The organism is Micromonospora sp. NPDC126480, from assembly GCF_040302465.1.
GTDB lineage: Bacteria > Actinomycetota > Actinomycetes > Mycobacteriales > Micromonosporaceae > Micromonospora.
The window spans coordinates 113,587-168,863 of sequence record NZ_JBEORU010000005.1 but is presented as its reverse complement, the minus strand read 5'-3'; the positions used below and the strand labels follow the sequence as shown (position 1 = coordinate 168,863).

At 72.8% G+C, this 55,277-nt stretch carries 56 protein-coding genes and 2 pseudogenes (1 of these 58 running past the window's edge); 33 read left to right on the top strand and 25 right to left on the bottom strand.

Annotated elements, in window-relative coordinates; translation table 11 throughout:
- Window positions 1-46: 46 nt before the first annotated feature.
- On the bottom strand, window positions 47-1,030 hold the full coding sequence (locus tag ABTW87_RS06875; RefSeq protein ID WP_350649278.1) for a 1-aminocyclopropane-1-carboxylate deaminase/D-cysteine desulfhydrase: 984 nt from the start codon (window positions 1,028-1,030) through the stop codon (window positions 47-49).
- A gap of 108 nt (window positions 1,031-1,138) precedes the next feature.
- On the opposite strand from ABTW87_RS06875, the gene ABTW87_RS06870 reads away from it, so the two are divergent.
- The gene (locus tag ABTW87_RS06870; protein WP_350649276.1) at window positions 1,139-2,470 is read left to right on the top strand and encodes a phosphoinositide-specific phospholipase C-related protein; all 1,332 of its coding nucleotides are present in this window, start codon (window positions 1,139-1,141) and stop codon (window positions 2,468-2,470) included.
- Here ABTW87_RS06870 and ABTW87_RS06865 read toward each other — a convergent pair.
- Together ABTW87_RS06865 and rpmJ are read right to left on the bottom strand one after the other, a co-directional pair.
- Window positions 2,467-2,862 (bottom strand): hypothetical protein, encoded by a 396-nt coding sequence (locus tag ABTW87_RS06865; RefSeq protein WP_350649274.1) that lies wholly within the window; start codon window positions 2,860-2,862, stop codon window positions 2,467-2,469. The genes ABTW87_RS06870 and ABTW87_RS06865 overlap by 4 nt on opposite strands.
- A gap of 204 nt (window positions 2,863-3,066) precedes the next feature.
- Entirely contained in the window at window positions 3,067-3,189 is a 123-nt protein-coding gene (rpmJ, locus tag ABTW87_RS06860; protein WP_130325900.1) for a 50S ribosomal protein L36, read from the bottom strand.
- A gap of 128 nt (window positions 3,190-3,317) precedes the next feature.
- Between rpmJ and ABTW87_RS06855 the strand changes: the two genes are divergently transcribed.
- From ABTW87_RS06855 to ABTW87_RS06830, 6 genes are all read left to right on the top strand, one after another.
- A complete protein-coding gene (locus ABTW87_RS06855) occupies window positions 3,318-4,913 on the top strand; it encodes a glycoside hydrolase family 64 protein (protein ID WP_350649271.1) in 1,596 nt (531 codons plus the stop codon).
- A gap of 212 nt (window positions 4,914-5,125) precedes the next feature.
- Window positions 5,126-5,512, top strand: a complete 387-nt coding sequence (locus ABTW87_RS06850) for a hypothetical protein (protein ID WP_350649269.1) — start codon at window positions 5,126-5,128, stop codon at window positions 5,510-5,512.
- Window positions 5,513-5,649: 137 nt separating this feature from the next.
- Entirely contained in the window at window positions 5,650-6,051 is a 402-nt protein-coding gene (locus ABTW87_RS06845) for a DUF2267 domain-containing protein (RefSeq protein ID WP_350649267.1), read from the top strand.
- A gap of 14 nt (window positions 6,052-6,065) precedes the next feature.
- Complete coding sequence (locus tag ABTW87_RS06840) at window positions 6,066-6,335, top strand: hypothetical protein (RefSeq protein WP_350649265.1); 270 nt, start codon at window positions 6,066-6,068, stop codon at window positions 6,333-6,335.
- A gap of 23 nt (window positions 6,336-6,358) precedes the next feature.
- Window positions 6,359-6,745: a DUF2267 domain-containing protein gene (locus ABTW87_RS06835; protein ID WP_350649263.1), complete on the top strand. Its 387-nt coding sequence runs from the start codon at window positions 6,359-6,361 to the stop codon at window positions 6,743-6,745.
- Between the two features lie 98 nt (window positions 6,746-6,843).
- Window positions 6,844-7,692: an endonuclease/exonuclease/phosphatase family protein gene (locus ABTW87_RS06830; protein WP_350649261.1), complete on the top strand. Its 849-nt coding sequence runs from the start codon at window positions 6,844-6,846 to the stop codon at window positions 7,690-7,692.
- Between the two features lie 71 nt (window positions 7,693-7,763).
- Here the strand turns inward: ABTW87_RS06830 and ABTW87_RS06825 are convergent, their stop codons facing one another.
- Entirely contained in the window at window positions 7,764-8,735 is a 972-nt protein-coding gene (locus ABTW87_RS06825; protein WP_350649259.1) for a golvesin C-terminal-like domain-containing protein, read from the bottom strand.
- Between the two features lie 159 nt (window positions 8,736-8,894).
- The gene (locus tag ABTW87_RS06820; protein ID WP_350649257.1) at window positions 8,895-10,424 is read right to left on the bottom strand and encodes a glycerol-3-phosphate dehydrogenase/oxidase; all 1,530 of its coding nucleotides are present in this window, start codon (window positions 10,422-10,424) and stop codon (window positions 8,895-8,897) included.
- A 47-nt stretch (window positions 10,425-10,471) separates the two neighbouring features.
- On the opposite strand from ABTW87_RS06820, the gene ABTW87_RS06815 reads away from it, so the two are divergent.
- Entirely contained in the window at window positions 10,472-12,034 is a 1,563-nt protein-coding gene (locus ABTW87_RS06815; RefSeq protein ID WP_350649255.1) for an FAD-binding oxidoreductase, read from the top strand.
- Window position 12,035: 1 nt separating this feature from the next.
- On the top strand, window positions 12,036-12,902 hold the full coding sequence (locus tag ABTW87_RS06810; RefSeq protein WP_350649253.1) for a diacylglycerol/lipid kinase family protein: 867 nt from the start codon (window positions 12,036-12,038) through the stop codon (window positions 12,900-12,902).
- 25 nt (window positions 12,903-12,927) lie between these two features.
- On the opposite strand, the gene ABTW87_RS06805 is transcribed toward ABTW87_RS06810, so the two are convergent.
- Together ABTW87_RS06805 and ABTW87_RS06800 are read right to left on the bottom strand one after the other, a co-directional pair.
- Window positions 12,928-13,872 carry an acyltransferase domain-containing protein gene (locus ABTW87_RS06805; RefSeq protein WP_350649251.1) on the bottom strand — a complete coding sequence of 315 codons (945 nt, stop codon included), beginning with the start codon at window positions 13,870-13,872 and terminating at the stop codon, window positions 12,928-12,930.
- A 10-nt stretch (window positions 13,873-13,882) separates the two neighbouring features.
- Window positions 13,883-14,470, bottom strand: a complete 588-nt coding sequence (locus ABTW87_RS06800; protein ID WP_350649249.1) for a TetR/AcrR family transcriptional regulator — start codon at window positions 14,468-14,470, stop codon at window positions 13,883-13,885.
- A 109-nt stretch (window positions 14,471-14,579) separates the two neighbouring features.
- Between ABTW87_RS06800 and ABTW87_RS06795 the strand changes: the two genes are divergently transcribed.
- Window positions 14,580-15,893, top strand: a complete 1,314-nt coding sequence (locus ABTW87_RS06795) for an aminotransferase class V-fold PLP-dependent enzyme (RefSeq protein WP_350649247.1) — start codon at window positions 14,580-14,582, stop codon at window positions 15,891-15,893.
- Window positions 15,894-15,936: 43 nt separating this feature from the next.
- Here ABTW87_RS06795 and ABTW87_RS06790 read toward each other — a convergent pair whose 3' ends face one another.
- Both ABTW87_RS06790 and ABTW87_RS06785 read right to left on the bottom strand, forming a co-directional pair.
- Complete coding sequence (locus ABTW87_RS06790; RefSeq protein WP_350649245.1) at window positions 15,937-16,710, bottom strand: peptidylprolyl isomerase; 774 nt, start codon at window positions 16,708-16,710, stop codon at window positions 15,937-15,939.
- An 82-nt stretch (window positions 16,711-16,792) separates the two neighbouring features.
- On the bottom strand, window positions 16,793-17,467 hold the full coding sequence (locus tag ABTW87_RS06785) for a TetR/AcrR family transcriptional regulator (RefSeq protein ID WP_350649243.1): 675 nt from the start codon (window positions 17,465-17,467) through the stop codon (window positions 16,793-16,795).
- A 71-nt stretch (window positions 17,468-17,538) separates the two neighbouring features.
- Here ABTW87_RS06785 and ABTW87_RS06780 point away from each other — a divergent pair, with 71 nt between their 5' ends.
- On the top strand, window positions 17,539-18,342 hold the full coding sequence (locus tag ABTW87_RS06780; protein WP_350649241.1) for an alpha/beta fold hydrolase: 804 nt from the start codon (window positions 17,539-17,541) through the stop codon (window positions 18,340-18,342).
- On the opposite strand, the gene ABTW87_RS06775 is transcribed toward ABTW87_RS06780, so the two are convergent.
- Window positions 18,281-19,192: a helix-turn-helix domain-containing protein gene (locus ABTW87_RS06775; RefSeq protein WP_350649239.1), complete on the bottom strand. Its 912-nt coding sequence runs from the start codon at window positions 19,190-19,192 to the stop codon at window positions 18,281-18,283. The genes ABTW87_RS06780 and ABTW87_RS06775 overlap by 62 nt on opposite strands.
- 132 nt (window positions 19,193-19,324) lie before the next feature.
- Between ABTW87_RS06775 and ABTW87_RS06770 the strand changes: the two genes are divergently transcribed.
- On the top strand, window positions 19,325-19,717 hold the full coding sequence (locus ABTW87_RS06770) for a nuclear transport factor 2 family protein (protein WP_350649237.1): 393 nt from the start codon (window positions 19,325-19,327) through the stop codon (window positions 19,715-19,717).
- Between the two features lie 77 nt (window positions 19,718-19,794).
- On the opposite strand, the gene ABTW87_RS06765 is transcribed toward ABTW87_RS06770, so the two are convergent.
- Window positions 19,795-20,304 (bottom strand): DinB family protein, encoded by a 510-nt coding sequence (locus ABTW87_RS06765; RefSeq protein ID WP_350649235.1) that lies wholly within the window; start codon window positions 20,302-20,304, stop codon window positions 19,795-19,797.
- Between the two features lie 116 nt (window positions 20,305-20,420).
- Here ABTW87_RS06765 and ABTW87_RS06760 point away from each other — a divergent pair, with 116 nt between their 5' ends.
- The 3 genes from ABTW87_RS06760 to ABTW87_RS06750 are packed head-to-tail and all read left to right on the top strand — an operon-like array spanning window position 20,421 to window position 24,628.
- Window positions 20,421-22,205: a putative glycosyltransferase family protein gene (locus ABTW87_RS06760; protein ID WP_350649234.1), complete on the top strand. Its 1,785-nt coding sequence runs from the start codon at window positions 20,421-20,423 to the stop codon at window positions 22,203-22,205.
- 19 nt (window positions 22,206-22,224) lie between these two features.
- Window positions 22,225-23,223: a glycosyltransferase family 2 protein gene (locus ABTW87_RS06755; protein ID WP_350649232.1), complete on the top strand. Its 999-nt coding sequence runs from the start codon at window positions 22,225-22,227 to the stop codon at window positions 23,221-23,223.
- Window positions 23,224-23,281: 58 nt separating this feature from the next.
- Window positions 23,282-24,628 (top strand): carbohydrate-binding protein, encoded by a 1,347-nt coding sequence (locus tag ABTW87_RS06750; RefSeq protein ID WP_350649230.1) that lies wholly within the window; start codon window positions 23,282-23,284, stop codon window positions 24,626-24,628.
- A gap of 49 nt (window positions 24,629-24,677) precedes the next feature.
- On the opposite strand, the gene ABTW87_RS06745 is transcribed toward ABTW87_RS06750, so the two are convergent.
- From ABTW87_RS06745 to ABTW87_RS06735, 3 genes are all read right to left on the bottom strand, one after another.
- Window positions 24,678-25,877 (bottom strand): RNA polymerase sigma factor, encoded by a 1,200-nt coding sequence (locus ABTW87_RS06745; RefSeq protein WP_350649229.1) that lies wholly within the window; start codon window positions 25,875-25,877, stop codon window positions 24,678-24,680.
- A gap of 10 nt (window positions 25,878-25,887) precedes the next feature.
- Complete coding sequence (locus ABTW87_RS06740) at window positions 25,888-26,229, bottom strand: YciI family protein (RefSeq protein ID WP_350649227.1); 342 nt, start codon at window positions 26,227-26,229, stop codon at window positions 25,888-25,890.
- Between the two features lie 158 nt (window positions 26,230-26,387).
- Window positions 26,388-27,764, bottom strand: coding sequence for an FAD-dependent oxidoreductase (locus ABTW87_RS06735; RefSeq protein WP_350649225.1), 1,377 nt, complete (start codon window positions 27,762-27,764; stop codon window positions 26,388-26,390).
- A 293-nt stretch (window positions 27,765-28,057) separates the two neighbouring features.
- Here ABTW87_RS06735 and ABTW87_RS06730 point away from each other — a divergent pair, with 293 nt between their 5' ends.
- From ABTW87_RS06730 to ABTW87_RS06715, 4 genes are all read left to right on the top strand, one after another.
- Window positions 28,058-28,714: a hypothetical protein gene (locus tag ABTW87_RS06730; RefSeq protein ID WP_350649223.1), complete on the top strand. Its 657-nt coding sequence runs from the start codon at window positions 28,058-28,060 to the stop codon at window positions 28,712-28,714.
- A 232-nt stretch (window positions 28,715-28,946) separates the two neighbouring features.
- On the top strand, window positions 28,947-29,435 hold the full coding sequence (locus ABTW87_RS06725; protein WP_350649221.1) for a VOC family protein: 489 nt from the start codon (window positions 28,947-28,949) through the stop codon (window positions 29,433-29,435).
- A 675-nt stretch (window positions 29,436-30,110) separates the two neighbouring features.
- The gene (locus tag ABTW87_RS06720; protein ID WP_350649219.1) at window positions 30,111-31,109 is read left to right on the top strand and encodes an RNA polymerase subunit sigma-70; all 999 of its coding nucleotides are present in this window, start codon (window positions 30,111-30,113) and stop codon (window positions 31,107-31,109) included.
- Window positions 31,106-31,558, top strand: coding sequence for a DUF6069 family protein (locus tag ABTW87_RS06715; RefSeq protein ID WP_350649217.1), 453 nt, complete (start codon window positions 31,106-31,108; stop codon window positions 31,556-31,558). The genes ABTW87_RS06720 and ABTW87_RS06715 overlap by 4 nt, the downstream gene beginning before the upstream one ends.
- Before the next feature lie 29 nt (window positions 31,559-31,587).
- Here ABTW87_RS06715 and ABTW87_RS06710 read toward each other — a convergent pair whose 3' ends face one another.
- Window positions 31,588-33,552, bottom strand: coding sequence for an AfsR/SARP family transcriptional regulator (locus ABTW87_RS06710; protein ID WP_350649215.1), 1,965 nt, complete (start codon window positions 33,550-33,552; stop codon window positions 31,588-31,590).
- A gap of 106 nt (window positions 33,553-33,658) precedes the next feature.
- Between ABTW87_RS06710 and ABTW87_RS06705 the strand changes: the two genes are divergently transcribed.
- From ABTW87_RS06705 to ABTW87_RS06695, 3 genes are all read left to right on the top strand, one after another.
- Complete coding sequence (locus ABTW87_RS06705) at window positions 33,659-34,537, top strand: alpha/beta fold hydrolase (protein ID WP_350649213.1); 879 nt, start codon at window positions 33,659-33,661, stop codon at window positions 34,535-34,537.
- An 84-nt stretch (window positions 34,538-34,621) separates the two neighbouring features.
- Window positions 34,622-35,983: an RNA polymerase sigma factor gene (locus tag ABTW87_RS06700; RefSeq protein ID WP_350649212.1), complete on the top strand. Its 1,362-nt coding sequence runs from the start codon at window positions 34,622-34,624 to the stop codon at window positions 35,981-35,983.
- A gap of 1 nt (window position 35,984) precedes the next feature.
- Window positions 35,985-36,356 carry a YciI family protein gene (locus ABTW87_RS06695; protein ID WP_350649210.1) on the top strand — a complete coding sequence of 124 codons (372 nt, stop codon included), beginning with the start codon at window positions 35,985-35,987 and terminating at the stop codon, window positions 36,354-36,356.
- A gap of 100 nt (window positions 36,357-36,456) precedes the next feature.
- Here the strand turns inward: ABTW87_RS06695 and ABTW87_RS06690 are convergent, their stop codons facing one another.
- A complete protein-coding gene (locus ABTW87_RS06690) occupies window positions 36,457-37,392 on the bottom strand; it encodes a helix-turn-helix domain-containing protein (protein WP_350649208.1) in 936 nt (311 codons plus the stop codon).
- Between the two features lie 115 nt (window positions 37,393-37,507).
- Between ABTW87_RS06690 and ABTW87_RS06685 the strand changes: the two genes are divergently transcribed.
- Window positions 37,508-38,257, top strand: a complete 750-nt coding sequence (locus ABTW87_RS06685; RefSeq protein ID WP_350649206.1) for a class I SAM-dependent methyltransferase — start codon at window positions 37,508-37,510, stop codon at window positions 38,255-38,257.
- A gap of 15 nt (window positions 38,258-38,272) precedes the next feature.
- Here ABTW87_RS06685 and ABTW87_RS06680 read toward each other — a convergent pair whose 3' ends face one another.
- The gene (locus ABTW87_RS06680; RefSeq protein WP_350649204.1) at window positions 38,273-39,280 is read right to left on the bottom strand and encodes an ArsR/SmtB family transcription factor; all 1,008 of its coding nucleotides are present in this window, start codon (window positions 39,278-39,280) and stop codon (window positions 38,273-38,275) included.
- Window positions 39,281-39,337: 57 nt separating this feature from the next.
- Here ABTW87_RS06680 and ABTW87_RS06675 point away from each other — a divergent pair, with 57 nt between their 5' ends.
- From ABTW87_RS06675 to ABTW87_RS06640, 8 genes and pseudogenes are all read left to right on the top strand, one after another.
- Complete coding sequence (locus ABTW87_RS06675) at window positions 39,338-40,555, top strand: MFS transporter (RefSeq protein WP_350649202.1); 1,218 nt, start codon at window positions 39,338-39,340, stop codon at window positions 40,553-40,555.
- 41 nt (window positions 40,556-40,596) lie between these two features.
- Window positions 40,597-41,145: pseudogene (locus ABTW87_RS06670) on the top strand (GNAT family N-acetyltransferase); the annotation flags it as partial.
- Window positions 41,146-41,211: 66 nt separating this feature from the next.
- Window positions 41,212-41,742: a GNAT family N-acetyltransferase gene (locus ABTW87_RS06665; protein WP_350649461.1), complete on the top strand. Its 531-nt coding sequence runs from the start codon at window positions 41,212-41,214 to the stop codon at window positions 41,740-41,742.
- A gap of 204 nt (window positions 41,743-41,946) precedes the next feature.
- Window positions 41,947-42,666, top strand: coding sequence for a GNAT family N-acetyltransferase (locus ABTW87_RS06660; protein WP_350649201.1), 720 nt, complete (start codon window positions 41,947-41,949; stop codon window positions 42,664-42,666).
- 153 nt (window positions 42,667-42,819) lie between these two features.
- Entirely contained in the window at window positions 42,820-43,392 is a 573-nt protein-coding gene (locus tag ABTW87_RS06655) for a putative immunity protein (RefSeq protein WP_350649200.1), read from the top strand.
- Window positions 43,389-43,904, top strand: a complete 516-nt coding sequence (locus ABTW87_RS06650) for a putative immunity protein (protein ID WP_350649199.1) — start codon at window positions 43,389-43,391, stop codon at window positions 43,902-43,904. Before ABTW87_RS06655 ends, ABTW87_RS06650 begins: the two co-directional genes overlap by 4 nt.
- 156 nt (window positions 43,905-44,060) lie before the next feature.
- On the top strand, window positions 44,061-44,900 hold the full coding sequence (locus tag ABTW87_RS06645; protein ID WP_350649198.1) for an AraC family transcriptional regulator: 840 nt from the start codon (window positions 44,061-44,063) through the stop codon (window positions 44,898-44,900).
- Window positions 44,901-44,966: 66 nt separating this feature from the next.
- Window positions 44,967-45,557: a dihydrofolate reductase family protein gene (locus ABTW87_RS06640; protein ID WP_350649197.1), complete on the top strand. Its 591-nt coding sequence runs from the start codon at window positions 44,967-44,969 to the stop codon at window positions 45,555-45,557.
- A gap of 94 nt (window positions 45,558-45,651) precedes the next feature.
- Here the strand turns inward: ABTW87_RS06640 and ABTW87_RS06635 are convergent, their stop codons facing one another.
- The gene (locus tag ABTW87_RS06635) at window positions 45,652-46,035 is read right to left on the bottom strand and encodes a VOC family protein (RefSeq protein ID WP_350649196.1); all 384 of its coding nucleotides are present in this window, start codon (window positions 46,033-46,035) and stop codon (window positions 45,652-45,654) included.
- A gap of 96 nt (window positions 46,036-46,131) precedes the next feature.
- Window positions 46,132-46,680 (bottom strand): YciI family protein, encoded by a 549-nt coding sequence (locus ABTW87_RS06630; RefSeq protein WP_350649194.1) that lies wholly within the window; start codon window positions 46,678-46,680, stop codon window positions 46,132-46,134.
- A 398-nt stretch (window positions 46,681-47,078) separates the two neighbouring features.
- Here ABTW87_RS06630 and ABTW87_RS06625 point away from each other — a divergent pair, with 398 nt between their 5' ends.
- Window positions 47,079-47,912, top strand: coding sequence for an SAM-dependent methyltransferase (locus tag ABTW87_RS06625; RefSeq protein ID WP_350649193.1), 834 nt, complete (start codon window positions 47,079-47,081; stop codon window positions 47,910-47,912).
- Between the two features lie 242 nt (window positions 47,913-48,154).
- Window positions 48,155-48,523: pseudogene (locus ABTW87_RS06620) on the top strand (DUF4291 family protein); the annotation flags it as partial.
- A gap of 125 nt (window positions 48,524-48,648) precedes the next feature.
- Here the strand turns inward: ABTW87_RS06620 and ABTW87_RS06615 are convergent.
- The 6 genes from ABTW87_RS06615 to ABTW87_RS06590 form a co-directional block, all read right to left on the bottom strand.
- On the bottom strand, window positions 48,649-49,596 hold the full coding sequence (locus ABTW87_RS06615; protein WP_350649191.1) for an SdrD B-like domain-containing protein: 948 nt from the start codon (window positions 49,594-49,596) through the stop codon (window positions 48,649-48,651).
- A gap of 209 nt (window positions 49,597-49,805) precedes the next feature.
- Window positions 49,806-50,399: a GNAT family N-acetyltransferase gene (locus ABTW87_RS06610; RefSeq protein ID WP_350649189.1), complete on the bottom strand. Its 594-nt coding sequence runs from the start codon at window positions 50,397-50,399 to the stop codon at window positions 49,806-49,808.
- On the bottom strand, window positions 50,389-51,948 hold the full coding sequence (locus ABTW87_RS06605; RefSeq protein ID WP_350649187.1) for an ABC transporter ATP-binding protein: 1,560 nt from the start codon (window positions 51,946-51,948) through the stop codon (window positions 50,389-50,391). The genes ABTW87_RS06610 and ABTW87_RS06605 overlap by 11 nt, the downstream gene beginning before the upstream one ends.
- Window positions 51,945-52,814, bottom strand: coding sequence for an ABC transporter permease (locus ABTW87_RS06600; RefSeq protein ID WP_350649185.1), 870 nt, complete (start codon window positions 52,812-52,814; stop codon window positions 51,945-51,947). Before ABTW87_RS06600 ends, ABTW87_RS06605 begins: the two co-directional genes overlap by 4 nt.
- A complete protein-coding gene (locus ABTW87_RS06595; RefSeq protein ID WP_350649183.1) occupies window positions 52,811-53,863 on the bottom strand; it encodes an ABC transporter permease in 1,053 nt (350 codons plus the stop codon). Before ABTW87_RS06595 ends, ABTW87_RS06600 begins: the two co-directional genes overlap by 4 nt.
- Window positions 53,856-55,277, bottom strand: the 3' portion of a protein-coding gene (locus ABTW87_RS06590; RefSeq protein WP_350649181.1) for an ABC transporter substrate-binding protein. Its footprint extends 141 nt past the window's final position; 1,422 of the gene's 1,563 nt are visible here — the last part of the coding sequence; its start codon lies off the right edge, out of view — the gene reads right to left on this strand; it ends in the stop codon at window positions 53,856-53,858. Before ABTW87_RS06590 ends, ABTW87_RS06595 begins: the two co-directional genes overlap by 8 nt.

Below are 55,277 nucleotides of genomic sequence, written 5' to 3'. Positions count from 1 at the left end.
CGGGCGGTGCCGGGGCCGCCGACAGCGCCGCGCGACGGCGCCCGGGTCACCCGGCGGCGCCGGGCGCGGTGTGCCAGTAGAGGGTGGGACCAGACACGTCCGGCCCGCCGTACAGATCCCGGATCGCCGCCGCCGTCTTGGCCGTGTAGACCGGATCGGCGACCACGCCCGCGTGGTCGCGCAGCCAGCCCGCCGCCTCGACGCTCGGCCCGGACGGCATCCCGTACCCCGGACCCAGCCACTCGCGACGCAGGTCGAACGGCGCGAGCGCCAGCGCGGCCGGAACCGGCGCGCCGTGCCGGCGCAGCAGCCGTGCGGTCGCGGTGGCCAGGCGACGGACCTGAACCGGACCCACCCGGGTCCGGTCGTTGACGAGGATCCCCACCACCCCGGTGGGCAGCCCGGCGAGCGCCAGCCCGAGGATCAGCCCGGCGGCCGTGCCGCCCGAGCCGACCGGTACGACGACGCGCCGGGGCGCGGGCAGTTCTCCGGCGGCGACCTGCTCGGCGAGTTCGAGGGCCGCCTCGACGAAACCGAGGCAGCCGTGCGCGTTGGACCCGCCGACCGGCAGCAGGCCGGGCCGGTGCCCGCGCAGGGCCGCGCCGACGAGCAACCGGCCCGCCGTCAGGTACGCCCCGCTCACCGTGTCAACCCGGTGCATCGTGGCGCCGGCCGCCAGCACGGCCGCCATCTGTTCCTCGACGTGCTCGTCGTACGGCTGCTCGACGGCGACGACGTGGGCCCGGATCCCGGCGTCCGCCGCGTAGCGGGCCACCGCCACGGCGTGGTGACTTCCGGTGCCGCCACCGGTCACCACCACCCGGCACCGCCGCCGCAGCAGGTCCGCGAGGCTCCACTCGAGCTTGCGGACCTTGTTGCCGCCGTACCGGTGGCCGTACCGGCTGTCATCCTTGACCCACAGGTCGTCCGGGTCGATCCGGCGGACCGGGGTCGGGCCGGCGCCCAGCGGCAGGAACGGCAGGCGGGGCGCGAGCGCGGGGTAGCGGGAGTGCAGGCGGGGTCCGGTCATCCCATCCGTCCTCGCTCCACAAGGGATCGACATCTGTTCACAACCCACGCCTAGCATAGGCACGAGCCGATCGGTGCGGGTCGGCGTGGCGGGCGGCGGGAGGCTCCGGTGTTCGGACGTCGCGAACTGGGCGTGGTCGTGGTGGTCGTGGCCTGCCTCGCCGGCACGGGCGCACCGGCCGCCGGCGCGGACCCCGCCGTCCCCGCCGGGACGTACTACCTGCAGAGCGTCCGCACCGGCCTGAACGCGGCGGAGCACGGCGGGGTCGTGTTCCAGCGGTCCCCACGCGGCGACGAGGACCGGCAGCAGTGGCGGCTGCGCGACACGCCCGAGGGGCGGCTGCTGGAGAACACGGTCACGCCCGGCCGGTGCCTCGGGCACCGGGACGCCGCCGCGGTCGCCGTCGACTGCGCCGAACCGGCGGCCCGGTGGGTGGTCACCGTCACCGGCCCCGAGCGGTACGCCCTCGCCGAGCCCGGCACCGGCCGCGTGCTCACCGCCGTGCCCGGCCGTGCCGAGCTGACCCTGGAGCCGGCCGGCGCGAGCTGGTATCTCACTCCCGTCGAGCCGGTGACCCGTCCGCTGCCGCCCGAGGACGAGCGCCGCCTCGACCAGGTGACGTTCCTGACCGCGCACAACGCCTACGCCAACGGCGTCGACGGCGGTTTCGCCCCGCCCTTCATCGACCTGTTCCCCAACCAGGTACGCGGCATCGAACGGCAGCTCGCCGACGGCGTCCGGGGCTTCCAACTGGACATCCACCAGACCCGGGACGGCGCCATCCTGTGCCACAACAGCTGCTTCCTGGTGTCCCGGCCGGTGGCGCTCCGGGTCGACCTGCAACGGATCGTGGACTTCCTGCGGCGCAACCCGCGGGAGTTGGTCACCGTCTTCCTGGAGGACTACGTCAGCGCCCCGGTGCTCCGCGCCGAACTGGCCGGCGTCCACGGGCTGACCGACCTGCTGTACCGGCCGGACCTCGACGGGGTGCCCGCCACCGGCTGGCCCCGGCTGCGCGAGCTGCGGGACCGCGACCGGCGCTTGCTGATCTTCACGGACCGCCGTCGCGAGGACGACCAGGCCGGCGGGCTCACCCGGGACACCTTCGGGGTGCTCTACCAGCGCGAGTGGACGGTGGAGAACCACTGGTCCATGGGGCCGGGGGTCGGCGGGAGCGACTGGACGTGCGTGAGCCGGTGGCCGGACCGGCCGCTCGCCCACGGCGGCGAGGAAGCGTTCCGGCCGCTGTTCGTGATGAACCACTTCCGGGACACCCCGGTGCCGGTGACCGCCGCGACCGACAACGGTCGCCTGCTCAACCGGGCGCAGCGGTTCTGCCAGCCGGCCGCCCGCAAGAAGCCGAACTACGTCGCGGTCGACCGCTACGACCTCGGCGAACCGGCTTCCGCGGTGGCCGCGCTGAACACCTACTGGTACTAGCTGGCCCGGCTGAACCCCCGCCGGCCGGCCCGCGACCGCTGGTTCTCCGCCGACGCGCGCTGGTCGTCGGTCCCGAGCATCCGGTTGGCGGCGTCCAGCCCGGTCAGCGCGGCGCCGTAGGCGGCGACCTCGCGCTGGAAGTGCTCCACCTTGGAGTACCAGAACTTCAGCTCGGGGTTGGTCGTCTTGGCGTTGATGTAGTTGACGATGTCGGTGTCCGGCGTGATCCCCCGCCGCGCGTAGCACCGGTCGAAGCGGGCCTTGGTCCGCTCGTACCTCCCGGTCATGGCGGTCAGGTGGGCCTCGGCCTCCAGCAGCCGGTCCCGCAGGTACAGCACGTAGGTGCGCGGGATCGGCGCGGCGGCGGACGCCGGACGGGTGATCGTGGTCATCGTGATCGGCCTCCTTCCTCCGGCTGATCGGTCCGCTCGGCGCCGGCGGTGGCGCGGGCGGCCCGCACTCCGGGTGCCGTCCGGCGGCACTGCCCGGCGACCGGTGTGCAGTGACGTTCTTCTACCCTCCGGGACCGGCCGGTATGCCGCACGACCCGCACCCGCCCGCGGGCGGGGCTTTTCGTCGACAAGCCGGTGGGCGGCTCAGCCCTGCCGCGCCTTCTGGCGGGGATCCTTCTTGTTGATCACGTAGACCTTGCCGCGGCGGCGGACCACGATTGAGTTCATCTTCCTGGTCAGCGCGCGCAGCGAACTCCGGACCTTCATGCCGCCCGACTACCCGCCCCGCGGAACCACACACCACATCGCCATCCATCTATTGACACATGTTGTTAACGGTTGGGACGCTGAGAGAGCGCTCTCTCGTCCCCGTCCCGACATCCCGAGGAGTTGCTGTGGTAATCCGAAGAAGACTCCTGGCTGCCCTCTCCGCCCTGGTCGCCGCCGCCCCGCTCGCCGTGGTGGCCGCGTCCCCCGCCCACGCGGTCGGCCCCGCGCTGCTGCCCGTCACGGTCACCAACAGCACCGGCCGCGGCGAAGCCGTGCACCTCTACGTGATCGGCACCCAGCTCGCCACCGGCCGCCTCGGCTACGTCAACCAGGCCGGCACGTTCGTCCCCTGGTCCGGCGGGCAGATCCCGCCGGCCCCGGCGCCGGACGCGTCGATCCCCGGCCCCGGCACCGGCGGCAGCACCACGATCCGCTTCCCGCGCGGCTTCTCCGGCCGCGTCTACTTCTCCTTCGGGGAGAAGCTCCGGTTCTTCCTGACGCCCGACGGGCTCGTGCAGCCGGCGCCGTGGGCACCCGGCGACGCCAACCGCGACATCCTGTTCGACTGGAGCGAGTTCACCTACAACGACGCCGGGCTGTGGCTCAACAGCTCGCAGGTCGACATGTTCGCGGTGCCGCACGCGGTCAGCGTCACCGGGGCCGACGGCGTCACGAAGCGCACCGGGGACGTGGTCGCCAACGGCCGCAACGCGATCATCGACGGCATCCGGTCACAGGCCGGCTGGGCGAACACCGTACACACCCGGTCCGACGGGACGGTGCTGCGCGTCCTGGCGCCGGGCAAGGCCGCCGGCGCGGGCCTGCTCAGCCCCACCTACCTGGACCCGTACATCGCCTCGGCCTGGAACGCGTACACCACCCGGACGCTCACCGTCGTGCCGTTCGCCCACCAGCCGTCCGTCCGCTACTTCGGCCGGACCAACGGCAACGTCATGACCTTCACCAACGGCGCCGGCCAGGTGGTCGCGTCGTTCAACCGGCCGTCGTCGGCCAGTGTCTGGGGCTGCGACGGCGACCTTCCCGCACCGAACGACCAGGTGGTCGGCCCGATCTCCCGTACGCTCTGCGCCGCGCTGAACCGGGGCACCCTCGGCACCATCGACACCCAGCCCAGCACCAACGCCGCCGAGTTCTACCGCAACAACCCGACCAACCACTACGCCCGGGTCATCCACGCCAACATGGTCGACGGCAAGGCGTACGCCTTCGCCTTCGACGACGTCGGCGCCTTCGAGTCGCTGGTCCACGACGGTGACCCCCGGTCGGCCGGTCTGATCCTCAGCCCGTTCGGCTCCGGCGGCCCCGGCAACCCGGGCGGCGGGTCGGCGCTGGTGAGCAACTGGAACAACAAGTGCATCGACGTGCCCGCCGCCAACTTCAGCGACCGGGTTCCGCTGCAGATGTGGGGCTGCAACGGCACCAACGCGCAGCAGTGGACGTTCACCGGCACCGCCGTGCGGAGCCAGAACAACAAATGTATGGACGTCGACGGTGGCGCGACCGGCAACGGCGCGGTCGTCCAGCTCTACGCCTGCAACGGCACCGGCGCCCAGCAGTTCAACCTCACGGCGGCCGGCGACCTGGTGAACCTGCAGGCCGGCCGGTGCGTCGACATCAAGGACTGGAACGGCGCCGACGGCGCGCGGCTCCAGCTCTGGGACTGCGCCGGCACCGCGAACCAGCGGTGGCGACGCGGCTGAGCGGCCACGGGTCCAGGGCGGGCCGGCCCGCTGGCCCGCCCTGGCGTCGGATCAACGACAGCGTCCACCGCGGCGAACGCTCCACATCGACCAGATGTGCCCTGAGCTGGTCATACCACGCCGCAGCGGGCCTATAGTCGAAATGTCACCCAACGTCGGGTCTCCCGGGCCGCTCACCTGGAACACGTCCGAACCCCCGATGGAGGTGCGGCATGGAACCCTTCTTCCACCGGTACGGCAAGGCGATCGCCGCGACCGCGTTCGCGGCCCTCACCGCCCTGTACGCGGTCTCCTCCGGCGACAACCGCGTCGACCCCGACGAGTGGGTCGCCATCGCGATAGCCGGCGTCAGCGCCGTCGGCGTCTACCTGGTCCCCCTGGCCCCGCGGTACCGCTGGACCAAGACCGCCGTCGCCGCGCTCCTCGCCGGCCTGCAGGTCCTCGCGACGGTGATCCTCGGCGGGGTGGACGCCAACGAGTGGCTGCTGATCGTCATCGCGGTCGGGCAGGCGCTGGGCGTCGCCGTCGCCCCCGCGGTCTCGGACAACGGCGTCGCCAGCCGCCCCGGAGCCGTCCCACCCGCGGCGACCACGCCGTGAGGTGCCCGACGGGCGTCCGGCGCGCAGGCGGCGGGCGCCCGTCGGGTACGACCGGCCTCCGCGAGCCGGATCCGCGCCGGGACCGTTTGCGGCCCCTCGGTCCGGGAACCCACCCGGCCCGTCAAGAGGAAGGCCGCATGTTGAACGACAACGAGTTCCTCGCGCTGGTGGCGACGCGTACCGGGATGTCGTCGGAGCAGGCCACCGCCGTCACACGGGCCACCCTGACCACGCTGGCCGAGCGGATCGACGGCGGCGAGGCGCGCGACCTGGCCGGGCAGCTTCCCGCCGGGCTGCGGGCGTACGCCTTCGGCGGCAGCGAGACGGCCGAACGCTTCGGGCTCGACATCTTCGTCCAGCGGGTCAGTGGACGCGCGGACGTCGACGTGGACCGCGCGCGGGACGGCGTCACCGCGGTCTTCGACGTCCTCCGGGACGCCCTCGGACCGAGCGGCTACGAACAGGTGGTGACCCAGTTGCCGGCCGAGTTCGGCGACGTCGCGGACCAGACCGCGCCGTTCGTCCGGCGGCAGGCCTGACCGGAGAGTTGCCGATGACGATCGATCCGGACGACCCGTTGCGCCGGCCGCCGGAGGCCGACGCCCAGGAGCAACGCCAGGACGAGACCGTCGTGGGTCCGGCTGACACGGTGTCGGACGCCGTGCCGGAGGCGACCGAGGCGGACCTGGCGGAGCAGGGCGTCCTGGTCCCGCCGAGCGACCGGGCCGGCCTCGCCGGCGCGGTACGCGGCGACGTCAGCCCGGCGGACGCGCTGGAGCAGAACCAGGAGATCCCGACGCCGGACGAGGACCGCCGGGACTGACCGCCGGGCGAAAGGAGCGGGGCATGGAGTACGAACAGTTGATCTCCACGGTGCGGCGGCGCACGGGACTGGGCGACGAGGAGGCCGACCGGGCCGTCCGGGCGGTCCTGTCGACGCTGAGCGAACGGCTCGCCGGACGGCAGGCCGACCATCTCGCGGAGCAACTCCCTGACCGGCTGGACCTGTCGGTCACCCGCAACCCCCGGGGACGGTCCTGGGACGTCGGCGAGTTCCTGCGGATCGTCGGCGTACGCGAGGAGTGCGCCGACGCGGACCAGGTGCGCCAGCACGCGCAGGCGGTGCTGCGCACGGTCGCCGAGGGGCTCGACGACGACCAGCGGGCCAAACTGCTGGCCCAGCTCCCCGCCGGCATCGTCGACCTGTTCGGCGTCCCCACTCCGCGCACCTGAGCGGGCGGTACCTACGCCCGCCGGGCGTCCCGTAGCCGACCACCGTCGCCGGATCCCGGTGCGGATACACTCGCCGCAGCCGGATTCGGGGCGGGTGGATGGCTGCTCGGTCGTACCGCGGACCGCGCCGCGTGCTGGCGGTGGCGGTCCTGATCGGTGCCGTCGCGGTGGTGGCCGGGTCGTCGGCGACCGGCACGACCGGGCCGCCGACGCTGCGGGTGCTCCAGATGAACCTGTGCAACAGTGGCCAGGCCGGCTGCTACACCGGCCGGTCGGTGGCCCAAGCCGGCGAGGTGATCCGCGCCGAGGCGCCCGACCTGGTCACCCTCAACGAGGTCTGCCGGGACGACGTTTCCAGGTTGGAGCGGGCGTTGACCGAGGTCCGTCCCGGCGGCACCGTGGTGTCGGCGTTCGCGGCCGCCCGACACGGCCGGACCGGCGAGCCCTACCGGTGCCGCAACGGCCAGCAGTACGGGATCGGGCTGCTGGCGTCGGTGCCGGCGCCGTACCGGGGGCACACGGTGCACAGCGGCATCTACCCGATGCAGGACCCGGTCGATCCGGAGCACCGCGCCTGGCTCTGCGTCGACGCCGTCGGCGCCTTCCACGCCTGCACCACGCACCTGGCGTACACAAGCGCGTTCCTCGCCCTCGACCAGTGCACCCACCTGCTCAGGACGGCGATTCCGGCGCTGCACCGGCAGGCGGGCTACCGGCCCACGGTGCTCAGCGGCGACCTCAACCTCCGGCCCGGAGGCGCACCGGATGTGCGGGCCTGCCTGCCGCCCGGCTACCTGCGGGTGGGCGACGGCGCGGTGCAGCAGGTCGTGGCGACGACCGACCTGGCGATCGGCCCGCGCCGCTCGATCGACATGGCCGGCACGACGGATCACGCGAGTTTCCTGGTCACGCTCACGATCACCGGGAAGACCGACGGGCCGCTCTGACGGCCGGCGACGGAGCCGGCTGGACCGCGCCCCGTGCGGGGTGCGGTCCAGCCACGCGGTCGGTGATCCCGTCAGCCGAGCGGCACCACGGGCTCGGTGCTGCGGCTCACGTAGTAGCAGCCGGTGGTGGGCAGGCTTGTCGCGGCGGGCGGGGTGACCCCGTCGTAGATCGCGAGCAGGAAGTTCTGCGGGCAGCGGCGGGTGCTGCCGGTGCGGATGCCGAAGTGCAGGTGCGGGCCGGTGGAGTTGCCGGTGTTGCCGGTCAGGCCGATCTGCTGTCCGGGCGAGACGGTCACGCCGTTGCTGACCGACCACGAGGAGAAGTGGCAGTAGGTGTAGACCGCGCCGTCGGTGCCGGTGAGGTTGATGCCCCGGCCGCAGGAGCTGTCGTTGATGACGGTGACGGTCCCGGCGCGTACGGCGTACGCGGGCGTCCCGGTGCCGACCGGCAGGTCGATGGCCGGGTAGTCGTGGTGCGGGTCGTCGTACTCGCTGCGCGGCAGCGCGCTCTTGGGCAGCGGCAGGGCGAACGCGCTGCCACCGCCGCCGGAGGTGATGCGCACGGCGTCGGCGACGACGTAGCCGGTGCCGCTGGTCCAGCGGCTCACCCCGACGACGTTGCGGTCGCCGGCGGCCAGGTTGAACGTGCCGAGGGCCACCCAGCGTCCGCCGTTGGTCCGCTGGTTGACGGTCACGGACTGATTGCCGCTCGTCGTGGCGATGATGAACGGCGTGGCGTTGTTGTACCCCGCGTCCGCCGGGTACCAGACCTCGACCAGGTGCGGTCCGGTCGCCGCGATGGACGCCGAGAACCAGGCGGCGTCGCTCGCCCCGGAGTACGGGGTGGCGAACCGGTAGTCCGCGCCGTACCGCTGGCCGGACCAGGACGACGTACCCCAGTTGGCGCTGGCGGTGAAGCGGCCGGCGGTCGCGTTGTCCACGGTGACCGTGGCGGCGGAGGCGGGGCCGGGTGGGGCGAGCAGCACGAGGGTGACCGCGGCGAGCGCCGCGACCAGGGCACGCAGGGTTACGGAGAGTCTCATGGAGGGTCCTCCGGGGCGTCGGGAACGCGGGGCGTGGCGGGCCCGTGGCCGTGCGGCCCACCGTGGGTGCACGCACGATACAGCTCGACATACGTCTATGTCGATAGTTGCCGGGTCGGCTGCCGCGAACCGAAGGTTTTCGCCACGTCCCGGCGCGCGTCAGCGCCCGGCCGCGGCCAGTTCGAGGACCTCGCGGGCCACCGGCAGCGCGGCCTCGCGATGGGCCGGGACGAGACCGACCCGGGTACGCCGGTCGAGCAGGTCGTCGACGGTGAGCGCGAGTTCGTGCCGGGCGGCCCAGAGCAACTCGGCGCCGGTCACCGGGACGTCCGTGGCGATCGGCCGGCGCAGGCCGGCCGGCGCCTCGGCCAGGACGTCGACGGCTTCGGTTCCGTACCGCTGGACGAGCCGGCGGGGCGCCGGGACCCGGGCCAGCCGGGCGCGGCCCGCCGCCCCGGGTAACGGGAGGCGACGGGTGCGGCAGGGGCCGGCGGTCAGGCCCCGGCCGCGCACGGCGGCGTCCACCGCGTCCTGCGCCATCCGGCGGTACGTGGTGAGCTTGCCGCCGACGACGCTGATGATCCCGTCCGGGTCGTCGATGACGGCGTGCCGCCGGGAGAGGTCGGCGGTCCGGGCCTCGGCGTCGGCGAGCAGCGGCCGCAGTCCGGCGTACGCGCCGAGGACGTCGGCCGTCCCCAGTGGCCGGTCGAGAACGCTGTTGAGCACGTCGAGCAGGAACGCGATGTCGGCCTCGGTCGGCTGCGGCACGTCGGGGACCGGTCCGTCCACCGGCTCGTCGGTCAGTCCGGCGTAGACCAGGCCGTCGGTCTGCGGCAGGGCGAGGACGTAGCGGGTGAACTCGCCGGGCACCGGGATGGTCAGGCCGGCCCAGAGCCCGCCGAGGCGCGCGGCGGACAGGACGACGTGGGTGCCGCGGGACGGGCGCAGGCGGACGTGCGGGGTCAGGCTGCTCGCCCACACTCCGGTCGCGTTGATCACCGCGCGGGCGGCCACGTGCAGGTGGGCACCGGTGCGGGTGTCCTCGACGGTGGCGCCGTCGCGGTGCAGGGCGACCGCCCGGCACCGGGGTAGGACCCGCGCGGACCGGGCGGCGGCCGCGCGGGCCAGGCCGACCACCAGCCGGGCGTCGTCGCAGAGCTGGCCGTCCCAGGACAGCCGCGCCCCGCGCAGGCCGGCCGGCCGCAGCGCCGGAACCATCGCGCTCGCCTCGGCCGGGCCCAGCCGGCGCGTGCCGGGCAGGACCCGGCGGGGGGTTCCGGCGCAGGCGCGCAACAGGTCCCCGGCGCGGAGCCCGACGGCGGCGGCCCGGTCCTGCCAGCCGGTGGTGTACCCGGTGGCGGGGAGCAGCATCGGCAGGGGCCGGGTCAGGTGCGGTGCGGTGCGGGTCATCAGGACGTGGCGCTCGGCGGCGCTCTCGTAGGCGATGCCGACCTGCCCGTGGGCGAGGTAGCGCAGCCCGCCGTGGACCAGCTTGGAGCTCCAGCGGGAGGTGCCGTACGCCAGGTCGTGCGCGTCGATCGCGGCGACGGAGAGCCCCCGGCTCGCGGCGTCGAGTGCCACTCCGGCGCCGGTCACGCCCAACCCGACGACGAGCACGTCGACGACCCGGCCGTCGGCCAGCTCGGCGAGGTCCCGGTCCCGGCGCGCGGCGGTGAGCGATGCGTCCACAGACCCCTCCTTGCAATGGAGTGACATTTGATGTCACTCTGTCACACATGGATGTGCGAGGGGAAGCGTCGAGCGCCGGATGGGCCCGCTGGGGGACGGCGGGGAACGCGGTGCTGCCGGAGTCCGCGACGAAGCTGCTGGCCCAGGTGCTCGAGCTGGCGCCCCCGCCGCCGGTCGTGCCGCTGCCCGAGGTCACGGTGCCCGGCTGCGAACTGGACACCGCGGTCCTCGACGCGCTGCGCGGCGTCGTCGGCGCCGACCACGTGCTCACCGCCGGCACGGTCCGGGCCCGGCACGCGTCCGGGATGTCGACGCCCGACCTGGTGCGCGACCGGCAGGGCCGGGTGCTCCGCGCCCCGGAGGCGGTCGTCCGGCCGGCCGGGCACTCCGAGGTGCTGGCCGTCCTCGCCGTCTGCTCCGGGGCGGGGGTGGCGGTCGTACCCTTCGGCGGCGGCACCTCGGTCGTGGGCGGGCTGACCCCCGCCGCCGGCCGGCACGTCGCCGTCGACCTGGGCCGGCTGGACCGTCTCGTCGCCGTCGACCCGGTCTCCCGGACCGCGACCCTGCAGGCCGGGCTGCGCGCCCCCGAGGCCGCTCGGCTGCTCGCCGAGCACGGGTTCACCCTCGGCCACGTCCCGCAGTCCTACGAGTACGCCACCATCGGCGGCTTCGCCGCCACCCGGTCCTCCGGCCAGGCGTCCGCCGGCTACGGCCGCTTCGACGACATGGTGACGGGGCTGACGGTCGCCACACCCCGCGGCACCGTCCGGGTGGGCCGCGCCCCCGCCTCGGCCGCCGGTCCCGACCTGCGGCAGCTCTTCCTGGGCAGCGAGGGGACCCTCGGCGTCATCACCGACGTGACCGTCCGGGTACGCCCACTGCCGGCGGCGACGCACTACGAGGGCTGGCGGTACGAGTCGTTCGACGACGGCCTGGCCGCGGTGCGGCGGCTCGCGCAGGACGGGCCGCGACCCACCGTGCTGCGGCTCTCCGACGAGGTCGAGACGATGATCGGGGCCACCGGGTCCGGCCGCTCCGACGGCGGCTGCCTGCTGATCGCCGGGTACGAGGGCGCGGACGTCAGGTCCACCGTCGAGGCGGCGGCGCGCGTGCTGGCGGCGCACGGCGGCGTGCCGCTGGGCGAGGAGGCTGGACAGCACTGGGCCCGGCACCGCTTCGACGCGCCGTACCTGCGGGACGCGCTGCTGGACGCCGGCGCGTTCGCGGAGACCCTGGAGACCGCGGCGTACTGGTCGAGGATCCCGGAGGTGCACCAGCGGGTCCGGCACGCCGTCCTCGACGCGCTGCCGGACGGGGCGCTGGTGCTGGGCCACGTGTCGCACGTCTACGAGACCGGCGCCTCGCTGTACTTCACGGTGATCTGCTCCCCCGGCACCGACCCGATCGGCCGGTGGCGCGCCGCGAAGGCGGCGGCCAGCGACGCGATCGCCGCCACCGGCGCCACCATCTCCCATCATCACGGGGTGGGCGCGGACCACCGGGCCTGGTACGCCACCGAGATCGGTGCGGTCGCCGTGGACCTGCTCCGGGCGGTCAAGCGCGAGCTGGACCCGGCCGGCATCCTGAACCCCGGCATCCTGGTGCCGTGAGGTGCGCGCCTTCGCCGCGATCCTCGGGCCGGACGCGCGCCGGGGACTGTCCCGCCTGATGCCGGTGGCGCACGAGCTGCGCGCCGCCGGGGCCCGGATCCGGGTCGACTACACGCAGACCGCCGAGCAGGCCCGTCGGCGCGCCACCGCCGCGGTCGGCGCCGGCGAGGTGGTCCTCGCCGCCGGCGGCGACGGCACCATCCGGCTGCTCGCCGGTGCCGTCGCCGACGCCGGCGGCCTGCTCGGCGTGGTCCCCGCCGGCCGCGGCAACGACTTCGCCCGGCAGCTGCGGTTGCCGCACTCCCCCGCCGCCGTGGCCGACCTGCTGCTGCGCGGCCGGCCCCACCGCGTCGACGTGCTCCGGGTCGCCGGGCAGACGGTCGTCGGCAGCGTCTACACCGGCGTCGACGCGGCCGCCAACGAACTGGCCAACCGGTCCCGCCTGCCCGCGTCGCTGGTGTACCCCACGACCGGGCTGCGGGCGCTGCTGCGCTGGCCGCGCACCCGGTACACGGTCACCGTCGACGGCCACGCCGAGCAGGTGGACGCGTACACGGTGGTGGTCGCCAACTGCGGGTACTACGGCGGCGGGCTGCACGTCGCGCCGGCGGCGCGACCCGACGACGGCGCGCTGGACGTGGTGGTGATCGGCCACGCCACCAAGCTGCTGTTCCCCGTGGTGCTGCGCCAGATGCGCGCCGGCTGGCACGTGCAACGCCCGCAGGTCGCCTGTTACCGGGGCAGCACGGTCACCGTGCGGGCCGACCGGCCGGTGACCGTGTACGGCGACGGCGACCCCGTCGGGCGGGGCGACCACGTGCACGTCGAACTCCGGCCGCGGGCCCTGGAGATCATCGCCCTGGCCTAGCGTCCGTCCCCGGACCGGCGTGCGGTCAGATCGGGAAGCGGCCGCGGCGCCACTGCCAGTGGCGGCCGGCCCTCAAGTGGTCGACGACCGCGCGCTGGAGCACCGTGCGGCGCGGCAGCCGGTCCAGCGGCGTGGTCAGGGTACGGAACACGAACCGCAGCACCTCGACGTCGGCGTCCAGCCCTTCCGGCTCCTCATAGGGCTCCAGCTCGAACCTCCGCTGGAACCGGACGATGTTGGAGTCACCGGGCAGGTACTCCCGCAGCTGCGGGTCGAGCAGCCACGAGCCGCAGGCGAACGCCGTGTAGCGCTCGTCGGGAAAGTGGCGCGGGAAGAACGCGCGGGCCTCGTCGAGCGACGCCTCGACCGCCTCCGGGCGCAACGGACCCGCGTCGGGGATGTGCAGGTCGATGGCGGTGCCGCCGCGATGGTGCTGCAGCCGGCCCAGCTCGTAGATGCCGCCGCGCGCGTGCAGCGTCAGCCAGCTCTGCATCACCGGCCACCCCTCGCCGCGCATCCGCCGGTCGATCGCGAGGTTGCGGCCCAGGTCCGCGAGCGTCGCCCACGACACGGCCTCGGCGATGCCGTGGTCGCGGTGGTACGCCGTGACGACGTCCACCATGGCCAGGTACGCGTACACGTAGAGGTGCCGCCAGGCGGGGCCCCGCTCGCGCGGGAGCGCCGGACCGGGCGACAGCCACCCGTGGCCCCCGAGATCGGCGCGGACCAGGGCGATCGAGCGGTCGAGCAGCCAGCGCAGCTCCGGGGTCCAGAAGGGAGAGTCGAGGTCCGGCCAGCCCGCCATGATCTCGGCGGCGTCGTCCGGCGGCACCCCGAGCCGGTCGAGGATCGCGGGCGCGTCGGCCCTGGCGGGCAGCGGCGCCGACGGCCGGTCACCGGCGAGCCGGTGCACGCGCTCGACCTCCTCGACGGGAACCCCGAGCCGGGCGGCGGTCTCGTCCTGATCCACGCGCCAGACCCTAGTCCGGCCGCAGGTAGCCGTCGACCAGCCGAGCCAGCTCCCGGTCGAAGTCGGTGACCGGCATCCCGTCGGCGACCGTGCGGACGGACAGCACGAAGGACTGCGTGGTCAGGTAGACCGCGCGGGCCATCATCTCGGTGTCGCCGGGCCGCACCGAGCCGTCCGCCCGGCCGGCGGCGAGCGCCGCCGCCAGGAAGCGCAGCATCTCGTCCTGGCCGTTGCCGCGCCGGTCCAGCAGGTACGGCAGCAGCACCTCCGGGTCGACGTCACGGATCTTGCACAGCAGCGGGTGCTCCCGTAGCAGCCGCGCGCCCGCGACCACACGCGCGACCAGGCGGGACCGGGCCGGACCGGCCCCCTCGTCGGTCGCGGTGGCCAGTAGCACCAGATGCCACTCGCGGCTCATCAGGTCGCCGATCAGCGACTGCACGTCCGGCCACCGGCGGTAGACGGTCATCCGCGAGACCCCGGCGCGCCGGGCCACGTCGGTCAACGTCGTGCGGCGCACACCGTAGGCGAGGACGCAGTCCCGGGCGGCGTCCAGGACCGCGTCCTCGACACCACGCTCGCCGGCCACCTCAACCACGCCGAATGTCTACCACGCTGCCCACGTCGGCGCGGTGCCGGCGCAGCGGAACCGGTCCGGTGCCGGGCCGGTGACCTGTCCGTGACGTCGACCGGGAACGATCGATGACATGCAGCTCACCCGACGCGACCTGCTCGGTGCGACCGCGGTCGCCGGGGCGGCCGGCCTCGCCGCCGGCTGCGGGCCACGGAGGGCCGAGCCGTCGTCCGGGGGCTCGGGCGGCGCCGCGCCCGCCTTCGACCCGGCCAGCTGGGACAGCGTACGGGCGCAGTTCGCGCTCGACCGCGACCGCGCGCACCTGGCCACCTTCGTCTTCGCGCCGCACCCCGAGCCGGTCCGCGCCGCCGTCGCCGCGCACCGGGACGGGCTCGACCGGGACGCGATGGGCTACCTGGCCGCCAACGAGGAGCGGCTGGACGCCGCCGTGCTCGACGCCGCCGCGGGTCACCTCGACACCCGTCCCGACCAGGTCGCCCTGACCGACTCCACCACGATGGGTCTCGGGCTGCTCTACACCGCGGTACGCCTGCGGCCCGGGGACGAGATCCTCACCACCGAGCACGATTTCTACGCCACCCACGAGGCGCTGCGGCTGCGGGCCGAGCGGGACGGGGTGGCCGTACGCCGGGTCCGCCTCTACCGGGACCCGGCGGTGACCACGGTGGACGAGATCGTCGGCAGCCTCGCCGCGGCGGTCACCGGGCGCACCCGGGTGGTGGCGCTGACCTGGGTGCATTCGAGCACTGGCGTCAAGCTGCCGGTCCGGCAGCTCGCCGAGGCGGTACGCGCCCGCGCTCCCGAGGCGCTGGTCTGCGTCGACGGCGTCCACGGCTTCGGCGCCGAGGCGGCCACCCCGGCGCAGCTCGGCTGCGACGCGCTGGTTTCCGGCTGTCACAAGTGGCTGCTCGGGCCGCGGGGCACCGGGCTCGTCTGGGGCAGCACCCGGGCCTGGGACCGGATGACGCCGGTGATCCCGCCGTTCGACGGGCGCAGCATGGGCCACTGGCTGTCCCGGAGGGCCGGTCGCCCGTCGACGCCCGGAGGCCGGGCGCACACGCCGGGTGGCTACCACACGTTCGAGCACCGCTGGGCGCTGGCCGAGGCGTTCGACTTCCACCGGCGCATCGGCCCGGACCGGGTCGCGGCGCGTACCCGTGAGCTTGCCGACCGGCTCAAGGACGGCCTGGCCGGGATCCGCGGCGTACGGCTGGTGACCCCGCGCCCGGCCGAACTGTCCGCCGGCATCGTCTGCTGCGAGGTGGGCGACCTGCCGGTCGGCGACGCGCTGGGCGGGCTGCACGCCGCCGGGGTGATCGCCAGCAGCACACCGTACGACCCGTCGTACCTGCGCTTCGGCGCGACCGTCGCCAACAGCGAGGCGGACGTCGACGCGGCGGTGCGGGCGGTCGACGGGCTGGTCTGACGCCGGAACCGGCGGGGCGGCCTCCCGCCCCGCCGGGTCGGTGTCAGCGGCCCCGCTTGGCCCGGCAGATCTCCACCGGCCGGGCCGGCGCGCCGTCGACCGGCGCCGGGTCCTCCGGGGTGGCGGCGATCCCGCCGGCCGCGATCCGGTCCAGGGTGGCCAGCCCGGCCGCGTCGACCGTGCCGAAGACGGTGTAGTTCGGGCGCAGCGCCGAGTCGGACTGGACCAGGAAGAACTGGCTGCCGTTGGTGTCCGGTCCGGCGTTCGCCATCGCCAGGGTGCCCCGGGCGTAGAGGCGGCGGACCCCGGTCGGGTCGGTCGGCGCCGGCGGCAGGTCGGTGGGGAGTTCGTCGGCGTACCGGTAGCCGGGCCCGCCGGAGCCGGTGCCGGACGGGTCGCCGCACTGCAGCACCTTCAGCGTCGGGTACGCGGTGAGCCGGTGGCAGTTCGTCCGGTCGTAGAACCGGTGCCGGACCAGGTGCAGGAAGCTCTGCACGGTGCACGGCGCCTGCGCCCGGTCGAGGGTCAGCCCGATGGGGCCCTGGTTGGTGCGCAGAGTGACCCGGACCGTTCCCCGGTCGGGCGTACGCCGGGGGTCGGGCGGCAGCGGCACCGGCCGGGCCGCCGGCTCGTCCGGCGTGGGCGTGTACGCGCACGGCCCCTGCGTGGGCTCGGTTGCGGGCGGGGGCGCGGCGGCGGCCGGAGCCGCGACGGCGGCTGCGCCACCGGCGACGATCAGCCCGGCGGCGACCACCGCGACGCCCGCGAGACGGGACAGCAGCGCGGGGCCGGCGTGCGATCGGGTTTCGCTCGACACGTGGGTCCTCCCTGGACTCGTGGCACCAGAAAGACCGGAGTCTATGTATTCGCGGGCCCGACGTCGATGCCCGGGCGTGGATTCAGGCGGGATCGGGGGCGAGCAGGCCGCGCAGCAGGCTCCGCTGGGCGCGCTCGAAGAGGTCCACCGCCGGGGGCGCGGCCGGCGGCTGGGCGAGCGCCGCCAGCAGGTGCGGGTACGGGGTGATGTCGAGGCCGGCGAACGTGAACGCCTCGCCGGCCGTCCGCTTGCGGGCGAACAGGATGGAGATGCCGTTCATGACGGCGACCGCCTCGAGCTTGGCGGTCGGCGTCGCGGGAACCGGCGCCATGATCCGCAGGCAGGCGTCGAAGAACGCGAGCGCCTCGGGGCCGATGGCGGACGCCCGCTGGCTCAGCTCGGACAGCCAGGGGTGGCGCTCGTGCACCGCCCGCTGTGCGCGCGCTATCCGCACCATGCCGTTCAGCCAGTCGCCCTCCGGCTCGGGGTACGGGCGCAGTTCGGCGGCCACCCGGTCGGCCATCAGGTCGAGCAGGTCGTCGCGGGAGGAGAGGTACCGGTAGAGCGAGGCGGCTCCGGTCCCCAGCCGGGTGGCTACCGCTCGCATCGACACCGCCGCCAGCCCGTCCGCGTCCGCGATGGCGATCGCCGCCGCCACGATCTCGTCCCGGGTGTGCGCGGGGGCCGGCCCCCGGGTCCCGCGTGCCGGCCGGCGCCAGATCGAGTCCCGCTGGCTGTGGGGGGATGCGTCGCTCACCGGATCACTGTAATCTGCAAACACCGTTCGCAGTTTTGGTTACCCGGGAGGGCCGAACGATGACTGGACGCGTGACCGCACGGGACGGCGCCACGATCGTGCTGCACTCGTCCGGCACCGGGCCGGACGTGGTGGTGGTGCACGGCGGCGGTGTCACCGTCGAGCCGTACCGGAGGCTGGCCGCCGCGCTCGCCGACCGGTTCAACGTGCACCTGTACAACCGGCGGGGCCGCGCTGACGCCCCGCCCCGACGCGAGCCGTACACGGTGGAGCAGGAGATCGACGACCTCGGCGCCGTGCTCGCGCACACCGGGGCCCGGAGCGTCATCGGGCACAGCTCCGGCGGGTTCTTCGCGCTGCGGGCGGCGCGGAGCCTGCCGATCGAACGGCTCGCGCTCTACGACCCGGCCGTCTCGGTCAACGGGGCCATGACGGGATCGTTCATCCCGGCCGCACGGGAGGCGATCCGGGCCGGACGCCCGGCCCGGGCGCTCGCGATCGTCGGCGCCGCCGCCAACCCGCAGCTGCCCGCGTCACGGCTGCCACTCGCCGCGCAGACCGCGATCTGCCGGTTGTTCCTGCGCACCCGCGTCGGCCGGGAGATGGGCGAACTGCTCGACCGCACGCTCGACGAGACGGCCATGGTGGCGGCGCACGACGGCCCGCCCGAGCAGTACGCCGGCCTCGACACCGAGATCCTCTTCGCCTACGGACAGGCCGGTCCGCCGTACTACGCCACCATCGCGAGAGACCTCGCGCCCGTCCTGCGCCGGATGCGGGTGCTCCCCGTGCCGGGCTGCGGCCACGACGGCATCAACCGTGCGCCGTCCCGGCTGGTCGAGCCGCTCGCCGCGTTCCTGGCCGGAGCGGCGTGACCGGCGGCGGCGCGGCCGGCTCCGGGGTGGCCGACGCCGGGGCGCCGGCCGACGCCGGGGCGCCGGCCGACGCCATGGCGCGCAGCAGGTCCGCCGTCGCGGCGTCGGCCGGGAAGAACGTCTCGATGGAGATCTCGTCGAGCGTGACGTCCCGCGGCGAGCCGAACACCGTCGTCGCGTAGAACAGGGCCAACTCGCCGTACTCGGTGGCCAGGCGCAGGGGGACCACCAGGTCCTCCCCCGGCCCGGTGCCGGCGCCCGCGGCCGTTCCCGCCGGCACCGGGTAGCTCTCCAGCTCGGCCAGCAGGTCCGCCAGCCCCTCCGCCGCGGTGCGGTCGAGTTGACGGCGGACGCGCCGCAGCACGTGCGCACGCCACTGCGCCAGGTTCCGGATCCGCCCGGACAGCCCGTCCGGGTGCAGGGTCGCGCGCAGCACGTTTACCGGCGGCGTACGCAGGGCCTCCGGCACACCGCTCAGAAACGCGGCCATGGCGCCGTTGGCGGCCAGCAGCTCCCAGCGCACGTCGACGGCGAGCGCCGGGTTCGGCTCGTGGCCGGCGAGCACCGCCGCCACGGCGGCCCGCACCGCACCGAGGTCGACGAACGCGCTCTCCCGGTGCACCGGCGCGAAGCCGGCGGCCAGGTACAGGGCGTTGCGCTCGCGCAGCGGCACGTCGAGTTCCTCGCAGAGCCGCTCGATCATCGCCCGGCTCGGGTTGGCCCGGCCGGTCTCGACGAAGCTGAGATGGCGCGTGGACACGTCGGTCGAGGTCGACAGGTCGAGCTGGGAACGGCCCCGCCGCTCGCGCCAGCGCCGAATCAGCACTCCCACCGGCTCCGTCCTCGTCATGGCCCCAGCCTCGCGCGGACCACCGCCGGCCGGCAATGACCTACGAGGTAATCGACACGCCGTGGGCCGCCGGCGCACGGTGTCCACGCGGCTCGCCGCACCCGACCTGTCGACCTGGAGGGGGAACGACACATGACGTCCAGCACCTACGCGGACACCGTCGAGCGGTACGTCCGGTTCTGGAACACCGGGCAGCCCGAGGAGCAGCGCCGGCTGGCGGCGGAGACCTTCACCGACGACGTCAGCTACCACGCGCTGGTCGGCGTCCTCACCGGACCGCAGGCGCTCATCGACTTCCACGGGCAGTTCACCGAGAACGTGGGCGCCGCCGTCTTCCAGCGGCGTGCGGAGCCGCAGCTCCACCACGACCGGGCCCGGCTGATGTGGGAGATCGAACTCGACGGCGGCCGGCCGTTCGCCGCCGGCACCGATCTGCTGGTGTTCGACCCGGACGGCCGGATCAGCTCGGTCACCACGTTCCTGGACCGCGCGCCGGAGGGCTTCGACCCGCACGCCAACCACTGACGTCCGGCTCACCCGGGACGGCCACACCGGAACGGGGGCCCGGGTGAGCCGGACCCCTCCCGGCCGGCGGCGACCGGTCACCCGTTGCGCTGCGCCTGACCGGCACGCCGGAGGTCGAACAGGTGGTGTTCGCCCTCGTGGACCGTGTGCCGGCCGAGCCACAGCAGCGTCCGCACCTGCCGCTGCGGCCAGGGATAGACGCCGGTGCGGGCCAGCTCCGCCGGACCGAGCGCGCCGAACCGCGCCGCGAGGTCCACGCCGGCCGCGGTCAACTCGTCGAGCACCACCTGCGGATCCTGCTCGTTGTAAGCGTCCGCGACGGCCCGCTCGTCGCGCCCCATCGGCACGAACTCCGGTTCCTCGACGCGCAGCGCCCACGCGAGCCGCTCGGCCTGCACCCGCAGCACGTCCCGGACGTGGCAGGTGTACTCCAGCGGCGACCACACCGTCTCGGCCGGCCGGCGGCGCGGGTACGGGACCTCGGCCAGGGTCGACGCGTACCGCCCGCCCAGTTCCCGAAGGAGCGGCGGCACCGCCGCCCCGGAGATGTCGGTGTAGACGAATCCGCACTCGTCGCAGCGGTCCACGGCCGCACCGTACCGCCGAACGCAGGCGCCCGGAGCGGCCAATCCGGCACCACTGGACCGCCCACATCCCGGACCGGGATCGACAGGGCAATCTCGATAGTTGAATATCTGTCCTTATGACCACCGGGTCCACGGACGCCCGACCGTCCGCCGAGAGCACCGACCACGACCGGGTTTCCGCCAACGGGAGCCGCGACCGGTGGGGTCGGTGGCGCTGGCTGCGGCACGAATGGACGCTGGCGGTGCTGGGCGGGCTGCTGCTCGCCGTGGTGCTGACCTGGCCGACGATGCGCCATCCGGCGAGCACGATCCCGAACGACATCGCCGACCCGACCCTCCAGGCGTGGCAGCTGGCCTGGGCCGGGCACGCCGTGCTCAGCGACCCGCTGAACCTCTGGCACTCGAACACGTTCTTCCCCGAGCGCTACACGTACGCCTACAGCGACACCCTGCTCGGCTACGCCCCGATCGGCATGCTCGGCTCGGGTTTCGAGGCGGCCCTGGTCCGGTACAACGTCATGTACGTGCTCGTGCACGCGCTGGCGTTCGTCGGCGCGTACGCGCTGGTCCGGCAGCTCGGGGCGGGGCGGCTGGGCGGGGCGGTCGCCGGGGTCGCCTGGGCGTTCGCGCCGTGGCGGCTGGCGCACGCCGGTCACCTCAACATCCTGTCCAGCGGCGGGATCGCGTTGTGCCTGGCGATGCTGGCCCGCGGCCACGGCTGGTCGCTGCGGCACGGCTACCGGCCGGAGCGGCGGCGGCCGGGCTGGGCGCTGGCCGGCTGGCTCGTCGCCGCCTGGCAGGTCAGCCTCGGCTTCGCCATTGGGCTGCCGCTTGTGTACTTCCTGCTGGCGGCGGTGCTCGTCGGCGCTGCCGGCTACGGCTGGTCCTGGTGGCGGCGCCGGGAACGGCCGCCGTTCGGCCGGCGGCTGCTGGTCGCGGATCTGGCCGGCGGCGCGGTGTTCGGCGCGGTGACGCTACTGCTCGGTCTGGTCTACCTGCGGGTGGTCGACCTCAACCCGCAGGCCGAGCGGTCGCTGGACTGGACGGAGATGTTCTCGCCGCCGCTGATCGGCTTCGCCACCGCCCCGGCGGACTCGTGGTTGTGGGGTGACCGGCACGCCGCGGCCCGGGACCAGCTGTCCTGGCCGCCGGAGATGGCGTTGCTGCCCGGCATGACCCTGCTGTGGCTGGCCGCGGCGGGACTCTTCGTCCCGGTGTACCGGGCCCGGCACCGGATCGCGCTGGGGCTCGGCGTGCTCGGCACGGTGCTGCTGGGCCTCGGTGCCACGTTGGGCGGTGACGGCGACCCGGGCTACCTGACGCTGTCGAAGCACCTGCCGGGCTGGGACGCGCTGCGTACGCCGGGCCGGATGATGCACTGGACGAGCCTGCTGCTGGCGGTGTTGGCGGCGGGCACGCTGACGGCGTTCGCCACCGCGGTGCGGCGGTGGTCGGCCGACGGCTGGCGCCGGCGCCTGGCCCCGGCGGTCCTGCTGGTCCCGCTGGTCCTGGTCGGTCTGGAGGCGGTCAACCGCACACCGCACCCGGAGGTGCCGCCGCCACCGGCCGCGTTACGTACGGCGGCCGAGCCGATGCTGGTGCTGCCCGCCGGCGGCGGGATCGACCTCATCTACATGCTGTGGACGACCGACGGATTCCCCCGGGTCACCAACGGTCTTGCCGGGTTCGAGCCGGCCACCCAGGCCCAGACCCGGGCCGTGACGGCCACCTTCCCCGACGCGGGCAGCGTGGCCTACCTGCGTGGCATCGGGGTGCGGTCGGTGGTGGCCCTGCCGGGCTGGGCCGGCGGGACGCCGTGGGAGGACATCGCCGCCCGGCCGATCGACGGGCTGGGCATCACCCGGGAGGATGTCGATGGTGTGCTGGTCTACCGCCTCTGACCGGGTGGGGTGATCCGCCGTGCGCCTGTCGCTCGTGGTCCCCTGCTTCAACGAGGAGGAGTCGGTCGAGCTTCTGCACGCCGCGGTGACCGCCGCGGTCGCGGAGCTGTCCGACGTCGAGGTCGAGGTGGTGTACGTCGACGACGGCAGCGAGGACGGCACCCTCGCGGCGCTGCGCCGGCTCGCCGCCGCCGACGCGTCCGTGCGGTACCTGTCGCTCAGCCGCAACTTCGGCAAGGAGGCGGCGATGCTGGCCGGCCTGGAGCGGGCCACCGGGGACGCCGTCGTCATCATGGACGCGGACCTGCAGCACCCACCGCGACTGCTGCCGGAGATGGTGGCGCTGTACCGGCAGGGCTTCGACCAGGTGATCGCCCGCCGCGACCGGCGCGGCGACCGGTTCCTGCGGATGCTGGCGTCCCGGTCCTTCTACCGGCTGGTCAACTGGTGGATCGACGTGCGGCTGCTCGACGGCGCCGGGGACTTCCGGCTGCTGTCCCGGCTCGCCGTGGACGCGGTGCTGGCGATGCCGGAGTACAACCGGTTCTCCAAGGGGCTCTTCTCCTGGATCGGTTTCCGGACGGTGGTGATCGCGCACCGCAACGAGACCCGGCAGGCGGGCCGGAGCCGGTGGACCGTCGGCAAGCTGTTCAACTACGCGTTCGACGGGCTGCTGTCGTTCAACAACCGGCCGCTGCGGTTGGCCATCTACGGCGGGGGGTTCCTCACGCTGATCGCGGTCGCGTACATGGCCTGGGTGGTCGCGGACGCGGTCAGCAAGGGCATCGACGTCCCCGGCTACACCACGATCATCGTCAGCGTGATCGGTCTGGGCGGCATCCAGATGATGATCCTCGGCGTGATCGGCGAGTACATCGGACGGATCTACTACGAGACCAAGCGCCGGCCGCACTACCTGGTCCAGGAGACCGAGGGCCTGGTCACGAGGTCCGCTGAGGAGCGGCCGGTGGCGGCTCGGCCGCCGGTCCGGCCGGTCGGGCGGCCCCGGGAGCACTGACCCTTACTATTAATAAAGTTAACTGATAGCCTCCCATCAATCGATGAGGAGGACCGCCATGCGACTTCGACGGACGATGCCTGCCCTGCTGGCCAGCGCCACGCTGGTGGCCGCCGTCGCCGTACCGACGGCGGTCGGCGCCGCCGCGACCACCGGCGGCGCGGCCGTCCCGGCGGTCGCCTGCACCGCACCGCCCTGGGCGGAGGGCACGACCTACCCCGCCGGCACCCGGGTCACCTACGCCGGCCGCCTCTACCAGGCGCTCGTGACACACACCCCGCCGGCCGGCGCGGGCTGGAACCCGGCCGCCACCCCCGCGCTCTGGAGCGACCTCGGGGCCTGCGACGGCACTCCGACGCCCACACCCTCCGCCACCCCGTCGCCCTCCCCCACGCCGACGTCCAGCGGCACGCCCACGCCGACACCGACGCCCACATCGCCCGGGCCGGACACGTGCGCCGGCAAGCCGAAGCCGGCGGGCAAGGTCCTCCAGGGATACTGGGAGAACTGGGACGGCGCGGCGAACGGCGTCCATCCGCCGCTGGGCTGGATCCCGGTCACCGACCCGCGCATCCCGGCGCACGGGTACAACGTGATCAACGCGGCGTTCCCGGTGATCCGCTCCGACGGCACCGTGCTGTGGGAGGACGGCATGGACGCCACCGTCCGGGTGCCGACCCCCGCCGAGATGTGCCGGGCCAAGGCCGCCGGGCTGACCATCCTGATGTCGATCGGCGGCGCCACCGCCGGGATCGATCTCAGCTCCGCCGCGGTGGCCGACCGGTTCGTCGCGACAATCGTGCCGATCCTCAAGCGGTACAACTTCGACGGCATCGACATCGACATCGAGACCGGGCTCACCGGCAGCGGGAACATCTCCCAGCTCTCCACGTCGCAGGCCAACCTGATCCGGATCATCGACGGGGTGCTCGCACAGATGCCGCCGGCCTTCGGCCTCACCATGGCACCGGAGACCGCGTACGTCACCGGCGGCAGCGTCGTCTACGGGTCGATCTGGGGCGCGTACCTGCCGATCATCAAGCGCTACGCCGACAACGGCCGACTCTGGTGGCTGAACATGCAGTACTACAACGGCAGCATGTACGGCTGCTCCGGCGACTCCTACCCGGCCGGCACCGTCCAGGGGTTCGTCGCGCAGACCGACTGCCTCAACGCCGGGCTGGTCGTCCAGGGCACCACGATCCGCGTCCCGTACGACAAGCAGGTTCCCGGCCTGCCGGCCCAGGTCGGCGCGGGCGGCGGCTACCTCGCGCCGACCGCCGTGGCGCAGGCGTGGAACACCTACCGCGGCGGCCTGAAGGGTCTGATGACCTGGTCCCTGAACTGGGACGGGTCGAAGGGCTGGACCTTCGGCGACAACGTCCGGGCACTGCAGGGCCGATGAGCCGGTCGGCGCGGACGCCGGCGCGGGCCAAATGTCGCCGTCCGGCGGTTCAGGTCCAGGCGAGCCGTCGCCGCAGCAGGGACCGTTCGGCCGGGTTGGCGGTACGGGCCAGCGCCCGTTCGTCGGCGGCCCGCGCCGCGTCCGCGTCGCCGAGGTCGCGCAACAGCTCAGCCCGCGTGGCGTGCAGGAGGTGGTAGCCGTCCAACTCGGCGGCGAGAGCGTCGACTTCGCCGAGCGCGGCCGCCGGTCCGGCGACGTACCGCAGGGCGACCGCCCGGTGCAGCCGGGTGACCGGCGAGGGCGCCAGCCGCACCAGCATGTCGTAGAGCACTAGGATCTGCGGCCAGTCCGTGTCCTCCCACCGGGCGGCCTCGGCGTGGCAGGCGACGATCGCCGCCTGGAGCTGGTACGGCCCGGGCCGCCCGCGCGCGGCGGCACGGGCGATGAGCCGGCCCGCGTCGGCGATGGCCGCCCGGTCCCACCGGGACCGGTCCTGGTGCGGCAACTGGATGAGCTCGCCGTCCGCGCCGAACCGGGCGGCGGCTCTGGCCCGGTGCAGGCGGATCAGGGCCAGCAAGCCGGCCGCCTCGGGTTCGGTGGGCATGAGGTTGTGCAGCAGGGCGGCGAGGAACTCGGCGTCGTCGGTGAGGTCGCGGGACCAGACGCGGGAGCCGTCGGTGGCCAGGTAGCCCTCGTTGAACAGGAGGTAGACCACGGCGAGGACCTCGGTGAGGCGGTCGCCGAGCTCGTCGGCGGCCGGGATCCGGTACGGGATACCCGCCTGGTTGATCTTGCGTTTGGCCCGGGTGACGCGTTGCCCGACGGTGCTCTCCGGGACGAGGAAAGCCTTCGCGATTTGTGCGGTGGTGAGCCCGCACACCACCCGCAGGGTGAGGGCGACCTGGGCGGTTCGCGGCAGGGCCGGATGGCAGCAGGTGAAGATCAGGCGGAGCCGGTCGTCCGGAGCGGGCTCCGGCGGGACCGGGGCGAGGGCGAGTCGTCGCCGGTGGCGGTGCGCCCGACGCAGGTGGTCCAGGCCGCGGCGTCGCGCGACGGTGTACAACCAGGCGTCCGGACGGTCCGGGATGCCGTCGACCGGCCAGTGCGTCAGCGCCGCTTCGACGGCGTCGGCGACGAGGTCCTCGGCGGTGGTGAAGTCACCGACGAGATGCACGAGGGACGCGGCCAGCCGGCCCGCGTGGTCGCGGACCACGCGGGCGAGCTCGCGATGGGTCGGCGGGGGCGGCATCCGGGCCGCGTCAACCCGCCACGGGCCGGATCTCGACCACCGGACAGGCCGGCCAGGACGTCGCGATGCGGAGTGCCTCGTCGAGGTCGGCGACGTCGATCTCGGCGTAACCGCTGACGATCTCCTTGCCCTCCACGTACGGCCCGTCGGAGATCAACGGTTCCCCGCGATCCAGCCGCACGGTGGTGGCGGTGTCCGGCGGCATCAGGTGGGCATGGTGAGTGATCTTGTCCCGGTGCTCGGCGAACCACCCCTGTACCCGGGCGTAGGCACGCTCCATCTCGGCTTCGTCCATGGCGGCCAGGTCGGCGGCGAACTGTTCGGTGTCGGCGAACATCAGCACGTACTTCATCGGTTGCTCCTCTCGGCTCGATCGGCGGTGCGGGTGGGCGGAAGGACCCGCCACCTACCAGACGACCGGCGCACCGCCGGATCCGACAACCCCTCCGGGAAATCCTCGTCGGGTGGCGGCCGGCGTGACCGCCTCCGGAGCAGGACCGCCCGGGCCGGTCAGCGCGCGCGCCGGTTGGCCCGCAGGGCGCCCAGGACCACGCCGGGTGTGGCCAGCGAACTCGGATGCGCACGCATCGAGACCACGTCGTTGAACCGTCGGGCGATCGCCACGTCCGTCACGGTCGCCGCGACGATCTGCCGGCTGACCCAGCTGGAGAGACGGTAGCCGCGCGGGTAGGGGCCGGTCACGTGCGGCAGGGCAAGGTCGGCGGAGGTCGACATCGACCAGGCCGCGTCGACGACGACCTTCTGCAACTCGAAGAACCGGCGCGCCGGCGCGCCGAGGTTCGGGCCCGACCGCAGGTACGCCGACAGGCAGGCCGCGTGCAACGCCGCCGCCGTCATCCCCTGCCCGTAGACGGGGTTGAACGACGCCACCGCGTCGCCGACGCTCACCAGTCCGGCCGGGAACCGCCTCAGCGCCGCGAAGTCCCGCCGCCGGCTGTCCGCGTGGCGGTAGGTCCGCACGTCGCCCAGCATCTCGCTCCCGGCGACCTCCGCGAACTCCGGCGGGAACGCCTCCCGCAGCCGACGGACGAAGTCCTCCCCGGTACGCCCCGGACGATCGTCCCCGTACCCGGCCATCATGGCCATCCACCGGCCGTCCTCGACGGCGAAGAACGCGGCGCCGGCCACCGCCGCCGGCGTCCCGGGGCTGTTCAACGCCAGGACGACGGTGAACTCCGGGTCCGGCGCGCGGCGCCGGAACAGGGCCGTCGCGTAGTTCAGGTTCACCGTCATCCGCCGCGCCACGGGCCGGTCCCAGCCGGCCTGCTCCAGCCACTCGGACAGCCGGCTCGACCGCCCCATGGCGTCGACCACGAGGTCGCCGCCCTCGACGCCGGGTGCCCCGCCGATGTCGTAGCGAACCCCGGTGGTGACCGCGCCGTCGAACACGAGGCCGGTGGCGCGGGCACGCATCGTCTTCACGTTGGGCAGCCGCAGCACCTGCTCCCGGATCAGCCCCTCGAGCAGGGGCCGGGTGCCGGCGAGACTGTCGGCGTCGTCGGGCACCACGACCTTCAAGCGCCCGTCCAGGTAGTTGCGCCGGGCGGCGGGCGGCGCACCGACCGCCCCGTGGGCCAGGGCCCGTTCGCGGAACCCCGGGAACAGGTTCTCCAACTGGTGCAGGCCGCCGGGCAGCAGTGCGTGCAGCTGGGTCCCCTGTGGCACGCCGGGTCGTTCGCCGGGCACGTGCAGGTCGTCCCGGTCGAGCACGACGACGCTCTCCGCGTACGCGGAGAGCACGCGGGCGGCCAGCAGCCCGGCGACGCTGCCGCCCAGCACGATGGCCTTACCGAGGATCGGGGACGCCTGGTCGGCGGGCCGCTCCGCGTTCAACGCCGCGAAGACCCGGGCCGGGGAGAGGGACATCAAGCTCTCCAAGGGGTACGAGGTGCCTGCTCCCATGCCTGTCATGGGCCTGCGCGGGGCGGACCGGCACGACCGGTCCGCATACGCCCGTCGATCGTTGCACAGGTGCCGCACGCTGCCCGGACAGGCGCCGCGTCAGCCACGGGCCGGACAACTGTCGGATCCGTGACGCGGCCGGCGCCGCGTACGCCGCGAATGAGCCCATCACGTGGGTACGGCAGATCCGCCAGCCGTTGACAGTGGTTCCACGCTGAGTACAGTTCCCACCACACAAAGGCTGAGGAGACGACCGGGTGGGTCCGAATCCTGGCTCCGTCCAACTGCGCTCAGCGACCTCTCGCCGCGAGGGGCGGCACTGGGTGGTCGCGGCGGTCGGCATGCCCGCCCTCCTGGCCCTGGGAGTGCTGACCGTCCGGCTGAGCCGGCGCAACGAGGCTTGCGTCGACCGGTACGGGCCGACGTCGACCCGGCGGGTCGGCGGTGTGCCCGGACCATGTGCCGAGGTCGCCGAGTGGACGAGCCTCCTCGTGCTGGTCTGCGCCGCCGCGGTCGTGGCGAGCGTCGTCGTGGGCGTCGTCCTCGGGCTCGTCGACGGCCGTCGGCGACGCCGCTTCGCGTACGGCCGGTGGGTGTGTGTCGTCGTGGTCGGACTCACCGCGCCGTGGGCGCTGATCGCGTACGCTCCCGCCTACGGGCTGGGCCGGCTGCTGCCGGCCCACCGACCGCGTGCACGCCGGCTGCCGCCCGCCGAGATGGCGCTGCAACAGGGTTGGGCCGCGGCGATCCACCTCTATCAGCGACTACTCAGAGGCGAGCCCCCGCCGACGGTGGTCGCACCCGGATTCATCGGGCCGGGCATCGTGCATTGGACGCTCCGTTCAGCCGATGGCTGGCATTCGACCACCACGCGACCATGGAGTACTTCCTTGACGGTCCGAACTCGGTCCTGACCTTCGCTGAGGTGGAACCGTTGCGGCTGTCCGGGCCGTCCGTCTGGTGCCACGCCGTGATGTTCGCCTACGCCCGCTACGGACCTGACTCGTGGCCGACAGCGCCGTTTCTCCATCCGCTGCGCGAGGCGGTGGCCGGCGCCGCCAGGACGGCCGCGCCGGCTCCGGCAGCCGAGTCCGGGACCACCGGCCGGAGCTGAACGCTGCGGCCGCAGCCGCTACCGTGCCGGCTATGACCGACGTCAACGCGCCGCGTTCCCCCGAAGCCGCCCAGCCACCCGTCGTACGCCAGTTGCGGCTGGTCGTCGAGGCGGAGGACTACGACGCGGCGGTCCGGTTCTACCGGGACGTGCTCGGGCTGCCTGAGCAGGCCGCGTACTCCAGAGGCGGCGACGCCCGCGTGGTGATCCTGGACGCGGGGCGGGCCACGCTGGAGATCGCCAGCCCGGCGCAGAAGCAGATGATCGACGAGGTCGAGGTGGGACATCAGGTTGCCCCGCGGATCCGGGTGGCGTTCGAGGTGGACGACGCCGTCGCCACCACCGGTCGTCTGGTGGCCGGCGGCGCGGTGCCGGTGGCACCGCCGACCACCACGCCGTGGCAGTCGGTAAACGCCCGACTCGACGCGCCCGCGGACCTGCACATCACCGTCTTTCAGGAGCTGCGGACGCTGGAGGAACGCGAATCGCTCGACGGCTTCGGCACCGAGGCGTCGGCCTGACCCGCCCTCAGCGCAGGACGCGTCGGGCCGGCCCCGACCTGCGTTCCAGCCCGGCCAGGTACGACCGGGCACGGACCGCCGCGGGATGCGGACGGGGGCGCGGCCACCGTGCCGCTCGCGCCGGCTCGGGTCCGCGGCGGCTCGGGGCAGGACGCCCGGGTGAATCCCGCGGTACGGCGCAGGGCCAGCCGGAGTCCCGCTCCAGGGCGAACCGGTCGCGCCGGGCGACCAGAAGCCAGCCGTCGAGTCGGTCGTTGGCATCGACGCGGAACTTCCCGTCGCCGGCGATGGCGGGGTGACAGTGGACGCAGCGGATCGCGAGCAGGGGAAGGCGCGTACGCCGAACGGCCCAGGACAGCACGATGTGAGGACGCGTAGACATGATCTCTCTCAGGACGTGACGGAAGGCATGGGAAGAGAGCCGACGGCGACGTCGGCGACCGATGCACGGCGATGTCAGGTCTAGAGAGCAGGCGGCGTCACGCGGGACGAAGTCCTCTCGTGAGTGGGTCGGAGGATCCGATCGCACGGTAAGGCGGGGCGGGCTGGCCGGGCCACCCATTTGTTGGTGCCGAGGAGTCACGCACGGCGCGTCCGACCGGCCCTGGTGATGAGTTGTCGTGCCCGCACCCGTCACACCTGTGACGAGACACCACGAGGCGGAAGGATGACCTGATGGGTGCGGACACGCGGCTGAAGGAGCTGAGCGTGAGCGGTCTGGGCGAGGTCGACGAGCGGGCGTTCTCGGGGCTGACGGAGCGGCACCGGCGGGAGCTGCACGTGCACTGCTACCGGATGCTCGGGTCGTTCGAGGACGCCGAGGACACCGTGCAGGAGACGTTCCTGCGTGCCTGGCGGCGGCGGGAGACCTTCGAGGGGCGGTCGACGTTCCGGGCCTGGCTGTACCGGATCGCCACAAACGCCTGCCTGGACCTGCTCGCCAAGGTCCGCCCGGAACCGGCGACCGGGGGCGAGGTGCGGTGGCTGCAGCCGTACCCGGACCGGCTGCTCGACGAGCTGCCGGCGGGCGACGCGGACGAGCCGGAGACCGTGGCCGTCGCGCGGGAGACGATCGAGCTGGCGTACCTGGTCGCGGTCCAGCACCTCGCGCCGCGCCCGCGGGCCGTGCTGATCCTGCGCGACGTGCTCGGCTGGCCGGCGAAGGACGTCGCGGAACTCCTCGGTGACTCGGTCAACTCCGTCAACAGCGCGCTGCAGCGGGCCCGCGCCGGCATGCGGGAGCACCTGCCCGCCGAACGGCAGGACTGGACCGGCGGCGAGGAGGACGCCGCGACCCGCGAGCTGGTACGCCGCTTCACCGAAGCCAGCGTGGCAACCGACATCGACACGCTCGCCGGGATGCTACGCGACGACGTCCGCTGCTCGATGCCGCCGACCCCGGGCCTGTACGTCGGCCTCGACGCGGTGGTGAACAACTGGATCGAGGACGGCTTCGAGGGCATGACGGGTCTGCGCGGCATTCCCACCGCCGTGAACCGGCAGCCCGCCGTCGCCTTCTACCACTGGCGGGAGCGGGAGGGCGCGTACCTGCCGCTGACGATCGACGTCCTGCGCGTCACCGGCGGGGCGATCACCGAGGTCGTCACCTTCCACGACGACCAGTTCCCGCGGCTCGGGCTGCCGGAACGACTGCCGGTGGAGGGAACGGCATGAACAGCACGGATGACACCCGGGCCGGCGCCGGCCCGGCATCGGGCCGGACCAGCCGCACCCACCGGCTCGGCCGGCTCGCCGGCACCGGTGCCCTCGCCACGCTCGCGGCGGTGGCGGCCACCACCCTCGCCGCTGCCCTGGCCCGGGCGGTCGGCGTCGACTTCACGCTCGACAGCGGCGAGTCGATCCCGTTGGGCGGGTTCGCCGTGGTGACCGGCTTCTTCGCGGTCGTGGGTATCGTCATCGCCGGTGCTCTTCTTCTCTGGAGCGCTCGCCCCGCCGAACGATTCCTGTGGACGGCGGTGTCGCTGACCGCGATCTCGATGGTCCCGCCCGTCCTCTTCGGGGCGGACACCGCCACCACCGTCACCCTCCTCGGGCTGCACCTCGTCCCCTCGGCGGTGATGATCCCCACCCTGGCGCGGAGCCTCCGCGCCCGGACCGGTTGACGATCCGCCACGGGACCACGCGCGGCGCGTCAGCGGCCGAGGGCCACGTCGAGGTCATCGAGATGACGTGAGACGGGGCCGACGGTGAGCATGCCGCTACCGGCTCCGGCCAGCTCGTCGGCCGCCGGCGCGAGTTCGATCCGGGCGCGTTCCATCACCGTCCGGTTGTCCAAGGCGATGGCAGCCTGTGCGGTGAGGCACCACAGGGCTTCGAACAGCAGGTCGCGCGGCGGATCCGGGACCTGACGCAGCGCCGCGGCGGCGTGGGTCGGGCGGTCCCGTCCCAGTAGGACGAGTGGGCGTACCCAGGGGGTGTAGGGGCCCCAGTCGGTCTCGACGTCGAAGCGGACCGGTTCCCCGAGCGACACGCGCAGGCACAGCAGGGCCAGCGGCAGGAGGCCCCGCTCGACGCCGGGCATGCCGGCGTCGGCGAGCTGCCCCGCCCCGTTGCGGTAGGCCGCTTCCGCGGCCTGCGGCGACGGCTCGGTCGCGGCCAGTCGCAGGGCGCGGTACCACTGCGTGAACACGGCGACCAGTGGGCGGTCGTACCGCTCGGCGAGCCGGTCCGCCGCGGCAGCGTGCTTGTCGGCGGTGGCAAAGTCCGCGAGCGCGCTTCGGGCCTGCAGTCGGACCAGGTGACCGAGGATCTCGAACGTCCCCAGGCCGTGCTGGGCGGAGAGTGCGACGAGCTCGGCACCGATCTGGTCCCGCTGAGGAGCCAGGCCCGCGCGGTGAAAGGTCTGCATGAACACGCCGTTCAGAGCGAACGCCAGCAGGGCGGGGTCGCCCAGGCCGCGCGCGATCCGCTCCGCCTCCTTGGCGGCCTCGGGCCCACGCCCCGCGCGCGTACCGCGTGACTCCACTGCGATCGTGGCCAGCAACCGGGCTCGGGTGGCCTCGGACGAGTCGGGACCCAAGGCGGTCAGGGCCCGCTCGGCCGCCGTCACGATCTGCGCCGCCTGCGCCGGCTCATCCGGGCGCGTCCAGATCGCGGGCACGTCGTAGCCGCCGATCACCCGGGCGGTGAGGTCAGGATCACCCAACTGCTCGGCGGCGGCGATGGCCGCGATCCGCTGGTTCCGCGCTGCCGCAAGTCCGCTCGCCCCGGTCACGGCGAGACTTCGCAGCAGACCGACCGTCGACTCCAGTCGAGAGCCCGAGCCGGAGGCCACCGTACGGTCGTAGGCCGCTGCGGTTTCCGCCCAGACCCGTTCCGGTCCCGGCGGATCCAGGCCGTCGCTGAGCAGATCCGCTTGCCGGAGGATGTCGGTCTCCAGGCGGCGCAGTCGCGGGCTCGGATCGACGCCAAGCTGCTCCAGCAGCAGGCTGCGGGCTCGGCGCAGCACCGCGAGCGCATCGCCCTGGCGTCCCGTGCGGTACAGGGCGAGCGCCAGCAGCCGCCACGCCTCCTCCCGCCACGGATGCTCGGCAACATGCGCGTCGAGATCGGGTACGACGTCGGAGGCGCGCCCGAGTTTCAATCGCGTCTCGGCCCGCTGCTCGATCGCGTTGAGCCGGAGCTGTTCGAGGCGGGATCGCTCGACGCGCGACCACGGCTCGTCACCGACGCCGGCGAACGCCGGCCCCCGCCACCAGTTCAGGGCACGATCGAGCCTCTCAAGTGCGGCGTGAGGAGCCGCCGTGGACGCGACGGCGACCTCGTCCTCGAACCGCCAGGCGTCGACCGCGTCCGGCGCCAGCCTGAGTGCGTAACCCGGCCCCTCGGTGACAAGCAACCGTGTCGGCTCGCGCGGTGGGCGTTGTGGCTCCAGCGCGCGCCGCAACGCCGCCACGAACGTGCGTACGCTGCCCACCGCGCTGGGTGCGGGCTCCTGCCACAGGTCGTCGACGAGGCGGTTGACCGGGACGACCCGACCGCGCGCGACAACGAGTCGCGCCAGCACCGCGCGGTGTTTCGGCCCCTTCAGGTCGATCGGCGCGCCGAGGGCGTCCCAGGCGACAACCGGCCCCAGAACACCGACGCTGACCTGCACTGATCGAACCGCCCTTCCACACCTGCGCTTAACGTATCGCGCTCATCGTTTGCTCATCCGCGACCGGCAGGCTGAGGTCGTCCACCGCAACGAGAAAAGGACGATCATGACAATTGCCATTCCCGGATTCGACTACCAGCGCGTCTCGGTCGACGATGATGTGACATTGAACGTGGCGGTGGGAGGTACGGGCAGCCCGATCGTGCTGTTGCACGGCTTCCCGCAGACCCACGTCATGTGGCGGCACGTCGCCGGCGACCTGGCCGCCGATCACACCGTGATCTGTCCCGACCTGCGCGGTTACGGCGCCAGCGACAAGCCCGCCGCGCGCGACGCCGACACGTACTCCAAGCGGACAATGGCCGCCGACATCGTCACCGTCGCCAGCCGGCTCGGCCACGAGCGCTTCGCCCTGGCCGGACACGACCGCGGTGCCCTCGTCGCCATCCGCGCCGGTCTCGACCATCCCGCTACGATCACCCACCTCGCCATCCTCGACGTCCTACCGACGCTGGACATGTGGGACATCCTGCACGGGTCCTCCGCCGCTGTTGCCTTCCACCTGTACCTGATGGCTCAGCCACCCGGCCTGCCCGAGCAGATGATCAGCGCCAGCGCGGACGCCTTCTTCGGCTACTTCCTGGATCTGTGGGCGAAGAACCCCGAGGCCATTCCCGCGGAGCTGCGGGCGGAGTACCTGAAGGCCTCCCGCGAGGCGGTCCCCTCCATCGTCGCCGACTACCGCGCCTCGGCCGGCATCGACGTCGAACACGACCGGGCCGACCGTGCCTCCGGAAATCGGCTGCCCATGCCGGTGACCGTCGTCCAGCAGGACTGGGGAGCCGCACTCGGCTACGACGCCGCCGCGCTGTGGCACACCTGGGCTGCTGATCTGGACCACCGCACCACGTCGGTCGGGCACTTCATGGCCGAGGAAGCGCCGGACGAGATCATCAAGGTCCTGCGCTCCCTGCTTGCCCGGTAGCGAATCGCCTGCGCCGCGTGGACGGGCCGACCCGTATAGCGTCGGCCCGACACGGCGACCTTCGACAGACCGGGACGGGGGGACATGGAACAGGGCACCCGTGAGGTCCGGGCGGCGATCGCCCGCGCCCACCACGAGCAGTGGGCACGGCTGGTCGCCGCCCTCACCAGGCGCTTCGGCGACCTCGACATCGCCGAGGAGGCGGCGGCCGAGGCGTTCGTCACCGCCGTCGAGCGGTGGCCGGCCGACGGCGTTCCCCCCAACCCGGGGGCCTGGCTGGCCACCACCGCCAACCGCAAGGCCATCGACCGGGTACGGCGCGAGAACAAGCGCGACGACAAGCAGCGGCAAGCCCAGCTGTTGACCGTCGACCCGTCCGAGCCTCTCGGCGCCGTCGAGGACGATCGGCTCCGACTGATCTTCACCTGCTGCCACCCGGCGCTGGCGATCCAGGCCCGCGTGGCGCTGACCCTGCGCATGGTCGGCGGCCTGACCGTGCCCGAGATCGCTCGTGCCTTCCTGCTCCGGGCGACCGCCATGGAGCAGCGGATCACCCGCGCGAAAGCCAAGATCAAGGCTGCTCGCATCCCCTACCGGGTGCCGTCGGCGGAGGATCTCCCGGGACGCGTCCGCGGCGTCCTCGCCGTCCTGTTCCTCGTCTTCAACGAGGGCTATCTGGCGACCGGCCCCGACACCCCTCCCCTACGTCAGGACCTGACCACCGAGGCGATCCGGCTCACCCGCCTGCTCCGCGCCCTCCTGCCCGACGACGGTGAGGTGACCGGGCTGCTGGCGCTGATGCTGCTCACCGAGGCTCGCCGTACCGCCCGGGTCTCGGCAAGCGGCCAGCTGGTCCCCCTCGCCGAGCAGGACCGCGGGGCCTGGGACGCGACGCTGATCGCCGAGGGCCATCGGCTGGTGCGCGAGCGCCTGGCCGCCGGGGTGGCCCCGGGTCGCTACCAGATCCTGGCAGCGATCAACGCCGTGCACACCTTCGCCCGCGACGTACGCGACACCGACTGGTCGCAGATCGTCGCCCTGTACGACCAGCTCATCCGGCTCGACCCCTCGCCGGTCGTCGCCCTCAACCGGGCCATCGCGCTGGCCGAGCTCGACGGCCCCGAGGTGGCACTGGCAGCCGTCGACCGTCTCGCGGACGCGTTGGCCGACTATCACGCCTACCACGCGACCCGCGCCGAGCTGCTCCGCCGGATCGGCTGCGACCAGCTGGCACACTCGGCGTACGGCAGAGCCATCGAGCTGGCGGGCAACACCGCCGAGACCGCGTACCTGGCCCGCCGTCGCGACGAGCTGGGACAGGGCGGCACCGGCGACGGGACCCCGCGCGCCGGAAATTCTGCCGGCAGCGCGTCGGATCCGGGGCGAGTCGTTCGTGGAGAAGGCGAGAGGCGGCCGCACGGGGTCGCCGGGACAAGGGAGTCGTGACATGGCGCGGTACCTAATTTCGTTCAACGACGGCGCGATGGACCACATCCCCGACGGGGATCTGCCCGAGGTGGCCAAGGCCGCGCACGCGGTGCTCCAGGAGGCCGTGGACGCCGGGGTGTTCGTGTTCGGCGCTGGACTCCAACGCCAGCAGGCGAGCGTCGTGGCCACGGACGGGATGGTCACCGACGGGCCTTACCCGGAGACCAAGGAGGTCATCGGCGGGTTCGTGGTCGTCGACGTGGCCGCACGCGAGGAGGCGCTGATGTGGGCCGCCAAGATCGCCGGCTCGTGCCGCTGCGCGCAGGAGGTCCGGGAGCTGATGCCCGACCCGGAGGTCGACGCGGTGCTCCGCCAGGCTGGCCGGCGATGACGACATCCTGACGACGGCGCGGGTTCGGGGATCGGGCGTACGACGAAGGCCGCTCCCCGGGCCTGGCCGGATCCCCACGGCAGGTGCGGATGAGTCGGTGTCATGACCATGCTCGCTGGGTGCGGCGCCAGCGCTGCGGGGTGATGCCGTAGCGCTCGCGGAAGCGGCGGACGAGGTAGGTGGCGTCGCGCAGGCCGGTCCGGGCGGCGACGGCGTCGAGCGGCAGGTCGGTTTCGCGCAGCAGTCGCCGGACCTCGATCATGCGCCGTTCGGTGATCCATTCGAGCAGGGTGCGGCCGGTACGCCGCCGGAGCACGGTCGTGAGGTGTCCCGGGGTGTAGCCGAGCGTGCGGGCGACATCGGCGGCGGAGACCGGTTCGCGGAACGTCGCCTCGATCTCGGCGAAGGCCCGCTCGACGAGCGGGTCCGGCGTGGCCGGGGCGGTCGGTGCCAGTCGCGCGGCCGCGACCAGAATCCGGGTGAGCAGTGCGGTGACGGCCTCGTGGGCGCCGAGACGGCCCGGGTCGACGAGTTCCTCGGCCAGGTCCGCCAGCCACGCCGACCAGTTCGCCTGGTCGGGCTCGGCGACCCGGCCGTGCCCGGTGCTGGCGGCGAACAGGGCGAGGAGGGGATGGTGCGCCCAGGCCAGCGGGGAGACCGCGGACAGGGCGGGGACGGCGTCCGGTGTGAACGCGACCGACCAGGCGCGGCCGCGGGCGAGTTCGGCCGCGCCGGCTACGCCGATGACCTGCCCGGGCGACACGGCGTGGACCTCGCCGGCGCACAGCGCCCGTTCGGCGCCGTCGACGGTGAACGAGCCCATCCCCTCCTCGACGTAGACCAGGACGAGGAAGTCGTGGGCGTGCCGATGCTCCGGCGGGAGGTCGGGGTGGTCGGCTTCGGCGTCGAAGCGGGTCACCGAGACGGCAGGCGATCCGGGGCGCTCCCGGTAACGGTAGACCGGTGTCCCGTCGGGCCGGACGGTACGCAGCCTCGACGGCACTCCCGGCAGGTCACTGCCCGAAGAATGTGCCATGGTCCCCACATTAAATCCTGCGTTGAATCCGCAGAATATCCAAGACTAGGAGGTGCGAGACCGGTCCGTCCGGGTCACCGGTGCAAGACCCGCCACCACGCCCACAGGAGCATCCATGGCAGCGTCGACCCCGGTACGCATCCTCGACCAGCGCACTCCGGAGGATCGGGACCGCCCGTTCCTGCCGGGGGCGGGAAAGCGCTGGCTGCTCCCGTTCTACGACGCCTTCACCCGGGTGGCCGGTGTCCGCGCGCTGCACGAACGTGCGGTCGGGCTCGCCGGCATCGAGCCCGGCCAGACGGTTGTCGACGTCGGTTGTGGCACGGGAAACCTGTCGTTCGCCGTGCTCGCAGCCCAGCCGAGCGCGCGGGTGACCGGGCTGGACCCCGACCGGGACGCCCTGCGCAGGGCAGCGCGCAAGGCGCGCCGCCGCAACGTCCCGCTCACCCTCGTGCAGGGGTACGCCGACCGGATCCCCGCCGAGGACGCCGCGCTCGACCATGTGGTCTCGTCGCTGGCCCTGCACCACGTCGACGACGACGGTCGGACGGCGTTCGCACGCGACGCGCTGCGCGCTCTGCGGCCGGGAGGCCGGGTCACGATCGTCGACTTCGGCGGCCCGGCATCCACCGCCGAGCAGGCCGGACATCCCACCCACCGCCATGGCCACAGTGCCCTCCAGGCACTGCGGCACCTGACGCGACTCATGCGCTCCCGGGTGGCGCACAACCCGGTGGTGGCCCGCAACCACGGCAACGGCATCGTCACGCTCCTGACCGACGCCGGGTTCGGCGACGCCCGGGAGGTCGCGCACACCGACCACAGGTTCGGCCGGGTCACCTTCGTGCAGGCGACCCGCCCCTAGTTCTGCGGTGCCGTCCTACCGGGAGCCGTCGGAGGTGCCGCTGCCAGAATCCGGCCGGGCCGGCGGATCGGTCGAACCGTCGGTCAGGGCGGCGCCGAGCGGTGTACGCCAGTAGAGCACCTCCCGCCCCGACCGCCGCTTCGTCGCCACCCCCGCGTCGAGGAGCACCCGGAGGTGGTCGCCGACCGACCCCAGGGACAGCCCGGTGAGCGCGGCCAGGTGCGACGTGCTCAGCGGGCTGCCCAGCCGACGGAGGATGGCCGCCCGGTTCGGGCCGATCAGCCGGTCGAGCCCGTCCGGCGCCGGCACGGGGGCGTCGGCGAGGATGCCGCGGGCCGGATAGACCATGCCGAAGCGCGTGGGTCTGGCCCACAACACCCAGCCACGCACACAATGCGCCGGGACGAACACCAGTTGCTCCGCCCCGTCGAGCGGACGCGGCGGGGCGGGGAAGTCGTCGACCTGGAGGCGACCGTCACCGAGCCACTGCATGGTGCCCGCCAGATCCGGGAAGACGCCCGACCAGCCCTCGGCGCTGAGCCGGGAGGTGCGTGCCACGACATCGGCGCGTAGCCGCTGCTCCCGCGCCGGCCACTCGGGCCGGACGGTGTGCGTCCACACCCAGTCGAGCAGGTACGCCACCTCCTGTGCCAGCCCGTCGGAGGACAACACGTCCTCGAGCGGTCCCGGCTTGGTCGCCCGCAGGTCGGCGCGGATCTGCTCGTCGGTGCACGCGGCGACGACCGCCAGCTCCTCGGGGAACGTCGGGGCGGCCGACGCGGGGGCCAGGGTGAGGAAGTCGGCGATCCACCGGCGCCCGAACGCGGCGGCCAACAGCGCCCGCACGACCGGGCGCCGCGCGAGCATCGCGCGGTACGCGTCGCCGTGCGCCTGCCGCCAGGCGTGCTGCCACGGGCTGCTCGGCCTGCGTAGCGCCTTCAGCGCGGCGACCGTCTCGGTCATCGGCGAGATCGTGAAGCGACTGCGGGCGAGCAGATCCACCGGCACCTGCCAGACGGACATGTTTCGCCTCCAGCCGTAACTCTACGCGCCCGAGCCGCGGGATCTGAGGATCGTGGGGTGCGAACGTACTCCGATCTGTTCAACGTCCGCGAGTTCCGCAACCTCTTCCTGGCCAACTGCGCGGGCATCGCCGCGCACACCAGCTCAGCGTTGGCCCTCGGCTCGCTGACGTACGCCGTGACCGGTTCGGCGGTGCTGACCGCGCTGAGCATGTTCGGGGCACCGCTGGCCGGCGTGCTCGGCAGCCTGACCCTGCTCTCCGCCGCGGACAGCCTGCCGCCGCGCCGGGCGTTGACCCTCGCCGCGCTTGTCGCGCTGGCCGGCACGGCGGTCCAGGTGGTCCCGGGGCTGCCGATCGGAGTCCGGTTCGCCGTCATCCTGCTCGTCGCGTACGTCGGGTCGATCACCGGCGGCGCGCGCTGGGCGCTGCTCAACGACATCCTGCCCGCCGGCGCGTACGTGCTGGCCCGGTCGACGATGAACGCCAGCGTCGGCGTGATGCAGATCGCCGGCTTCGGAGCGGGTGGGCTGCTGCTGGTCTGGCTCACTCCGTACCAGGTGTTTCTGGTCGCGACCGTGCTGCGGGCGCTGGTGGTGGCGATGACCTGGTTCGGCCTGCGGGAGCGGCCCGCCCGCACCGGCGCGCGGGCCTCGGCGGCCCGGACCCTACGAGTCAACCGGGAGCTGTGGGCGGACCGCGGACGCCGTGCGCTCTTCCTCAACCTGTGGCTGCCCAACGGGCTGGTCGTCGGCTGCGAGGCGCTGTTCCTGCCGTACGCGGGCGACCGGGCCGGTTTCCTCTTCGCCGCCGGCGCGCTCGGCATGCTCGTCGGCGACGTGGTGGTGGGGCGGTTCCTGTCGCCGGCCGCGCGCCGACGGTGCGTCCTTCCGCTGCGGCTCCTGCTCCCCCTGCCGTACCTCGCCTTCCTGCTGCGCCCGGACCTTCCGCTGGCGATGGTGCTCGCGCTGGTCGCGTCAGTCGGCTTCGCGGTCGCACTGCCGTTGCAGGAGTGGCTCATCGACCGTTCCCCGCCCGAAGCGCACGGTCAGGCGCTCGGTCTGCACCAGAACGGGATGCTGACCGGGCAGGCGGTCTTCGCGGCGCTGGCCGGAGGGATCGCCGACGTGCTGCCGACGCACCGGGCGGTGGCGCTGATGGCCGGCCTGTCACTGGTTACGACACTGCTGCTCACCCGAGGCCTACGGTACGCCCGACCGACGCCGGACGTCCTCCCGCACCACGCCGCCCGGTCGCCGGCCGGTAGGGCCGGATAACCGGAGGTGTCCCCGGGAAGCGTCGGCTAGCGTCCCCGCTCATGGGGAGCTTCCACCTACGCACCGAACGCCTCGAGCTGCGCCCGGTGCGGGACGAGGACGTCGACCGGATCCTGGAGTACCGCAACCTGCCGGAAGTCACCCGCTGGCTGCTGCGTACCGAGGTCGAGCCGGCGTCCTTCCGGGCGGCCTGGCGGCGCGCGGCGGAGGACCCCGACGACCACAGCGTGGCGGTGGTCCTCGACGGCGTGGTGATCGGGACCGTCTCGCTCGATGTGGTCGACGGGATGGGCCAGCCCGGCATGCCGCCGCGGACGGAGGCCCACCTCGGCTACGTCTTCGACCCGGCGTACGGCGGCAAGGGCTACGCGACGGAGGCGGTCACCGCGATGGTGGCGTACGCGGTCGACCGGCTGGGCATCCGGCGGATCGTCGCCGGCTGCTTCGCCGACAACCGCGCCTCGGTGCGGCTTCTCGAGAAGATCGGCATGCGCCGTGAGCAGCACGGCGTCGGCGACTCCTGGCACGCCGAACTGGGCTGGGTCGACGGCTACACGTACGCCCTGCTCGCCGAGACGTGGCGCCGCGAAGCCATACCGACGATGCCAGTGGCTGCCCGGCCGAGCCAAGATCGGGCGCAGGCTAGATTGAGCCGCATGCGCACCGTCGCGAGCGCCCGCCTCCTGCTGCGCCCCTGGCGTGCCGACGACGCCGATTTCCTTCTGGATCTCGAGTCACGCTGGGAGGTCGTACGATTCCTGGGCGCGCGGCCGAGGACCATGAACAACCGCGAGGACGCCCTCGCCTCGATCGCACGCCGATGCGCCATCGACGATCCGATCCACGGAATCTGGGCCATCACCACAGCGGCAGACGGCCGGCTGGTGGGAAACCTCCTGCTCAAGCCGATTCCCCTGTCGGCCGGGGAACCGACCGGCGGGCCGGCCGAGGTCGAGATCGGCTGGCACCTGCACCCGGACGCCTGGGGGCACGGCTACGCCACCGAAGCAGCGGCGGCGGTCCTGGACGACGCGTTCAGCCGAGGTCTGCCGAGGGTCATCGCGGTCACGAGTCCGGACAACCATGCCTCCCAGGCCGTCTGCCGGCGGCTCGGCATGACGCACCTCGGCCGGACCACGAGGTACTACGACACGACGAACGAACTCTTCGCGAAGCTGACCAGCTGATCGGCAAATGCCGCCAGCCACCGAGTCCGCAGCGGGGGTAGGGGCTGCGAGGTGCGATGAACCAAGCGACCGCGACCCGCGGGACAACAGCACGCTGACCGGCAGGTCACGGCGCGCCGCCCACTCGATGACGGGAGGGACCGCCGGCCCTGACGGCTCCGAACCTGGTGGCGTGAACACCGGACCAGGCGGGAGGATGCGTCCATGGCCCACGATCCGTTGCTCGCTCGGGCTCGGGAAGTCTGGCTCGAGCTGGCTGGCGTTGCGATGGCCTTCCCCGCCGGCGGCGGCGTTGATGTGGCGGCCTCAACCAGATCGCTACTCTGTCCACCAGGCTGGGTCGGGATCGTCGCGCTGAACGACGCCGCCATCGTCACGGCACCGACGGACACGCAGGCCAGGATCGTGCGCGAAGCGCTGCACGGACTACCCGTCGAGGCTTTGACCGACTCTGACCGGCTGCGCGCCGTCCTGCCGGTCTCCGAGGTGCTGGGTCCGGCGAACCTGGCCTACCTCGATGGTTGCGACTTCCAGCCGACCGGGCTCGCATCTGTGGATGTGCTCCCTGGAGAACATGCCGATCTCGCGACGCTCCTGGCCTCTGTCCCAGCGAAGGACGCCGACGAATGCGGGTTGGCGGACATCACCTCCCACGCGTTCGTGTTGCGGCGCGGGAATCACGTCGTCGCGGCGGCTGGTTATCGACGCTGGCCGGGGGATGCGGCCCACATGTGCGTACTTACCACGCCAAACCAACGTGGGCGCGGGCTGGCGCGTGCCGTTGCGTCGGCGGCAGTCGCCGACAGCTTGGTGAACCATCTTCTGCCGCAGTGGCGGGCTCGACCTGAGCCGTCGCGCCGAGTGGCGCGGGCGCTGGGATTTCGTCAGCTCGGCGCTCAGCTGAGCCTGCGGATCGGAGCCTGAGCCAAGCCCTCGGCTCGCCCAGCTGAGCCCGGCCCGTACGGTGCGTGGCCCCCGTCGGCGAGCAGTGACCTGCGATTGAAGGTCTCGCGACGCCGCGAGCTGAAATGACGTCGCAAAGCCTCAACCGAGAGTTCAACGATACGATTCATGGACATGGCACAGCGCACGCGCACCGTCTCCGGAGACTTCGACCTGACGATGGACGAGTTGCGCGTCGTGGCCCGCTACGTGGTCCGGCACGCGGAGGACGTCCTGCCGGTCTTCGAGCGGGCCGTTCCCGATGATCCGCGCCCCCGCGCGGCCATCGACGCCGCCTGGGTGTTCATCAACGGCGCCAGTAGGACCCGACTGCAGCGCGTCGTCTCCCTCGATGCCCATCGAGCCGCCCGGTCCGCCCCCTCCGAGGCCGCACGGCTGGCCGCCCGATCCGCCGGCGACGCCGCGTCGGCCGCATACCTGCATCCCATTGCCAGGGCCAGCCAGGTCGGCCACATCCTGCGGGCACCCGCATGCGCTGCGCGCATCGCCGAGATCGAGGCGGGCGGTGACCCCGCGGTCGGGGACGCCATCGTGGAACGGTCGCTGCAGCGCGCGACTCCGGAACTCGTCGACGTTCTACGCCGCTACCCGCTCGCCGCAAGCGGCGGCAATCGTGTCGCCCAGCTGATGAGCACGCTGGACCGTGCCCTGCGACAGGCGGCTGACCGGCGGAAGTTCATCTCATGATCCTCCCGAAGGTCCGGGACCCTCGCTTCGTCACGATCCGCCGCGGGGGGACTCTCACCGACGCCGACCACCGTCTCCTTGCGCTATGGGCTGCCTCGTGTGCCGAGCACGTCCTTGACCTCTTCGAGTCGGCCAGGCCCGGGGACCTACGACCACGTCACGCGATCGAGCATGCCCGGGCCTGGGTCCGTGGCGAGGTCAAGATGATGCAGGCTCGCGCCGCGGGCGGTCATGCGATGGGAGCGGCCCGAGACCTGCGTGGTGCAGCACGCTACGCCGCGTACGCCGCCGGCCAGGCCGCGGTCGTCGCCCACGTCGCCGCACACGAGCTCGGCGCCGCCGCCTACGCGATCAAGGCGGCACGGGCGGCGGCACCGGAAGGTCTGAGCGAGGCCGCAGGGCGAATCGAGTGCCAGTGGCAGCGCGATCAGCTCCCGGCGGCGATCCGCGAGCTCGTACTTGATGACCAGAGGCTGCGCAACGACATCTGCTGGTCGGTGTTTCACTGCTGACACTGAGCCGTCGAGTTCCGCTCTGCGAAGCAAGCCCATACCTGAGTAAGGGCCCTGGACCTGCCCGATGGTTCCCCGCTGATGGTATTGACCGGTCGTCGGCGCGTCCCGAAGCGACTGCGCGATGCCGGCGGGGCGTCGGCGATACTTTGGGGCGTGGAGTACGTGTCCAGAGTGCCGCGGCCGCCGCTGGACGAGTTGATCGACGACCTTTACTACCTGGAGGGTGCGTCGCCGTACGCCCGGTTGACGTTGCCGCCGATGCCGGCGGCGTTGCTCATCGTCAACCTCGGGGCGCCGTTCCGCATCCGCGCCGGCACCGACATCGAGCCAGCCGAGTACGCCGACGGCTGCGTGGTCACCACGCCCACCCGCGCGTTGGAGTTCGGCTACCCACTCCGGACCCGGTCCGTCGGCGTGCACTTCAAGCCGTGGGGGCTGGCGCCCTTCCTGCCGATGCCCGCAACCGAGCTGTGTGACCGGCCGGTGACGGTGGAGCAGGTGTGGGGCCGGCCCGCCGTTGCTGAGCTACGAGACCGGCTGGCCACGGCGGACGGACCGCACGAGATGCTGACGCTGCTCGAGGATGTGCTGACACGACGGCTGTGCGAGACCACCGGCTTGGGGCTGGTCCGCCATACGAGCAGGGTCATCGCGGCGGCCAGCGGGGCGGTGGCGATCGGCGACCTGAGGGTGGCAGCCGGTGTCAGCAGCACTCATCTGACACAGCGGTTCAAGAAGGTCATCGGCGTCACGCCGAAGCGGCTGGCCCGCACCTACCGCTTCGCCGCCACCGTGTTCTCGATCAACCCCGCCGGGCCGATCGACTGGGGCGACCTCGCCGGTCGCGCAGGCTACTTCGACCAGGCCCACTTCGGCCACGAGTTCCGGGCGTTCACCGGGCTCACCCCGACCCGGTACGTAGAAGTCCGGCGGCAGTTCCTACGCGAACACCCCGGCCATGTGCTGGACAGCTGGCCGCTGCCGGCCGATTGATTTCTTACAAGAGCGACAGCTCACGACAGGCCAGTATGGGGGCATCCCAAAGCAGAGGAGAGCCCGATGGGCAAGGTGGTCATGTACAGCTCGGTGTCGGTGGACGGCTTCATCGCGGACGAGAATGACCAGCCCGGACCGCTGTTCGACTGGTTGTCCAGCGGTGACGTCCCGTTGGACGAGAGCGGCGGACTGAAGGTGTCGCAGGCGTCCTACGACTACACCCGGGCGTACTGGGACCAGATCGGGGCGACAATCGTCGGCCGTCACGTCTTCGACATGACGGACGGCTGGGACGGGAAGCCTCCGGGCGGGATCGACCACGTGGTCGTCGTGACGCACCGGCCGAAGCCCGAAGGCTGGGATCCCGAGGCGCCGTTCCACTTCGTCGACGGCGTCGAGGCAGCCGTGGCCAAGGCGCAGGAGCTCGCGGGTGACCGCATAGTAGAGGTCGCCGCCGGCGACGTCGGTGGCCAGGTGCTTGCCGCAGGCCTGATCGACGAGGTGCGCATGGACGTCGTACCCGTCGTGTTCGGGTCCGGCAAGCGCTACTTCGGGTCGGTCCACGCGCAGCACCTGTTGGCGGATCCGGACGTGGTGATTCAAAGCAACCGGGTGCTTCACCTGCGCTACCGCGTGCGCCGTCAACCGATCTGAGCGGGCACGCCACGCACGGAAGGCCACCGCGAACGGTGACACCGTTTGCCGCTGTTCCCGACCTACCGGATGTCGAGACGCGGGCACCGTGGCGTCAAGCGACGCAGAACTCGTTGCCCTCGGGGTCCTGCATGACGACGTGACCGAGCACGTCGCCGTACCACTCCTCGCGGATGACCGTCGCGCCGGCGGCAACCAACTCGGGGACTTTCTGCCGGATCAGGCGGGCGCGCTCGACCATGTCCCAGGGGCCTGGACCGGCTACCCGAACATCGATATGCAGGCGGTTCTTGCTGGACTTGCCCTCAGGCACCTTCAGGAAACTGATGGCGGGGCCCCGGCCATCCGGGTCGACGATTGACGCGCTGTCGGGCTCCTCGAAGCCAGGTTCCTTCACATAGCCGAGGGCGAGCGCCCAGAAAGCAGCGATCCGCTGCGGATCGTAGGCATCACATCCCAAGGTCCAAAAAGTGGCCATGGCGCCAACTTACGGGGGGCCCGCTGTCATCGGCACGACCGGACGCTGATCGGGCGCGGTCAGCGGCATGATCGGCGCCCATCTTGGTCGCCCGTCTCAGCTCGGTCGCCCACCGAACCGCCACTGATGCACCTCAATTCCGGCGTATCGATCAGCGGAGAGGACCTCCCGCGCGCTGTCTCCGTCGGGCGCTTCCAGCAGAACTGCGGCCCCGAGCACCAAGGAACCGTCATCGGACAGGAGCGGACCACTGGCAATCAGCTCGTCGCGGAGCGGTAGTTCGGTGGCGTCCGCTGCTGGTTCCAAGGTGAACCCGAGGACGAGGTAGCGGTTGTGGTCAGGCCGGCCACCACTGAAGTCCCACATCGTGCGACCCAGGGAGTTGTGCCACCGTCGCAGCAGCACGTCGCGGTAGGCGCCAGCCTGGTAACCGGGCTCCTCGAAGGCAAAGGCGCGGGCAGCGGTGGAATCTGGCAGATCGAGAATGTGTACGCTGCCGGTCAGAGTTCCGTCGCTGGTGAAGGTGGGGCCGCGGGCGATCATCGTCGCGGCGAACTGATCCATGTACGACCAATGCTGCTCCACCATCTGGCTCCGCAGCGTCGTCGAACCGGGGCGATCGCGGTGGTAGCAGAAGAACTCCATGGGTCGAGCGTTGCTGAGGCTCCTGACGGGCGCAATGGGATTGCTTGCAGCGCCAGGCTCGCTCGCTCATCGGCACGACAGCGCACTGCGCGGGCAGGGACCAACGCGCGGACAGTGGTCTGGACGGCTGGGTAGCCGGTCGTGAGTTCCGAGTCGGGCATTTGGATGAACTCGTCGCCTGGCACGAGTTGCAGACGGAGCGCGGCATGAGCGGACCTACAAGAGACGGCGACAGACTCGTCGTGCCGTTCAGCGGTCATGAGCTTCCTGGTCGCGGGGCCGATCCGGTGGGAGCGGTACCAACGGGGCGACAATCTAGACCGTTCGATCGCTACACTCCCGGACAAGGTTCGGAACCGCACACGAAACCCGATGCGCTGAATCAGAATCGGATGGAGATGCCATTGACCCGCGACAAGGCCGCACCCCCCGGAATCGACCCCACCGTTCCCAGCGTGGCCCGGGTCTACGACTACTTCCTGGGCGGTAAGGACAACTTCGAGGTCGACCGGAAGGTCGCCGAGCAGGCCCTGCGGATCACTCCGGACGGGCCGGCCGCCGGCCAGGCGAACCGGGCCTTCCTGCGCCGGGTGATCCGTTACCTCGTGACCGAGGCCGACATCGATCAGTTCCTCGACGTCGGGTCAGGACTGCCCACACAGGGCAACGTGCACGAGGTCGCCTCCGAGCACAACCCGAGCGCTCGGGTGGTGTACGTGGACAACGACCCGATCGTCCTGACGCACGGACGAGCCCTGCTCTCCACGGAGGGCACGGCGACGGTGATCCAGGCCGACATCCGGCGACCGCAGGAGATCCTCGGCGATCCGGATGTCCGTCGATTCCTCGACTTCGACCGGCCGATCGGGTTGTTGCTCTTCGCGATCCTGCACCACCTCGGCGACGACGAGGGGCCACGAGCGGTGTCGGCAGAGCTGATCGACGCGCTGCCGTCGGGCAGTTACGTGGCGATCTCGCACTTCCGTGATCCGGGTGACCGGGACCCGGAAGGCTCCCGTAAGGCCCGTGAGGTCGAGCGGGTCTTCAACGAGTCGCTGGGCACCGGCCGCTGGCGTACCGACGACGAGATCCTCTCCTTCGCCGATGGGCTGACGCTGCTGGAGCCGGGGCTGGTGCCGCTGGCCGAGTGGCGTCCGGATCCGGGCATGCCCGCGCCGAAGCAGACCGACACCTACCACACCTTCGTCGGACTACTTGCCCGCAAACCGTAGGCCGTTGCGACGTAGCCGCCGGTCGTTGCCGCGATCCGCTGCCGGGCGCAGCGAGGCCGATGCCCGACAGTGAACGCGTGTACCCAGCCCTTCCGGTAACGCTTGCCCACACCGTCGGTGGGCAGCGCGAACTCGGTCGCTGTCACGCCACGTCCTCATTCCTCGTCTGCTGGTGCACGGAGGCGAAAAGCGCGTTGACCGCCTGCTCGTCGAGGCCGGCCGCGTAGGCGCGGCGCAGCCAAGTGTCCATCGACATCACGCGGGACGGATTCGAGTGGGCGCTGGCGCGAGCCTGCCTGAGTCACTACGACCGAGACCTGCACGGCGACAAAGCGACCTGGTCACGGCAACTCAAAAGCAGCCCGGTCCGAGTGCAGTGGGATCCGGAACGATCGCTGCAGCTGAAGGCGCTGCCGTACCGGTCGCTGCAGGTTGGCCTCGCCACCGTTCAGCGCGTGAGGGACCTACTGCGCGTCGGCGACGAACAGGCGGCAGCGGCTCACCTGCCCGTCGAACATGCTTACCCGCTGCCGGCTCAGATCGCCGCCGGCCTCGATGCCGGCCCGGACGTCACCTTCGACGAAGTGCCCGAGCAACAGCACGGACCGTAACGCGGCCGGAGTCGCGGCGCCGAGGCTCCAGCGGGGTGCTGGGGCCTCGGCGCCCTTCGCCTTGCTCGACTCAGCGGGAACGCTACAGCCTGCGGGTGTTCAGCCGCTGGAGCGATCCAGGTCGATCAGGCCTGCAGGTGTACGCGGCGGCGCCGTGCGACGAGCGCCAGCGCGATGCCGGCCGCGACGGCGACCGCACCCGCGACGGCGAACAGCATGGTGTTGTCACCGGTGACCGGCAGGCCCGGGCCGGCGCTCGGCGACGCCGACGGCGCAACGCTGCTCGCCGACGGTGAGGCGCTCGGTGAGGCGCTCGGCGAGCTCACGGGGACCTTCTTCGCCGGTACGTAGATCTGCGGCTCGTCGCTGTCGTCGGCGATGACCAGCGCCGGAGTGTGGTCGTACTCGCCGTTCTCGCCGGCCAGGATCTTCCAGCCTGCCGGGGCGGTGAAGGTCAGCAGGACCTCGCCGGCTGGGAGCTGGGCGAGACGGAACAGGCCCCGGGCGTCCGTGGTGGCCTCGGCGTACTTCGTCTTGCCGTCGGCACTGGTGGCGACGACCTTGACACCCTCGACGCCGGGAGTCTGGGGCGTCCACCCGGCGTCATAGGACTCACCCTGGAAGACGTAACCGCCAAGATCGTCGAAGGCGCCCGCCACCATCAGCCGCACGCTGGTGATGTTGTCGGCGTCGTTGGCCTCGCCGTTGTCGGCGGCAAGCTCGAAGGCGACGTATCCGTAGCCGCGCTGCCACGCCACGTGGTTGGTCTTGCCGGTGAGCTGAACGGTCTTCGTGGCGCCGGCGGCGAGGTCGAAGCCGGTCGACAGCTCACCGTAGACGACGTCGTCGACGCCCTCGCTGTCGCCGCCGGTGTAGTGCACGCGTTTGGCGTCGACGGAACTCTTGTTCTTCACTGTGACCGTGATGGTGAAGGTCTCACCCTCGGCGTAGTTGGCCTTGTCGGCGGCGGAGGTCACCGCGATATCCGGCTTGGGGTCGGCGGCCAGGGCGGCCGTTGCCGGAAGGGCGGCCACGAGCACGCCCGCGAGGGCGGCGGCGGCAAGTGCGCGCATGGAGGTCTCCGTAATGGGGGGCGGGAATCAGCGCGATGCTAGCGGCTGGGTGGGTCGCACCGCTGTCCCCCGAGCGAGAGCGTGATCGGAAGGTATCCGATCACGGTTGGCTTCAGCGCGAGGGCCTGGCCAGCGACGAGCGCAAAAAGCTCGCGGCGCTGACGCCGCTCGCGGTGGACGCCGCCATGACGTCGCGCTCGGCAAGATCGCTACAACCCAGAGTCGAGCGGAAGTTCGAAGTGGATGGTCTCGAAGCGAGAGTCCTGCTCGTCGACGTCGCCCCGGGCGTCGTGAACCTCGACGACCGGCATCGACCGCCAGAACGCCTCCGCACCGGGAACGCGCGCGTTGGTGTGCAGGTAGATGGTGCGGTAACCGCCGTCTCGGCGGACAAAGTCCAGGGCTGCCGCGACGAGGCGGCGGGCCAGGCCGCGGCGACGGTGCCCGGGCAGCGTCGCCACCCGCAGCAGCTGGGCGACCCGGGGACGGTCGGCGTATCGGGCGGCCAGCCACTCCGCGTGCGGAGGGCTGTTCGGCCCGCCGATGCGGATCGCCGCGGTGGCCACCACCGTCCCGGGGCCGGCGTCGGGGTTGGGCGGTGTGGCGGCGACGAACATGGCTTGTCGATCGCTGTCGACGTACGTTTCCGACATCCGGTCCAGATCCCAGTGCCACTGCGGGGTGTAGCCGTACCCGAGGTCGCGCTCGGCGACGTCGAGCACCACGGCGCGGGCCGCTCGCAGGTCCTCCGGCGTTGTCGCACGCCGGATGACGTACCGGTTGATGGTCGTGTCAGTCGTCATGCGAACCTCCGGTCGGGTGGCAGTCGATCAGCGCTCGGGTCAGTGGGTGCGCGGCCTGCTCGCGCAGGGTCGGTGCGGGTAGGTCCTCGACGATCCGACCGGCGTCGAGCACCGCGATGCGGTGGCAGAGCGCCTCCAGCACGTGCAGGTCATGCGAGATGACCAGGGCAGCCATGTCGTGTTCGCGGACCAGGTCGCCGAGCAGGTCGAGGACGCCTTGGCGCAGCGGAGCGTCGAGCGCGGTGACCGGCTCGTCCGCGACCAGCAGCCGCGGGCGCAGCGCCAGCGCGCGGGCGATCGCCACCCGCTGGCACTGCCCGGTGCTGAGCTGTCCGGGCCGGCGACTTCCGAGCCCGGCCACGCCAACGCGGTTCAACAGCTCGTCCGCGCGCGCCCGCCGCTGCGCGCGGCTGCCGACCCGGTGGGCGTCGAGCGGGTCGGCGACCAGTTCCCGCGCGGTACGCCACGGGTTCAGCGAGCCGCGCGGATCCTGCGGTACGACCTGCACCGAGCGGCGCAGCGCCCGCCAGCCCGCCTCCGCGGGGGTCCGCCCGTTGATGCGCAGGTCACCGCCGTCGGGCCGCTCCAGGCCGACGAGGCAGCGCAGCAGGGTCGTCTTGCCGGCGCCGCTGCGGCCGGCGATCCCCACCACCTCGCCGTCGGTCACGTCAAGGTCGACACCGTCCAGCACGGCTCCGGTGCCGCGGTACCGCTTGCGCAGCCCGCGCACGGACAGCACCGCCGCGCTCGAATCGTCGCGCGGCGCCGGCGGCGCTGCCGAGCGCGGGCGCCGGCCGTCGACCAGGCTGCGGGTCACCTCATGGCAGGGCTGCACGAGGACTTCGAGGGCGGGGCCCGTCTCCACCACCCGCCCGTCGTGCAGCACGGTGACGTCGTCGGCGAGTCCGGCGGCCAGCGCCACGTCGTGGGTCACCAGGACAACCGCCGTCCCGCCGTCGGCCACCTGGCGCAGTGTCGCCGCGAGCGCGGCGCGGGCGACGCCGTCCAGGGCGGTGCTCGGCTCGTCCGCCAGCAGGACCGCTGGACGCGGGGCGACCGCCAGCCCGACGCCGAGGCGCTGCGCCATCCCACCGGACAGCTGGAAACAGTACCGGGACGCCACCGTCGCCGAATCGGCGAAGCCGGCCCGACGCAGCATCCCATCAACCCGCCTCGGGGAGGCGTCGCCACCGGTGAGCCGGTCCGCCTCCCGAACCAAGGACGCGACCCGACGCAGCGGCGTGAGCGCCTGCGCCGGATCCTGCGCGATCAGGCCGACGTGCCGGCCGCGTACCCGCCGCCACGCGCCGGGGGCGGACAGGTCGATCGCACGCTCCCCAGCGCCCAGCATGAGCCGGCGCGCCGACACCAGCCCCGGCGCCGGCACCATGCCGATCAGGGCGTGCAACAGCGTGGTCTTGCCCGAGCCGCTCGCCCCCAGCACCACGTGCACTCGCCCGGTGGGCAGATCCAGGTCGATCCCGTCCAGCACCACCTGCTGGCCGTAGATCACGGTGAGCCCGCGGACCGACATCGCGGAGGCCGTCATTCGGCCACCGTCTGACCGGCGCGGTCCAGCACGTCCCGCAGCCCCTCCCCCACGCAGGTCAGTCCAAGAACGGTGACCAGCACCGCCGCGCCGGGCACGAGCACCAGGTGCGGCGCCGACCACAGCGCGGCCCGACCCTCCTGCAACATCGCTCCCCACTCCGCGCTGGGCGGCTGCGCGCCCAGCCCGAGGAAACTCAACCCGGCCACCACTCCGATCAACTGCGCCGCCTCCACCGCGGCCAGCACCAGCACCGGCCCGCGCAGCCGCGGCCACACCTCGTAGCGCAGCAGCCGCCACCGGCCGGCGCCCAGCGCCCGCGCGGTCACCGCCGACGGCTCTGCCAGTGCGGCGCGCACCAACGATCGGGACAGCCGGGCAAAGGGTGCCCACAGCACGATCAGCACCCCGGCGATGGCGGTGACCAGTGACGGCCCCCACAGCCCGACCAGCGCCAACGCCACCACCATCACGGGGAACGCGACAAGCAGGTCGAACACGTGCCGCGCCGCCCGGTCCACAAGGTAGCCGAGCGATGCGGCGAGGGCCCCCAACATCGTGCCCACCGATACGACGAGCGCGAGTGCCGCGGCCGTCGCCAGCAGCGTGATCCGGCCACCGTGCAGTACCCGGGCAGCCAGGTCACGGCCGAATCGGTCCGTGCCCAACCAGTGCTCGGCACTCGGACCGGCCAGAGCCGGACCGACGCCCTGCGCTGCGGGGTCGTACCGGGAGATCAGCGGGGCCGCCGCGGCGAGCAGCACCATGACGCCGACCAGCACCACCCCAATGGTGAACAGGCCGTATCCGGTTCCCCACCGCGACAGCCGCCGCAGGCTCCGGCTGAACCCCGTCGCCGCGGTCATTCCGTCGCCTCCGCCCGCTGCTCGACCCGCGGGTCCAACGCATGCTGCAGCACATCGACCGCCCGGTTGACCAGCACCACGACGACGACCACCAGCAGCAGGTACGCCTGCACGACCGGATAGTCCTTGGCCGCGATGGCCGCCACCGCATAGCCGGACACGCCGGGCCAGGAGAAGATCACCTCGGTGATGACCGTTCCCGCCACCAGGCTCGACAGGGTCAGCCCAGCCAGGGTCAGCAGCGGGGTGAACGCCGGCCGCATCACATGCCGAAACGTCACCCGGGCCGGTGAGGCGCCGCGCGCCATGGCGGCAAGCGCGTACGGCTGTCCGTGCTCGCTGATCAGCGACGCGCGCAGCAGCCGGGCCAGCAGCGGCATCGCGCCCACCCCGAGCACCACCGCCGGCAGCCACAGCCGCCGCCAGGTCGCCTCGCCGGCGACCGGGTAGCCGAACCAGTCGGCGGCATAGCGCAGCGCCAGACTGCCCAGCAGGAACGTCGGCACCGCCGTCGCGGCCAGCGACAGCAGCCGCAGCAGATGATCGGCGAGGCCACCCGGGCGGCGGGCGGACAGTAGGCCGACCCCCCAGGCGCCGGCGAGCGCGACCAGGAACCCGGCGCCGCCGAGCGCGGCGCTGGCCGGTAGCCGCTCGACCAGCTCGTCGGCGACCGGCCGCCCGGTGCGGTACGACGTACCCAGGTCCAGCCGCACCACCCGGTCCAACCAGCGCACGTACTGTTCGGGCACGCTGCGGTTCAGGCCCAGCTCCTCGGCGCGCCGGGCCCGCGCGGCAGCCTCCTCCTCGGGTGTGAGCAGCGCGCTGGCCCCGGACTCGCCGAACTCGACGTCGACCGCGTCGCCGGGCGCCGCCCGGACCAGAGCGAACACCAGCACCGAGGCGACCAGCAGCAGTCCGGCCGCGGTGACGCCGCCGCGCGCGAAGACCACCGCCACCCGAGCCCAACCGCCCCCCGCGCCCGGCCGGTCGCCAGCCAGCTCCGCCACCGGCGGGGGCAAGACCTTCGCCACCGTCTGCTGGTCAGCCAAGAGTCATCTTCGGCTGGACGATGTTCTCGTACTGCAGCGGATGCGCCACGAATCCGGTAACGGTGTCGGCGATGCCGGTCGCCAGCACCCGCGGGTGCACCGGAATCGACGGTGCCAACTCCGCCACGAGCTTGTTCAGTTCGTACACCGCAGCCGTCCGCTGTGCTTCATCGGCGGCCCCGGCCGCCTGCGCCAGCAGGCCCGGGATCCGCGCGTCGGTGTACCGGCCGTGGTTGGCCGCGCCATCCGGTCCGATCTGCGCGGCGATCAACTTCGGCGTGTCACCGAGCGTGGTCCACGCTTGGGTCACCGCGTCCCAGTCCCCGGTCTCGATCGACTGGTTGATCAGCGAACTCTCCACATTGCGGACCTGTACGTCGATGCCGAGCCGGCCCCACTGCGCCTGCAACACCTCACCGGTGGCCGCCTCGGCGCCGAACGTGAGCAGCCGCACGGTCAGCGGTTTGCCACTCTTGGCCCGTTTTCCGTCCGCGCCGAGGGTCCAGCCGGCCTCGTCGAGGAGCCGCTCGGCGGTCGCCTTGTCGAACCGCGTGTACCCCTGGTTCGCGGCGTCCGGGAACGCAGGGTTGGACGCCAGCCAGCTCGGCGCCGGCACGCTCAACCCGTTGGTGGCCAGGTTGACCACCTCTTGCCGGTCCACGCCCCACGCCAACGCTCGGCGTACCCGCTGGTCGGCCAGTGCCGGCGCGGCGGCCGAGGACGGGTTGAGGTAGACGGTGACGGTGTTGGCCGCCGGCTTCGCCACCAGCGACATGTCGGGTGCCGCCGCCAGCTCCTTGGCGCGGTCGGTGGGCAGGTCCTGCACGATCTCGGCCTGGCCGGACAGCGCGATCTGCGCCCGGGCCTGCGGGTCGGCTACCTTGCGCACCGCTACCTTCGCCAGACCCGGGGTGCCGCCCCACCAGCGGTCGTTGCGTTCGAGGACCATCTGCCGGTCCGACTCGAACCCGGTGATCCGGTACGGGCCGGTCAGGTCCGCTGTCGCGAGGTCGGTGCCGGAAGAGCCTGCCGGGTAGCTGGCAGCGTTGTGGACGACCAGCTGGTAGTGGGCCAGCGCGTACGGCAGGCTGTAGGCGGGTTCCTTCGTGGTGAACGTGACCGTCCGCTCGTCACTCGCGGCCACCGTCACGTCTTTGAGCAGCCCGGCGGCGAGGGTGTTCTCGGCGCGGGCCCGCTCCATCGAGGCCACCACCGCCGCGGCGTTCACCGCGCCGCCCTTCCAGAACGTCACGTCCGGTCGCAGCCTCGCCGTCCACACCGTCGGCGAGGTGGCCTCGACCTTCTCGGCCAGCTCAGGCGCCACGCTGCCGTCGGCCTGGATCCGCATCAGCCCCTCCGCGGCCCCGACCGAACGCAGGTACGACGCGCTCAGCTCCGCCATCGGATCCACGCT

Coding starts and splice junctions, on each gene's coding strand:
- ABTW87_RS06705 (WP_350649213.1), top strand. CDS start 33,659: ATGACAATTGCCATTCCCGGATTCGACTACCAGCGCGTCTCGGTCGAC.
- ABTW87_RS06610 (WP_350649189.1), bottom strand. CDS start 50,399: ATGACGACTGACACGACCATCAACCGGTACGTCATCCGGCGTGCGACA.
- ABTW87_RS06635 (WP_350649196.1), bottom strand. CDS start 46,035: ATGGCCACTTTTTGGACCTTGGGATGTGATGCCTACGATCCGCAGCGG.
- rpmJ (WP_130325900.1), bottom strand. CDS start 3,189: ATGAAGGTCCGGAGTTCGCTGCGCGCGCTGACCAGGAAGATGAACTCA.
- ABTW87_RS06715 (WP_350649217.1), top strand. CDS start 31,106: ATGAACAGCACGGATGACACCCGGGCCGGCGCCGGCCCGGCATCGGGC.
- ABTW87_RS06655 (WP_350649200.1), top strand. CDS start 42,820: ATGGCACAGCGCACGCGCACCGTCTCCGGAGACTTCGACCTGACGATG.
- ABTW87_RS06685 (WP_350649206.1), top strand. CDS start 37,508: ATGGCAGCGTCGACCCCGGTACGCATCCTCGACCAGCGCACTCCGGAG.
- ABTW87_RS06625 (WP_350649193.1), top strand. CDS start 47,079: ATGCCATTGACCCGCGACAAGGCCGCACCCCCCGGAATCGACCCCACC.
- ABTW87_RS06840 (WP_350649265.1), top strand. CDS start 6,066: ATGACGATCGATCCGGACGACCCGTTGCGCCGGCCGCCGGAGGCCGAC.
- ABTW87_RS06605 (WP_350649187.1), bottom strand. CDS start 51,948: ATGACGGCCTCCGCGATGTCGGTCCGCGGGCTCACCGTGATCTACGGC.
- ABTW87_RS06835 (WP_350649263.1), top strand. CDS start 6,359: ATGGAGTACGAACAGTTGATCTCCACGGTGCGGCGGCGCACGGGACTG.
- ABTW87_RS06845 (WP_350649267.1), top strand. CDS start 5,650: ATGTTGAACGACAACGAGTTCCTCGCGCTGGTGGCGACGCGTACCGGG.
- ABTW87_RS06830 (WP_350649261.1), top strand. CDS start 6,844: ATGGCTGCTCGGTCGTACCGCGGACCGCGCCGCGTGCTGGCGGTGGCG.
- ABTW87_RS06745 (WP_350649229.1), bottom strand. CDS start 25,877: ATGCCGCCCCCGCCGACCCATCGCGAGCTCGCCCGCGTGGTCCGCGAC.
- ABTW87_RS06640 (WP_350649197.1), top strand. CDS start 44,967: ATGGGCAAGGTGGTCATGTACAGCTCGGTGTCGGTGGACGGCTTCATC.
- ABTW87_RS06815 (WP_350649255.1), top strand. CDS start 10,472: ATGGATGTGCGAGGGGAAGCGTCGAGCGCCGGATGGGCCCGCTGGGGG.
- ABTW87_RS06875 (WP_350649278.1), bottom strand. CDS start 1,030: ATGACCGGACCCCGCCTGCACTCCCGCTACCCCGCGCTCGCGCCCCGC.
- ABTW87_RS06615 (WP_350649191.1), bottom strand. CDS start 49,596: ATGCGCGCACTTGCCGCCGCCGCCCTCGCGGGCGTGCTCGTGGCCGCC.
- ABTW87_RS06650 (WP_350649199.1), top strand. CDS start 43,389: ATGATCCTCCCGAAGGTCCGGGACCCTCGCTTCGTCACGATCCGCCGC.
- ABTW87_RS06680 (WP_350649204.1), bottom strand. CDS start 39,280: ATGTCCGTCTGGCAGGTGCCGGTGGATCTGCTCGCCCGCAGTCGCTTC.
- ABTW87_RS06825 (WP_350649259.1), bottom strand. CDS start 8,735: ATGAGACTCTCCGTAACCCTGCGTGCCCTGGTCGCGGCGCTCGCCGCG.
- ABTW87_RS06695 (WP_350649210.1), top strand. CDS start 35,985: ATGGCGCGGTACCTAATTTCGTTCAACGACGGCGCGATGGACCACATC.
- ABTW87_RS06775 (WP_350649239.1), bottom strand. CDS start 19,192: ATGACGAGGACGGAGCCGGTGGGAGTGCTGATTCGGCGCTGGCGCGAG.
- ABTW87_RS06690 (WP_350649208.1), bottom strand. CDS start 37,392: ATGGCACATTCTTCGGGCAGTGACCTGCCGGGAGTGCCGTCGAGGCTG.
- ABTW87_RS06700 (WP_350649212.1), top strand. CDS start 34,622: ATGGAACAGGGCACCCGTGAGGTCCGGGCGGCGATCGCCCGCGCCCAC.
- ABTW87_RS06665 (WP_350649461.1), top strand. CDS start 41,212: ATGCGCACCGTCGCGAGCGCCCGCCTCCTGCTGCGCCCCTGGCGTGCC.
- ABTW87_RS06865 (WP_350649274.1), bottom strand. CDS start 2,862: ATGACCACGATCACCCGTCCGGCGTCCGCCGCCGCGCCGATCCCGCGC.
- ABTW87_RS06760 (WP_350649234.1), top strand. CDS start 20,421: ATGACCACCGGGTCCACGGACGCCCGACCGTCCGCCGAGAGCACCGAC.
- ABTW87_RS06660 (WP_350649201.1), top strand. CDS start 41,947: ATGGCCCACGATCCGTTGCTCGCTCGGGCTCGGGAAGTCTGGCTCGAG.
- ABTW87_RS06795 (WP_350649247.1), top strand. CDS start 14,580: ATGCAGCTCACCCGACGCGACCTGCTCGGTGCGACCGCGGTCGCCGGG.
- ABTW87_RS06750 (WP_350649230.1), top strand. CDS start 23,282: ATGCGACTTCGACGGACGATGCCTGCCCTGCTGGCCAGCGCCACGCTG.
- ABTW87_RS06850 (WP_350649269.1), top strand. CDS start 5,126: ATGGAACCCTTCTTCCACCGGTACGGCAAGGCGATCGCCGCGACCGCG.
- ABTW87_RS06725 (WP_350649221.1), top strand. CDS start 28,947: ATGACCGACGTCAACGCGCCGCGTTCCCCCGAAGCCGCCCAGCCACCC.
- ABTW87_RS06770 (WP_350649237.1), top strand. CDS start 19,325: ATGACGTCCAGCACCTACGCGGACACCGTCGAGCGGTACGTCCGGTTC.
- ABTW87_RS06630 (WP_350649194.1), bottom strand. CDS start 46,680: ATGGAGTTCTTCTGCTACCACCGCGATCGCCCCGGTTCGACGACGCTG.
- ABTW87_RS06735 (WP_350649225.1), bottom strand. CDS start 27,764: ATGTCCCTCTCCCCGGCCCGGGTCTTCGCGGCGTTGAACGCGGAGCGG.
- ABTW87_RS06720 (WP_350649219.1), top strand. CDS start 30,111: ATGGGTGCGGACACGCGGCTGAAGGAGCTGAGCGTGAGCGGTCTGGGC.
- ABTW87_RS06600 (WP_350649185.1), bottom strand. CDS start 52,814: ATGACCGCGGCGACGGGGTTCAGCCGGAGCCTGCGGCGGCTGTCGCGG.
- ABTW87_RS06740 (WP_350649227.1), bottom strand. CDS start 26,229: ATGAAGTACGTGCTGATGTTCGCCGACACCGAACAGTTCGCCGCCGAC.